This window comes from Branchiibius cervicis, assembly GCF_042661605.1.
In the GTDB taxonomy this organism is placed as follows: Bacteria; Actinomycetota; Actinomycetes; order Actinomycetales; family Dermatophilaceae; genus Branchiibius; species Branchiibius cervicis.
The window spans coordinates 1,358,426-1,414,189 of the sequence record NZ_JBHSWJ010000002.1 but is presented as its reverse complement, the minus strand read 5'-3'; the positions used below and the strand labels follow the sequence as shown (position 1 = coordinate 1,414,189).

At 66.8% G+C, this 55,764-nt stretch carries 54 protein-coding genes, 5 tRNA genes and 2 pseudogenes (2 of these 61 only partly in view); 20 read left to right on the top strand and 41 right to left on the bottom strand.

Annotated features, from left to right (window positions below; all coding sequences use genetic code 11):
• The 7 genes from ruvB to ACFQBT_RS07450 form a co-directional block, all read right to left on the bottom strand.
• Nucleotides 1-858, bottom strand: partial view of a Holliday junction branch migration DNA helicase RuvB gene (gene ruvB / locus ACFQBT_RS07480; protein WP_377821628.1) — the 5' portion only. The gene continues 249 nt to the left of window position 1, outside the view; 858 of the gene's 1,107 nt are visible here — the first part of the coding sequence; the start codon lies at nt 856-858; its stop codon lies off the left edge, out of view.
• Between the two features lie 14 nt (nt 859-872).
• Nucleotides 873-1,469, bottom strand: coding sequence for a Holliday junction branch migration protein RuvA (ruvA, locus tag ACFQBT_RS07475; RefSeq protein ID WP_377821626.1), 597 nt, complete (start codon nt 1,467-1,469; stop codon nt 873-875).
• Nucleotides 1,466-1,987: a crossover junction endodeoxyribonuclease RuvC gene (gene ruvC, locus ACFQBT_RS07470; protein WP_377821624.1), complete on the bottom strand. Its 522-nt coding sequence runs from the start codon at nt 1,985-1,987 to the stop codon at nt 1,466-1,468. The genes ruvA and ruvC overlap by 4 nt, the downstream gene beginning before the upstream one ends.
• Nucleotides 1,988-2,159: 172 nt before the next feature.
• Nucleotides 2,160-2,915: a YebC/PmpR family DNA-binding transcriptional regulator gene (locus ACFQBT_RS07465; protein WP_377821623.1), complete on the bottom strand. Its 756-nt coding sequence runs from the start codon at nt 2,913-2,915 to the stop codon at nt 2,160-2,162.
• Between the two features lie 43 nt (nt 2,916-2,958).
• Nucleotides 2,959-3,573, bottom strand: coding sequence for a pyridoxal 5'-phosphate synthase glutaminase subunit PdxT (pdxT, locus tag ACFQBT_RS07460; RefSeq protein WP_377821622.1), 615 nt, complete (start codon nt 3,571-3,573; stop codon nt 2,959-2,961).
• A 48-nt stretch (nt 3,574-3,621) separates the two neighbouring features.
• On the bottom strand, nt 3,622-5,577 hold the full coding sequence (locus ACFQBT_RS07455; protein WP_377821620.1) for a vWA domain-containing protein: 1,956 nt from the start codon (nt 5,575-5,577) through the stop codon (nt 3,622-3,624).
• Nucleotides 5,577-6,983 (bottom strand): sigma 54-interacting transcriptional regulator, encoded by a 1,407-nt coding sequence (locus ACFQBT_RS07450; protein ID WP_377821618.1) that lies wholly within the window; start codon nt 6,981-6,983, stop codon nt 5,577-5,579. Before ACFQBT_RS07450 ends, ACFQBT_RS07455 begins: the two co-directional genes overlap by 1 nt.
• Nucleotides 6,984-7,102: 119 nt before the next feature.
• Between ACFQBT_RS07450 and ACFQBT_RS07445 the strand changes: the two are divergent.
• From ACFQBT_RS07445 to ACFQBT_RS07435, 3 genes and pseudogenes are all read left to right on the top strand, one after another.
• Nucleotides 7,103-7,309: pseudogene (locus ACFQBT_RS07445) on the top strand (tyrosine-protein phosphatase); the annotation flags it as partial.
• A 68-nt stretch (nt 7,310-7,377) separates the two neighbouring features.
• Nucleotides 7,378-7,836, top strand: a complete 459-nt coding sequence (locus tag ACFQBT_RS07440; RefSeq protein ID WP_377825397.1) for a tyrosine-protein phosphatase — start codon at nt 7,378-7,380, stop codon at nt 7,834-7,836.
• A 27-nt stretch (nt 7,837-7,863) separates the two neighbouring features.
• Nucleotides 7,864-8,760, top strand: coding sequence for a twin-arginine translocation signal domain-containing protein (locus ACFQBT_RS07435; protein WP_377821616.1), 897 nt, complete (start codon nt 7,864-7,866; stop codon nt 8,758-8,760).
• Between the two features lies 1 nt (nt 8,761).
• Here the strand turns inward: ACFQBT_RS07435 and pdxS are convergent, their stop codons facing one another.
• From pdxS to ACFQBT_RS07405, 6 genes and pseudogenes are all read right to left on the bottom strand, one after another.
• Nucleotides 8,762-9,652, bottom strand: a complete 891-nt coding sequence (gene pdxS, locus ACFQBT_RS07430; protein WP_377821614.1) for a pyridoxal 5'-phosphate synthase lyase subunit PdxS — start codon at nt 9,650-9,652, stop codon at nt 8,762-8,764.
• 86 nt (nt 9,653-9,738) lie between these two features.
• Nucleotides 9,739-10,335 (bottom strand): LemA family protein, encoded by a 597-nt coding sequence (locus tag ACFQBT_RS07425; protein WP_377821612.1) that lies wholly within the window; start codon nt 10,333-10,335, stop codon nt 9,739-9,741.
• Nucleotides 10,335-11,546, bottom strand: a complete 1,212-nt coding sequence (locus ACFQBT_RS07420; RefSeq protein ID WP_377821610.1) for a glycosyltransferase family 4 protein — start codon at nt 11,544-11,546, stop codon at nt 10,335-10,337. Before ACFQBT_RS07420 ends, ACFQBT_RS07425 begins: the two co-directional genes overlap by 1 nt.
• The gene (locus tag ACFQBT_RS07415) at nt 11,543-12,487 is read right to left on the bottom strand and encodes a phosphatidylinositol mannoside acyltransferase (RefSeq protein WP_377821608.1); all 945 of its coding nucleotides are present in this window, start codon (nt 12,485-12,487) and stop codon (nt 11,543-11,545) included. Before ACFQBT_RS07415 ends, ACFQBT_RS07420 begins: the two co-directional genes overlap by 4 nt.
• A pseudogene (pgsA, locus tag ACFQBT_RS07410) lies at nt 12,484-13,112 on the bottom strand (phosphatidylinositol phosphate synthase). Before pgsA ends, ACFQBT_RS07415 begins: the two are co-directional and overlap by 4 nt.
• Nucleotides 13,113-13,133: 21 nt before the next feature.
• Nucleotides 13,134-13,682, bottom strand: a complete 549-nt coding sequence (locus ACFQBT_RS07405) for an HIT family protein (RefSeq protein ID WP_377821606.1) — start codon at nt 13,680-13,682, stop codon at nt 13,134-13,136.
• 65 nt (nt 13,683-13,747) lie between these two features.
• On the opposite strand from ACFQBT_RS07405, the gene ACFQBT_RS07400 reads away from it, so the two are divergent.
• Nucleotides 13,748-14,206, top strand: a complete 459-nt coding sequence (locus ACFQBT_RS07400; RefSeq protein WP_377821604.1) for a nitroreductase family deazaflavin-dependent oxidoreductase — start codon at nt 13,748-13,750, stop codon at nt 14,204-14,206.
• Between the two features lie 6 nt (nt 14,207-14,212).
• Here the strand turns inward: ACFQBT_RS07400 and ACFQBT_RS07395 are convergent, their stop codons facing one another.
• Together ACFQBT_RS07395 and thrS are read right to left on the bottom strand one after the other, a co-directional pair.
• Nucleotides 14,213-14,671 (bottom strand): GNAT family N-acetyltransferase, encoded by a 459-nt coding sequence (locus ACFQBT_RS07395; RefSeq protein WP_377821602.1) that lies wholly within the window; start codon nt 14,669-14,671, stop codon nt 14,213-14,215.
• 50 nt (nt 14,672-14,721) lie between these two features.
• The gene (gene thrS, locus ACFQBT_RS07390; RefSeq protein ID WP_377821600.1) at nt 14,722-16,704 is read right to left on the bottom strand and encodes a threonine--tRNA ligase; all 1,983 of its coding nucleotides are present in this window, start codon (nt 16,702-16,704) and stop codon (nt 14,722-14,724) included.
• Between the two features lie 686 nt (nt 16,705-17,390).
• On the opposite strand from thrS, the gene ACFQBT_RS07385 reads away from it, so the two are divergent.
• On the top strand, nt 17,391-17,927 hold the full coding sequence (locus ACFQBT_RS07385) for a DoxX family membrane protein (protein ID WP_377821599.1): 537 nt from the start codon (nt 17,391-17,393) through the stop codon (nt 17,925-17,927).
• A gap of 442 nt (nt 17,928-18,369) precedes the next feature.
• Nucleotides 18,370-18,873, top strand: a complete 504-nt coding sequence (locus tag ACFQBT_RS07380) for a DoxX family membrane protein (RefSeq protein WP_377825395.1) — start codon at nt 18,370-18,372, stop codon at nt 18,871-18,873.
• A gap of 55 nt (nt 18,874-18,928) precedes the next feature.
• On the opposite strand, the gene ACFQBT_RS07375 is transcribed toward ACFQBT_RS07380, so the two are convergent.
• A complete protein-coding gene (locus tag ACFQBT_RS07375; RefSeq protein ID WP_377821597.1) occupies nt 18,929-19,918 on the bottom strand; it encodes a TIGR03557 family F420-dependent LLM class oxidoreductase in 990 nt (329 codons plus the stop codon).
• 109 nt (nt 19,919-20,027) lie between these two features.
• On the opposite strand from ACFQBT_RS07375, the gene ACFQBT_RS07370 reads away from it, so the two are divergent.
• A complete protein-coding gene (locus ACFQBT_RS07370; RefSeq protein ID WP_377821595.1) occupies nt 20,028-20,450 on the top strand; it encodes a DoxX family protein in 423 nt (140 codons plus the stop codon).
• 6 nt (nt 20,451-20,456) lie between these two features.
• Here the strand turns inward: ACFQBT_RS07370 and ACFQBT_RS07365 are convergent, their stop codons facing one another.
• Entirely contained in the window at nt 20,457-20,786 is a 330-nt protein-coding gene (locus ACFQBT_RS07365) for a TfoX/Sxy family protein (protein ID WP_377821593.1), read from the bottom strand.
• A 119-nt stretch (nt 20,787-20,905) separates the two neighbouring features.
• On the opposite strand from ACFQBT_RS07365, the gene ACFQBT_RS07360 reads away from it, so the two are divergent.
• A tRNA-Val gene (locus tag ACFQBT_RS07360) sits at nt 20,906-20,979 on the top strand.
• 455 nt (nt 20,980-21,434) lie between these two features.
• Here ACFQBT_RS07360 and ACFQBT_RS07355 read toward each other — a convergent pair.
• Nucleotides 21,435-22,019, bottom strand: a complete 585-nt coding sequence (locus ACFQBT_RS07355) for a pentapeptide repeat-containing protein (protein WP_377821591.1) — start codon at nt 22,017-22,019, stop codon at nt 21,435-21,437.
• Between the two features lie 1,156 nt (nt 22,020-23,175).
• On the opposite strand from ACFQBT_RS07355, the gene ACFQBT_RS07350 reads away from it, so the two are divergent.
• Together ACFQBT_RS07350 and ACFQBT_RS07345 are read left to right on the top strand one after the other, a co-directional pair.
• Nucleotides 23,176-23,634 carry a dihydrofolate reductase family protein gene (locus ACFQBT_RS07350; protein WP_377821589.1) on the top strand — a complete coding sequence of 153 codons (459 nt, stop codon included), beginning with the start codon at nt 23,176-23,178 and terminating at the stop codon, nt 23,632-23,634.
• A gap of 53 nt (nt 23,635-23,687) precedes the next feature.
• Nucleotides 23,688-24,248 (top strand): DinB family protein, encoded by a 561-nt coding sequence (locus ACFQBT_RS07345; protein WP_377821587.1) that lies wholly within the window; start codon nt 23,688-23,690, stop codon nt 24,246-24,248.
• A gap of 437 nt (nt 24,249-24,685) precedes the next feature.
• On the opposite strand, the gene ACFQBT_RS07340 is transcribed toward ACFQBT_RS07345, so the two are convergent.
• The 3 genes from ACFQBT_RS07340 to ACFQBT_RS07330 all read right to left on the bottom strand — a co-directional run bounded on the left by ACFQBT_RS07340 (nt 24,686) and on the right by ACFQBT_RS07330 (nt 27,163).
• A complete protein-coding gene (locus tag ACFQBT_RS07340) occupies nt 24,686-25,132 on the bottom strand; it encodes a TIGR02611 family protein (RefSeq protein ID WP_377821585.1) in 447 nt (148 codons plus the stop codon).
• Nucleotides 25,129-25,971 carry an aminotransferase class IV gene (locus tag ACFQBT_RS07335; RefSeq protein ID WP_377825393.1) on the bottom strand — a complete coding sequence of 281 codons (843 nt, stop codon included), beginning with the start codon at nt 25,969-25,971 and terminating at the stop codon, nt 25,129-25,131. Before ACFQBT_RS07335 ends, ACFQBT_RS07340 begins: the two co-directional genes overlap by 4 nt.
• A gap of 79 nt (nt 25,972-26,050) precedes the next feature.
• Complete coding sequence (locus ACFQBT_RS07330; RefSeq protein WP_377821583.1) at nt 26,051-27,163, bottom strand: chorismate-binding protein; 1,113 nt, start codon at nt 27,161-27,163, stop codon at nt 26,051-26,053.
• Nucleotides 27,164-27,337: 174 nt separating this feature from the next.
• On the opposite strand from ACFQBT_RS07330, the gene ACFQBT_RS07325 reads away from it, so the two are divergent.
• Nucleotides 27,338-28,012 carry a hypothetical protein gene (locus ACFQBT_RS07325; protein WP_377821581.1) on the top strand — a complete coding sequence of 225 codons (675 nt, stop codon included), beginning with the start codon at nt 27,338-27,340 and terminating at the stop codon, nt 28,010-28,012.
• A gap of 9 nt (nt 28,013-28,021) precedes the next feature.
• Here ACFQBT_RS07325 and ACFQBT_RS07320 read toward each other — a convergent pair whose 3' ends face one another.
• The 5 genes from ACFQBT_RS07320 to ACFQBT_RS07300 form a co-directional block, all read right to left on the bottom strand.
• On the bottom strand, nt 28,022-30,055 hold the full coding sequence (locus ACFQBT_RS07320) for a phosphocholine-specific phospholipase C (protein ID WP_377821579.1): 2,034 nt from the start codon (nt 30,053-30,055) through the stop codon (nt 28,022-28,024).
• Between the two features lie 115 nt (nt 30,056-30,170).
• Nucleotides 30,171-31,379: an APC family permease gene (locus ACFQBT_RS07315; protein ID WP_377821577.1), complete on the bottom strand. Its 1,209-nt coding sequence runs from the start codon at nt 31,377-31,379 to the stop codon at nt 30,171-30,173.
• A complete protein-coding gene (locus ACFQBT_RS07310) occupies nt 31,340-31,675 on the bottom strand; it encodes an APC family permease (RefSeq protein WP_377821575.1) in 336 nt (111 codons plus the stop codon). The genes ACFQBT_RS07315 and ACFQBT_RS07310 overlap by 40 nt, the downstream gene beginning before the upstream one ends.
• On the bottom strand, nt 31,672-32,823 hold the full coding sequence (locus tag ACFQBT_RS07305) for an amidohydrolase family protein (RefSeq protein ID WP_377821573.1): 1,152 nt from the start codon (nt 32,821-32,823) through the stop codon (nt 31,672-31,674). Before ACFQBT_RS07305 ends, ACFQBT_RS07310 begins: the two co-directional genes overlap by 4 nt.
• A complete protein-coding gene (locus tag ACFQBT_RS07300; protein WP_377821571.1) occupies nt 32,820-34,172 on the bottom strand; it encodes a type I glutamate--ammonia ligase in 1,353 nt (450 codons plus the stop codon). The genes ACFQBT_RS07305 and ACFQBT_RS07300 overlap by 4 nt, the downstream gene beginning before the upstream one ends.
• Before the next feature lie 76 nt (nt 34,173-34,248).
• Here ACFQBT_RS07300 and ACFQBT_RS07295 point away from each other — a divergent pair, with 76 nt between their 5' ends.
• From ACFQBT_RS07295 to ACFQBT_RS07275, 5 genes are all read left to right on the top strand, one after another.
• Nucleotides 34,249-35,079 carry a class II glutamine amidotransferase gene (locus ACFQBT_RS07295; RefSeq protein WP_377821569.1) on the top strand — a complete coding sequence of 277 codons (831 nt, stop codon included), beginning with the start codon at nt 34,249-34,251 and terminating at the stop codon, nt 35,077-35,079.
• Nucleotides 35,076-35,921 (top strand): MurR/RpiR family transcriptional regulator, encoded by an 846-nt coding sequence (locus ACFQBT_RS07290; protein WP_377821567.1) that lies wholly within the window; start codon nt 35,076-35,078, stop codon nt 35,919-35,921. The genes ACFQBT_RS07295 and ACFQBT_RS07290 overlap by 4 nt, the downstream gene beginning before the upstream one ends.
• A 31-nt stretch (nt 35,922-35,952) precedes the next feature.
• A complete protein-coding gene (locus ACFQBT_RS07285; protein ID WP_377821565.1) occupies nt 35,953-38,013 on the top strand; it encodes an alkaline phosphatase family protein in 2,061 nt (686 codons plus the stop codon).
• Nucleotides 38,010-38,780 (top strand): MBL fold metallo-hydrolase, encoded by a 771-nt coding sequence (locus ACFQBT_RS07280; protein WP_377821563.1) that lies wholly within the window; start codon nt 38,010-38,012, stop codon nt 38,778-38,780. Before ACFQBT_RS07285 ends, ACFQBT_RS07280 begins: the two co-directional genes overlap by 4 nt.
• Nucleotides 38,781-38,845: 65 nt before the next feature.
• A complete protein-coding gene (locus ACFQBT_RS07275; RefSeq protein WP_377821562.1) occupies nt 38,846-40,432 on the top strand; it encodes a fatty acyl-CoA synthetase in 1,587 nt (528 codons plus the stop codon).
• Nucleotides 40,433-41,052: 620 nt separating this feature from the next.
• On the opposite strand, the gene ACFQBT_RS07270 is transcribed toward ACFQBT_RS07275, so the two are convergent.
• From ACFQBT_RS07270 to ACFQBT_RS07240, 7 genes are all read right to left on the bottom strand, one after another.
• A complete protein-coding gene (locus tag ACFQBT_RS07270) occupies nt 41,053-41,274 on the bottom strand; it encodes a hypothetical protein (protein WP_377821560.1) in 222 nt (73 codons plus the stop codon).
• Nucleotides 41,275-41,624: 350 nt separating this feature from the next.
• Nucleotides 41,625-42,095 carry a MarR family winged helix-turn-helix transcriptional regulator gene (locus ACFQBT_RS07265; RefSeq protein ID WP_377821558.1) on the bottom strand — a complete coding sequence of 157 codons (471 nt, stop codon included), beginning with the start codon at nt 42,093-42,095 and terminating at the stop codon, nt 41,625-41,627.
• A 17-nt stretch (nt 42,096-42,112) separates the two neighbouring features.
• On the bottom strand, nt 42,113-42,865 hold the full coding sequence (locus ACFQBT_RS07260; protein WP_377821556.1) for an SDR family NAD(P)-dependent oxidoreductase: 753 nt from the start codon (nt 42,863-42,865) through the stop codon (nt 42,113-42,115).
• Nucleotides 42,862-43,626, bottom strand: coding sequence for an SDR family NAD(P)-dependent oxidoreductase (locus ACFQBT_RS07255; RefSeq protein WP_377821554.1), 765 nt, complete (start codon nt 43,624-43,626; stop codon nt 42,862-42,864). The genes ACFQBT_RS07260 and ACFQBT_RS07255 overlap by 4 nt, the downstream gene beginning before the upstream one ends.
• Nucleotides 43,627-44,154: 528 nt before the next feature.
• Complete coding sequence (locus ACFQBT_RS07250; protein WP_377821552.1) at nt 44,155-44,988, bottom strand: HAD hydrolase family protein; 834 nt, start codon at nt 44,986-44,988, stop codon at nt 44,155-44,157.
• A complete protein-coding gene (locus ACFQBT_RS07245) occupies nt 44,985-45,476 on the bottom strand; it encodes a nucleoside deaminase (RefSeq protein ID WP_377821550.1) in 492 nt (163 codons plus the stop codon). Before ACFQBT_RS07245 ends, ACFQBT_RS07250 begins: the two co-directional genes overlap by 4 nt.
• 8 nt (nt 45,477-45,484) lie before the next feature.
• On the bottom strand, nt 45,485-46,411 hold the full coding sequence (locus tag ACFQBT_RS07240; RefSeq protein ID WP_377821549.1) for a LysR family transcriptional regulator: 927 nt from the start codon (nt 46,409-46,411) through the stop codon (nt 45,485-45,487).
• A 182-nt stretch (nt 46,412-46,593) separates the two neighbouring features.
• Here ACFQBT_RS07240 and ACFQBT_RS07235 point away from each other — a divergent pair, with 182 nt between their 5' ends.
• On the top strand, nt 46,594-48,012 hold the full coding sequence (locus tag ACFQBT_RS07235) for a flavin-containing monooxygenase (RefSeq protein WP_377821547.1): 1,419 nt from the start codon (nt 46,594-46,596) through the stop codon (nt 48,010-48,012).
• A 408-nt stretch (nt 48,013-48,420) separates the two neighbouring features.
• Here the strand turns inward: ACFQBT_RS07235 and ACFQBT_RS07230 are convergent.
• The 5 genes from ACFQBT_RS07230 to ACFQBT_RS07210 form a co-directional block, all read right to left on the bottom strand.
• Nucleotides 48,421-48,495, bottom strand: a tRNA-Val gene (locus tag ACFQBT_RS07230).
• A 27-nt stretch (nt 48,496-48,522) separates the two neighbouring features.
• Nucleotides 48,523-48,595: transfer RNA gene (locus ACFQBT_RS07225), tRNA-Gly, on the bottom strand.
• A gap of 79 nt (nt 48,596-48,674) precedes the next feature.
• A tRNA-Cys gene (locus ACFQBT_RS07220) sits at nt 48,675-48,745 on the bottom strand.
• Between the two features lie 23 nt (nt 48,746-48,768).
• Nucleotides 48,769-48,844 (bottom strand) — tRNA-Gly (locus tag ACFQBT_RS07215).
• 41 nt (nt 48,845-48,885) lie between these two features.
• Nucleotides 48,886-49,995 carry a YihY/virulence factor BrkB family protein gene (locus ACFQBT_RS07210; protein WP_377821545.1) on the bottom strand — a complete coding sequence of 370 codons (1,110 nt, stop codon included), beginning with the start codon at nt 49,993-49,995 and terminating at the stop codon, nt 48,886-48,888.
• A gap of 86 nt (nt 49,996-50,081) precedes the next feature.
• Between ACFQBT_RS07210 and glgX the strand changes: the two genes are divergently transcribed.
• A complete protein-coding gene (gene glgX, locus ACFQBT_RS07205) occupies nt 50,082-52,271 on the top strand; it encodes a glycogen debranching protein GlgX (protein ID WP_377821543.1) in 2,190 nt (729 codons plus the stop codon).
• Here glgX and ACFQBT_RS07200 read toward each other — a convergent pair.
• Nucleotides 52,268-53,158: a PPK2 family polyphosphate kinase gene (locus ACFQBT_RS07200; RefSeq protein ID WP_377821541.1), complete on the bottom strand. Its 891-nt coding sequence runs from the start codon at nt 53,156-53,158 to the stop codon at nt 52,268-52,270. The two genes, glgX and ACFQBT_RS07200, sit on opposite strands and share 4 nt — an antisense overlap.
• 29 nt (nt 53,159-53,187) lie before the next feature.
• On the opposite strand from ACFQBT_RS07200, the gene ACFQBT_RS07195 reads away from it, so the two are divergent.
• Together ACFQBT_RS07195 and ACFQBT_RS07190 are read left to right on the top strand one after the other, a co-directional pair.
• Nucleotides 53,188-53,562 (top strand): dihydrofolate reductase family protein, encoded by a 375-nt coding sequence (locus tag ACFQBT_RS07195; protein ID WP_377821539.1) that lies wholly within the window; start codon nt 53,188-53,190, stop codon nt 53,560-53,562.
• Between the two features lies 1 nt (nt 53,563).
• Entirely contained in the window at nt 53,564-53,845 is a 282-nt protein-coding gene (locus ACFQBT_RS07190; RefSeq protein ID WP_377821537.1) for a dihydrofolate reductase family protein, read from the top strand.
• A gap of 1 nt (nt 53,846) precedes the next feature.
• Here ACFQBT_RS07190 and ACFQBT_RS07185 read toward each other — a convergent pair whose 3' ends face one another.
• Both ACFQBT_RS07185 and ACFQBT_RS07180 read right to left on the bottom strand, forming a co-directional pair.
• Nucleotides 53,847-54,998 carry an alpha/beta hydrolase family protein gene (locus ACFQBT_RS07185; RefSeq protein ID WP_377821536.1) on the bottom strand — a complete coding sequence of 384 codons (1,152 nt, stop codon included), beginning with the start codon at nt 54,996-54,998 and terminating at the stop codon, nt 53,847-53,849.
• A 4-nt stretch (nt 54,999-55,002) separates the two neighbouring features.
• A protein-coding gene (locus ACFQBT_RS07180; protein WP_377821534.1) for an ATP-dependent DNA ligase crosses the window boundary here: on the bottom strand, nt 55,003-55,764 show its 3' portion. It continues 318 nt past the right edge of the window; 762 of the gene's 1,080 nt are visible here — the last part of the coding sequence; its start codon lies beyond the right edge, outside the window — the gene reads right to left on this strand; it ends in the stop codon at nt 55,003-55,005.

The following is a 55,764-nucleotide window of genomic DNA, read 5'->3' as shown; positions in this document are numbered from 1 at the left end:
CTTGCACAGCGCCTCCAGCACGCCTCGGTCGAGCCGGTCCAGACCGCTGACGTCGACGTCGAACAGCGCCAGTGCGCTGCGGGCGGCCTCCAGGTCGACTATGCCGCTGCCGTGCACCTGGGCGTAGTCGCGCACCCGGCGCAGCAGGCGGTTGGCGATACGCGGAGTGCCGCGCGACCGTGAGGCGATCTCGCTGATGCCATCGGGTGTGCAGTCGACGCCCAGCAATGCGGCGCTGCGGTGCAGGATGGTCGCCAGGTCGGCGCCGGAGTAGTAGTCGAGGTGGCCGGTGAAACCGAACCGGTCGCGCAGCGGCGCCGGTAGCAGCCCGGCCCGGGTGGTGGCCCCGACCACCGTGAAGGGCGGTAGTTGCAACGGGATTGCGGTCGCGCCCGGTCCCTTGCCCACGATGATGTCGACCCGGAAGTCTTCCATCGCCAGGTAGAGCATCTCCTCCGCGGGCCGGGCCATCCGGTGGATCTCGTCGAGGAAGAGCACTTCGCCCTCGGCCAGCGAAGACAGGATCGCCGCCAGGTCGCCCGCGTGCTGGATCGCCGGGCCGCTGGTGATCCGGATCGGCTGCTCCAACTCAGCGGCGATGATCATCGCCAGACTGGTCTTGCCCAGGCCGGGCGGCCCGGACAGTAGGACATGGTCCGGTGGCGCGCCGCGACGGCGCGCGGCCTCCAGCACCAGCGCCAGCTGGGAGCTGACCCTGGGCTGGCCCGGGAAGTCCGCCAGCCGCTTGGGCCGCAGAGCGGCCTCGAACCGGCGCTCGTCGTCGTTGCCGCCGGGATCCACCACGCGCGCCGTCGCGTCGATGGAGGAATCCTCGTACTCGTAGTCCTCGTCGGCCATCGCCTGCCGCCCGCCTACCGACCCAGACGGCGTAGCGCCGCCCGCAACGTCTCGGCAACATCCAGCCCGTCGGTCTCCGCGGTGACCGACGCGACCGCGTCACCGGCCTGCTTGGCGTTCCAGCCGAGCCCGACGAGCGCTTCGACGACCTGGTCCTGATCGGTGGACAGCACCGGAGCCGCTGAGGGTACGCCGCCCGGTGAGCCCGCGGGCGCGCCCACCTTGTCCTTGAGCTCCAGGACGATCCGCTCGGCGCCCTTCTTGCCGATGCCGGGAACCTTGGTCAGCGCCGTCACGTCGTTGCCCGCGATTGCCGTGCGCAACGGATCGGGTGCATGTACCGCGAGCATGGCCAGGGCCAGGCGCGGCCCGACGCCGGAGACGGTCTGCACGAGTTCGAACAGGTCACGCTCGGCCGCGGTGTCGAACCCGAACAGGGTCAGCGAGTCCTCACGCACCACCAGTGAGGTGGCCAGGCGCAGCTGGGCGCCGGCCCGCGTCGACGAGGCCGCGGCCGGGGTGGTGTGCACCAGCAGTCCGACTCCCCCGACCTCCACCACCACGTGATCCAGGCCGGCGGAAAGCACCGTGCCGGACAGTGAGGAGATCACCGCGCGGCCCGTTGCATCGCGACTGCCTGGGCGATCCGGTCCTGTGCGGCGCCGCGCCACAGATGACAGATCGCCAGGGCGATGGCATCGGCGGCATCCGCGGGCCGCGGTGCGACCTGCAGCCGAAGGATGCGCGTGACCATGGCCGTGACCTGGTTCTTGTCGGCCCGGCCGTTGCCGGTCACCGCGGCCTTGACCTCCGACGGGGTGTGCATCGCCAGGGGCAGGCCGCGCCGGGCGGCGGCCAGCATCGGGACGGCGGACGCCTGCGCGGTGCCCATGATCCCCTTGATGTTGGCCTTGGCGAAGACCCGCTCGACGGCGACTGCGTCCGGACGCAGCCGCTCCAGCCAGTCGTCGATCTCGGTCTGCAGCGTGAGCAGCCGCAGCGCCGGCTCCTGGTCGATCGGCGTACGGACCACGCCGACCTCGACCAACCGCAGCGGCGCCCCGAGCTGACCCTCCACCACGCCCAGACCGCAACGGGTCAGACCGGGGTCGACCCCCAGAACTCGCACGCGCCACTCCCCTCGATCCGAACAGGTGTTCGCTTCACGCTACCTGCCGGGTGGGCCTACGACAGTGAGCGACGCGCCGCTCAGCCCTCGTCGAGGTGAACCGACTGCTCGTGCTAACCCTCCGGCCGCGTGCTCGCAAGCTCGCCCACAACCTCCGGATCGCCCTTCGTCGTCAGTCCTCGTCCAGCTCGGCCAGGACCTCGTCGGACACGTCACCGTTGGCGTAGACGTTCTGCACGTCGTCACTGTCCTCGAGGGCCTCGATGACGCGGAACATCTTCTTGGCGCCGTCGGCGTCCAGCTCGATCTCCATCGTGGGCAGCCACGATGCCTCTGCGGAGTCGTAGTCAACATCAGCTGCCTGCAATGCCTCACGGACGCCCACGAAATCGGTCGCCTCCGAGACGATTTCGAAGGAGTCCCCCAGGTCGTTGACCTCCTCGGCCCCAGCATCCAGAACGATCTCCAGGATGTCGTCCTCGCTCTTGCCCGCCTTGGGCACGATGACAACGCCCTTGCGGTGAAAGAGGTAGGCGACCGAACCGCTGTCGGCCATGGACCCGCCGTTCTTCTGCAGCGCGGTGCGCACCTCTGCAACGGCGCGGTTCTTGTTGTCGGTGAGGCACTCGATCAACAGCGCGACACCGCCGGGGGCATAGCCCTCGTAGGTCAGCGCCAGGTATTCGGCGCCGCCGGCTTCCGCGCCGGAGCCGCGCTTGACGGCGCGATCGATGTTGTCGTTGGGGACCGAGGACTTCTTGGCCTTCTGGATCGCGTCGTACAGGGTGGGGTTACCCGCCGGGTCGCCGCCGCCGGAGCGGGCCGCGACCTCGATGTTCTTGATGAGCTTGGCGAACAGCTTGCCGCGCTTGGCGTCGATCGCCGCCTTCTTGTGCTTGGTTGTCGCCCATTTGGAGTGACCGCTCATGCCCTGCCTCTACATCGCTTCGTTACGAGTCAACCGGTCAAGTCTACGAGGGCGCCCCGGTCTGCGCCGAACGCACCATGTCCGCGAAGAGCGCGTGCACCCGGTGATCGCCGGTCACCTCCGGATGGAAGGAGGTGGCCAACGCGTTGCCCTGACGTACGGCGACCGGGTGCGTTGCGCCGTCCGGCCCGGTCACGGTGGCCAGGACCCGGACGTCCTGCCCCACGGACTCCACCCAGGGCGCCCGGATGAAGACGGCGCGCATCGGCGCACCGGCGATACCGGCCACCGCCAGATCCGCCTCGAAAGAGTCGACCTGGCGGCCGAACGCGTTGCGCCGGACCGTCATCTCGATCGTGGCGAGCGGTTCCTGGTCGGGACGACCGTCCAGGATGGTGCTCGCCAACAGGATCATCCCGGCGCACGAGCCATAGACCGGCATCCCGCCAGCAAGACGCTGCCGCAGCGGTTCCCGCAGGCCGAAAGCCGTGATGAGCTTGTCGATCGTCGTCGACTCGCCACCGGGGATCACCAAGCCGTCGACGTGCGCCACCTCGGCCGGCCGGCGTACCGCGGGGGCATCGACACCCGCCTCCTGGAGGGCACGCTGGTGCTCTCGCACATCGCCTTGCAGCGCGAGAACCCCGATGACGGTCATGCGCCGACAATAGGCCGGTCGGCCCGGCGGGCCACGGCGGGCCCGGTCTCACCGCCCTCGCGAACGACCTCTGAGATAGCCGTCGACCACCGCTACGCCGAGATCGTCCAGTTCGGGGGCGACCACGGTGCCGCCGACCCGTTGGGCGAGCTGCTCCAGGAACCGCTCGAGGGAGGGATCCTCCCCGAGACGGTAGATCGTCGTCCGCGCACCGAGCCGGGTCACTGCGTCCAACTCGCGCACGCTGTAGGCGACCGTCAGCGGGTGCGGCGGGTAGGCGAAGGCGACCTCACCGTCGGGTTCGATGTGCGCTGTCGGTTCACCGTCGGTGACGATCAGCAGCACCGGCTGTGAGGCCGGGTGCTTGCGGAAGAACTGCTGCGCCAACAGCAGCGCGTGATGCAGGTTGGTGCCCTTGTCCCATTCCGGCGCGAGCGAGGTGAGGGTGTCGATCGGCATCCGTTCGGCCTGCCGGGCGAACGCGATGAGCTCCAGTTGGTCCCCGCGGAACCGGGTCTGGATCAGATGGTGCAGGGCAACCGCTGTGCGCTTCATCGGCAGCCAACGACCGTCCATCGCCATGGAGAACGACGTGTCGACCAGCAGCGCGACGGCTGCGTGGGTCCGCTCCTGGGTCTCCTGCACCTCGACGTCGTCCATGACCAGCACGGGTCCGCCGTCGACGGCCCGCCGCACCGCCGCGTTGGTCATGGTGCGCGAGACATCCCACGGTTCGGTGTCGCCGAAAGCCCATTGCTTACTGGCGCCGGTCGCCTCCCCCGCCAGACCGGCCCGCATAGCCTGACGCGACCCGTCCCGGCCCGACATCGACCGGGAGATGTCCCGCAGCAGGGTCCTGCCGAGTTCACGCATGGCCCGCGGGGACAGGCGAAGATCACCCTCCGAGTCCCGGTTGAGCATGTCCCGTTGGCGCATCCCGGCGTCCAACTCCTGCAGGTGCCGGGCCGCGTCTGCAGCATCCGGCCCGAGCAGCCGGTCCAGCGCCTCCAGATCCAGGTCTGCCATCTGCGAGCCGGCGTAGGACTGCGACAGCTGCTCGGCGAGCTGATCCAACGCGGCCACTTCCTGCAGCACTCCGGTGCCGTCCCCGAGGCCCAGGCCCTGTTGGCCGTCCATCGCTTCAGAACCACCCCAGCCGGCGTCCGGGCGCAGATCCTGCAGCAGCGAATCCAATTGGGACAGTTGCGACATCAGCTCCGGGGAGCCGAACGCGGACGCCGCCAACTCGTCCAGCTCGGCGCGTTGTTCAGGGGTCAGCGAATTGCGCAACCGTTGGGCGGCCGCCGCCCGCTGCGCCAGCGAGTCCAGCAGTTCGTCGATGTTCTGCGGATTCTCCGGGAAGTACTCACCGTGCTTGGCCATGAACTCATCGAAGTCGGCGGGGGTGTCCTCACCGCGGGCATGTTTGCCGAGCAGGTCGTTCAGGTCCGACAGCATCTCGCTGACCTGCTGACGATCCTCGTCGGTGGCGTTCTCGAGGGCTTGTTTCATCCCGGCGAACCGCTGATCGAGCATCTCCCGGCCCAGGAGATCCTTGATCTGCTCGAACTTCTCGCGTGCCTCCGAACTGCGCCACTGGTAATCGCCCAGCTCGCTCACCGCGGCGGCGGGCGAGGGCGGCAGATTCTCGATCCGCATTTCGGCGAACCGGGCGTCGTCGTCGAGGTCGCGGGCCAGTTGCTTGCGTTCCGCCAGGACAGCCTGCTCCAGCAACTCCCGGACCTGCTCGAACGTGCCGCCCAGGTTGCTGCGCTGCAGCAGGTCCTGGCGGCGCCGCATCGCTTGCGCGGCCAGGTCGTCCAGACCCTGCCGGCCCTGGGGTCCGTGCCGCAGGAACTCCCGCAGCGCCCGGTCGGCAGAGTACCCGGCCATCACGCTTTCGCTGACCGCGTCCAGGGCTTCGGCCAGATCCACCGGCGGGGCCAGGGGGTCGGGCCCGCCGGTGTACCGGTGGTAGCGGCTCTCGCCGCGGGAGCCGGCCATCACCCGTACGTCGTGTGGCCGGTTTCGTCGGCGTCCTTGCCGATCCGCCTGGCCAGGTAGAGGCCTTCGAGCGCGAACTCGATCGCATTGGCCCGCTCCCCCGGCGATGTCGCCTCGAGGCGCCCGTCGATCTGGTCGTAGAGATCGGACTCGCCGATCGCGGGCAGTTGTGCGAGCACCTCGTCGGCAGGTGTGCGCGGTCCCGTCTCGATCTGTGCGCCGTCCTGGATGGCCGCCACCAGCAGCCCCAGATCCACCCCGGCCAGCGTGCCCCGGACGGTGTCGGCGATGCTCGTGCGCAGCAGATGCTCCAGCACCGGCCGCTCCCGACCCTCGTGACCGGACTCGAACTCGACCTTGCCGGTCAGCACGTCGAGCACGTCGGGCAGGTCGACGACCCGCGCCACCGCGGTGCCCTCACCGGTGACCGTGGCCCGGTGCAACGCACCCGCAGCCACCGTCTCGGCCGCGGCGATCGCGAATCGCGCTGAGACACCGGAGCGTTGGTCGACCGCGGAAGACTCACGCAACGCTCGCGTGAAGCGGGCGATGACCTCCAGGACCGAGGCCGAAACCTCCGCGACGAAGTTGCTCTCCTGTTCGATGACGGCCACTTCACCGGCGAGGTCCAACGGGTAGTGGGTGCGTACTTGAGCACCGAACCGGTCCTTCAACGGGGTGATGATCCGACCGCGGTTGGTGTAATCCTCCGGGTTGGCGCTGGCGACCACGAGCACGTCCAACGGCAGCCGCAGCAGGTAACCGCGGATCTGGATGTCCTTCTCCTCCATGACGTTCAGCATCGCCACCTGGATGCGCTCGGCGAGGTCGGGCAGCTCGTTGATCGCAACGATGCCGCGGTGTGCTCGTGGGATCAGGCCGAAGTGGATGGTCTCGGGATCGCCCAGGCTGCGGCCCTGTGCGACTTTCATCGGATCGACGTCACCCACCAGGTCGGCGACGGAGGTGTCGGGGGTAGCCAGCTTTTCGGCGTACCGCTCGGATCGGTGGCGCCACGCCACGGGCAGGTCATCACCGAGTTCGGTTGCCCGGCGGATGGATTCAGTGGTGATCGGATCGTAAGGGTGCTCTCCCAGCTCGGCGCCCTCGATGACCGGGGTCCACTCGTCCAACAGCAACGGCAGGGTGCGCAACAACCGGGTCTTGCCCTGGCCGCGCTCCCCCAGCAGGACGACGTCGTGGCCGGCGAGCAGTGCTCGCTCGAGCTGGGGCAGGACAGTGTCGTCGAATCCCTGGATGCCCGGCCACGGATCCTCGCCGGAGGCCAGTGCCGCCAGCAGGTTGGCGCGCAGCTCCTGGCGCACGCTGCGGTGTTCGTGCCCACTGGCCCGCAACTGCCCGAGGGTGTTGATGGCGGGCGGATCGGTGCGATCGAGGCTTGTCACGCCGAGAACGCTACGCCGCGGACCGCCGTCTCGAACCACCCTTACCGGAAGCACCCTCCGCACGTGCCTACGATTCATAGGTGACGCAACGATGGATCGATCTCGACGGCCTGGTCAACATGCGCGACATCGGCGGGTTACCGACGGTCGACGGCGGACGCACCCAGTTCGGTCGTTTGATCCGCTCGGACAACCTGCAGGACCTCACTGCCGGTGATGTCCGGCGCCTCGTGGACGAGCTCGGCGTGACCGACATCGTGGACCTGCGCGCCGACCGGGAGTTGCACCTCGAAGGCCCGGGACCGATGCGCGAGGTCAGCACCGTGACCCACCACCACCATTCGTTGCTGCGCGAGCGCAGCGACGAGTCCAGCGAGCGCGTGGCGCAGCGAGCATTGGGTACGACCCCCGCCGGGTCCGCGACGCCGGCTTCTGGGCGCGGAGCTACCTGGGCTACCTCGAACAGCGACCGGACTCGGTCTCCGGCGCGCTCTCGGCGATCGCAGGCGCATCGGGAGCGACTGTCGTGCACTGCGCTGCCGGTAAGGATCGGACCGGAACCGTCGTGGCCATGGCCCTGGACGTCGCCGGAGTGCCGCACGCCGAGATCGCCGCCGACTACGCGCTCACCCAGGAGCGCCTCGCGGCGATCATCGACAGGCTGGCCCGGCGACCGTCGTACGGCGAAGCACTGGCGACCCAGACCCTGGCCGACCAGACGCCGCATGCCGATTCGGCGTTGGCGGTCCTCACCGCGCTGGACGAAGGCTGGGGCGGTGCCGCCGGCTGGTTGCGGGAGCAGGGCTGGTCCCAGGACGAGGTGGAACAGTTGCGTGATCGGCTCACCCGTTAGGAGCGATGGGGCCTAGGGTCAGGGCCCATGAGCCTCCTCGACCGTCGCCAGTTCCTCACCGCCACCGCCGCCGTCACCGGTAGTGCGGCGCTCGGCCTGACCCGTGCGGACATCAGCGCCGCGGCCAGCCGTTACCCCGAGTACGACAAGTACTTCAACCCCGGCCCGCGGGCCTACCCGGGCGTCGACACGTACTGGGTGCCGCAGGGGCTGACCCACTGGGGCAACGACAAGCTGCTGATCTCCTACTACGACGGACGCTACGGCGACGCCGATTACACGAAGCGGGCCAAGAGCCGGCTGTTCATCGTGAGCCGGTCGACCGGCGCCACCCTCAACTGGTTCCAGCTCAACACCCAGCGTCACGTCGGTGGGCTGGCGACCACTCCCGGCTACATCTGGCTGTCGATGGACTCACGGTTGCTGCGTTACCCCACGAGCCGGTTCTCACAAGCGAACGGGTCGATCATCCACGCCAGCAAGGAATTCGACGTCGACGGCAAGGCGTCGTACGTCGGTTCCTACGGCGACACCTTGTGGACCGGGACCTGCAACCCCGAGCACCGCGACTACATGTATGCCTATCCCGTGAACAGCAGCGGCAACCTGCCGAAGAATCCCACCGCGAAGATTCGCACGCCCTCACAGGTGCAGGGCCTGGCCGTCACCGGCAGTCTGTTCATCTGGTCGCAGTCGTGGGGCAGCAAGGACTCCAACCTCATCTACTGGCGCCGCTCGCGCACCTACGACGGCAGTACGGCGCGGGGCAACTGGATTGTCACCGCGCCGCGGGCGGAGGGACTGACCTACGTCAACGGGCAGGTGCACGTCATCTTCGAGTCAGGATCGTCGAAGTACGCCGGCTCCTCGCGCGGGATCCGGGTCAAGACCGTCCACCACGGGACCCTGCCGCCGGTGCCGTGACCTACCAGCCGCGCTCGGCGAGTCGGTGCGGCTGAGGGATCTCCTCGACGTTGATGCCGACCATGGCCTCGCCCAGCCCGCGGGAGACCTTGGCGATCACGTCGGGGTCGTCGTAGAACGTCGTTGCCTTGACGATGGCTTCGGCGCGCTCGGCGGGGTTGCCGCTCTTGAAGATGCCGGAGCCGACGAAGACGCCCTCGGCGCCGAGTTGCATCATCATGGCCGCATCTGCCGGGGTGGCGATGCCCCCGGCGGTGAAGAGCACGACCGGCAGTTTGCCCAGTTCGGCGACTTCCTTCACCAGTTCGTACGGCGCCTGCAACTCCTTGGCCGCCACGAACAACTCATCCTCCGGCAGCGACGTCAGCCGCCGGATCTCCTGACGGATCTGGCGCATGTGGGTCGTCGCGTTCGAGACGTCACCGGTGCCGGCCTCGCCCTTGGAGCGGATCATCGCCGCACCCTCGGTGATCCGGCGCAGCGCCTCACCGAGGTTGGTCGCACCGCACACGAAGGGAACGGTGAATTCCCACTTGTCGATGTGGTTGCTGTAGTCCGCCGGGGTCAGCACCTCGGACTCGTCGATGTAGTCCACCCCGAGGCTCTGCAGGACCTGCGCCTCGACGAAGTGCCCGATGCGGGCCTTGGCCATCACCGGGATCGACACCGCCGAGATGATGCCGTCGATCATGTCGGGGTCGCTCATCCGCGAGACGCCGCCCTGAGCCCGGATGTCGGCCGGAACCCGCTCCAGGGCCATGACCGCCACGGCACCGGCGTCCTCGGCGATCTTGGCCTGGTCGGGGGTGACGACGTCCATGATGACGCCGCCCTTCAGCATCTCGGCCATGCCGCGCTTGACCCGCGCGGTGCCCGTCGTCTCGTTCGTCATGACACCAGACTAAGGGCAGCTGGAGGCAGCTAGGTGCCACCCATCAACATTTGGCATGAAGCAGCCAGGCGCACCTCCTGCCGCGCTCAGGCCTCCGGAACCGGGATCGCCACGACCTGCGGGACCGTGTCATCGAAGTCGAGCACCTGCGGCAGGTCGGTGTGGCCGGCCAACCGGAACACCCGCACCAGCGTCTGCGCGCGCATGTTCTGCACATCGGCGACCGCGTCGTTGTAGAACCGGCGGGCCAGCTGTACCCGCTGGCATGCCGCTTGGACCCGGTCGATCTGCTCCTGCGCGTAATTGTCGCGGGCCCGCATCGTCTCCAGAACTTCCGGGCCGAGCACGGCCCGCAGGGTGTGCGTCAGATTGGTCTCGACCCGGGCACGGTGGGCGTCGACGCCCTGCTCTGACACCTCGGCCCGCACCGCGGCCGCATCCGAGGTGTCCAGCGATTCACTGGCCGCCTCGGCCAGGAGCATCGCACTGGCCGGGTCGATCAGCCCGGAGTTGGCCAGTTCGATTGACACCTCGGCGCGCCGGACCAGCTGGGCGTCCAGGGCCGACACCGATCCCTCGACCTTGGCGTGCAACCGGTCCAGCCGGGCCGCGTTGTAGGACAAGTACCACGCGATCACGGCCACGATCGCGATCGCTAATGCGATCCACCCCAGCGTCTGCATCAGTCGCCTCCTGTCAGTCTGCGGAACTGCCGGACTGCCGACAGCCGCCTCCCCCGCCGCGTCGTACTCGGTGCGGTCTCTTCCATCATGACCGGACGCGGCTCGGCGGCGAGGACGGTTTCGTAGACATTGATGATTTCTGTTGCCACCCGCGACCAGTCGAACTCTCGGGCGCGCTGCAGCCCGGACGCCCGCAACCGGGCGCGAAGGTCGGCATCGCCCAGCACGCGCTGGATCTGTGCGGCCAGCGATCCGGCGTCCTCGTTGGCGAACAGTGCACCGCACGCCCCGCCGCGCAGGACCGCGTCGAAGGCCTCGATGTCGCTGGCGATCACCGGGGCGCCTGCGCTCATGGCCTCGATCAGGATGATCCCGAAGCTCTCCCCGCCGGTGTTCGGGGCGATGTAGGCATCCACCGAATGCAGCATGGAGGCCTTCTGCTCGTCGGTGACCGGGCCGAGGAACTCACACGCCTGCTTCACCTGGTCCGGTTGGCCGGACATCACTTCACGCGGGTCGCCGGGTCCGGCGATGAGCACGCGCAGCCCCGGCCAGACCCGCAGCACCTCCGGCAGTGCCGCCAGCAGGACCGCGATCCCCTTGCGCGGTTCCTCGATCCGGCCGAGGAAGGCGATGGTGGGCCGCTGCGGGGTTCCGGCCCACGCGGGCGTGACGTGCGCGCGGGCGAAGTCATCGACGTACACCCCGTTGGGGATGACGGTGCAATCCATGTCGATGTGCGACAGCAGGAACCGGCGCGCGGCCTCGGACACCGCGATGCGGCCGCGGATCTTCTCCAGCCCCGATTGCATCAGCGGTTGCAGGGTGCTCAGTGTGCGCGAGCGCGCGTTGCTGGTGTGGAAGGTCGCCACCAGCGGTCCTTCGCAGGCCCACATGGCCAGCATGGACAGGCTGGGGCTGATCGGCTCGTGCACGTGGACGACGTCGAATTCGCCGCGCTCGATCCACCGCGACACCCGCGCTGCGGTGACCGGACCGAACAGGAGGCGCGCGACCGATCCGTTGTAAGGCACCGGAACCGCCTTGCCGGCGCTCTCGACGTACGGCGGCAGCGGGGTGTCGTCGTCGGCGGGCGCCAGCACGCTGACGTGATGGCCTGCGGCCAGAAGGTATTCGGCCAGGTCACGGACGTGGAACTGCACCCCGCCGGGCACGTCAACGGCGTACGGGCAGACGATCCCGACCCTCACCGCGCGCCCTCGGTACGCGCCGGGTCCAGGTCATCGAGGAAGACCCGCTGCATCATGTGCCAGTCCGCGGTGTGCAACCGGATCTGCTCGCCCAGTACGTCGACGCACGCCTGGGTCATCAACCGCACCTTCTCGTTGTCATCCACACCCTCCGGCACGGGAACGCGCGGGCCGATGTGCGCGGTGATCCCCTGCATCGCCCGGCCCGGCAGCGGCCGGTAACGGATCGCGATGGTGTGCAACGCCGCACCGGTCTCCAGCGCCAGCCGGGCCGGTCCGGCGGCGACCTTGGCCCGGTGGCCGCACAGGTCCACCTCGACACCGTGCGAGGTCAGGTCGCGGTCGGCCAGCAGGGGCACGAACCCGCCGTCGTTGAGCGCGTCGCGCATCGCGGCGTACGGCGCGCTCCCGCCGGTGAGCGGGATGATCGTCATGCCGAGGCTCTCCCGGAACTCCAGGAACTCCTCGAACAACTCCTCGGGCTTGAGCCGCTCGGCGATGGTGGTGACCTTGGCGAAGTGGTAGGTCGCCCAGGCGCCGGTGAGGTCCCAGTTGCCCATGTGCCCCAGGAAGCCGATCAGCGGCTTGCCCGCCCCCACCTGGGCGCGGATCTCATCCCCGTGATCCTCCAGCTGCACGATGCCGTCGAGGGATTCGCGGGTCTGCAGCTGCAACCGGAACGCGTCGCAGAAGTACCGCAGGTAGGAGCGCATCCCCTCCTTGACCAGGGCTTCGAGCGCCGCCTCGTCCAACTCGGGTCGGACCCGGGCGTAGTTGGCGCGCAGCCTTTGGACGCTCTTGCCGTTCCGCGCGTAGGTTCGGTCGGCGGCAATCTGGAACGCGGCGTACGCCGATCGCTCGGGCAACCGGCGCACCAACCCCCACCCGGCGCGGTAGCCGGTGACGGTCGCTGCCCCGGTCAGGTCGCTGCGGCGGCTCACGCCCCGGTCTCCGCCGCCAGCGCCTGCTGACGCACGGTGAGCATCCGTTGGATCACGGTGACCAGGCTCGCGGCCGCCAGCAGGGCGAGCACTACACCCAGCACGGCGGTCGGCAGGTGCAGGAACGGGATCCCGACCAGCCCGGTCGTGACGAGCACCGCGACCAGACGGTCGGCGCGCTCGGCGATGCCGACGTTGGCGGTCATCCCCAGGCCTTCGGCGCGGGCCTTGGCGTAGGAGACCACGCTCCCCAGCACCAGACAGGCCAGCGCAAGAGCGGTCATCACCATGCTGTCGCCCTCGCCGGCGTAGTACAGGATCAGCCCGCTGAAGATCGCGGCGTCGCCGACCCGGTCCAGCGTCGAGTCGAGGTAGGCGCCCCACACACTGGATCGCCCGGACTGACGGGCCATGTTGCCGTCGATCATGTCCGAGAAGACGAAACAGGTGATGAAGATCGTGCCCCAGAAGAACGAGCCGCGCGGATAGAAGGCGAGAGCGCCGACGCAGACGCCGAGGGTGCCCACGATGGTCACGACGTCGGGGCTGATGCCGAGCTTGAGCAAGAACCGGGCGAGGGGGTGAACAGGCGCGTGAACAGCGCCCGGGCGAATCGGTTGAGCATGGTGGCCCCGAGCCTACGGGGTCAGCGGCCGCTCTCCGGCCAAGCGGCCACCAGGCGCTCGCGGGTGTCTTCCAGCAGGACCGGCAGCGCCTTGGTCTGGGCCACGATCGGTAGGAAGTTGGAGTCACCGCCCCAGCGGGGTACGACGTGCTGGTGCAGATGCGCCGCGACGCCCGCCCCGGCGACGGCGCCCTGGTTCATGCCCAGGTTGAAACCGTCGGGTGCCGAAGCCGCGGTGAGTGCCGCGATGGCCGCTTTGGTCAGCGCACTGAACTCTGCGGTCTCCTCGTCGGTGAGATCGACATAGAGCGGTACGTGCCGGTAGGGGCAGATCAACAGGTGTCCGGGGTTATACGGGAAGAGGTTCAGCACCGCGAAGCACAGTTCGCCGCGGTGCACGATCAAGCCCTCAGCGTCGCTGCGGGTGGGCGCAACACAGAACGGACATGCGTCCGAGTCGTCGTTCTGCGGTTTCGGGGTGTCGATGTAGACCATGCGATGCGGAGTCCACAGTCGCTCGAAACCATCGGGCACCCGGGCGAATGCGTCCTCGCGCTCCAGTTCGGCCATGACCCGATCCTAGGCAGTGCGGCGTGGCGCGGAATGATCGCCCGCGGCTCGTGGTTGGCGCGAACATGACCTTCAAAAGTGCGCTGCCGGGCGAAATCGCCGAAGAGAAGACCGAGTGGGTCCGCGGTCAGCTGGAGACCATCGACAGGACCGGCACGACCGAATCGGTCCAGGTGATGGACCGGCCGATCGTCGTCTATACGATCCGGGGCCGCAAGTCCGGTCTGCTGCGCCGGGTGCCGCTGATGCGCGTGGAGCACGACGGCTCGTACGGCGTGGTGGCCTCCAAGGGCGGCGCGCCGGAGCATCCCGCCTGGTACCACAACCTGCAGGCCAACCCTGAGGTTGAGGTCCAGGACGGTACGACGAGGTTGGTGGGTATCGCACGTGAACTGTCCGGTCCCGAGCGCGACCAGTGGTGGGATCGCGCCGTTGCGGCCTACCCCGAGTACGCCAACTACCAGACGAAGACCGACCGTCAGATCCCGGTCTTCGTGGTGGAGCCGGTGCGCACCGTCGCGTGAGTGGTGTCACGCCCGCCATTCCATGAGGCGCTCTGAAGCCGGCACAAAGCCCGCCCGCTCATAGACACTGCGAGCTGATGGGCGGGCGTTGAGCTGAATCCGGTTGACCTGGTTCGCGCGGGCCCACTCCTGCAGAACCGTCAGCATGCGCCCGGCGATGCCGTGGCCGCGCTGCGCCGGCACCACGAACACCTGGCCGACGTGCAACCAACTGACCACCGGCCGCCGCAGCGACGGCAGCTTGGTGATCAAGGACGTCTGCACCAGACCGACCGCCTCACCCTGGGGACCGAAAGCCAGCCACGTCGGCCGGCGGACGGAGTCGGCCAGCCAGGCATCGGCGTACTCGGTGAGGAAACCCGCACGCGGCGTGGCGGCCTCGGCCTCCAGGTCCATCTGGAGGGCGAGCGCCGCCACGATGAGCGCCTCGTCGCGCGTGGCGGGGGTGATCCGGACATCACTCATCCGCGCATCGAATCACACGCAGACCGCACCCGACCTGCGAACGGTCCGTCTCAGACCTGCGCGCGGCTTTCGATGGCAGCAGTGATCTCGGCGACCGCGTCGGCGAGCGGCACGGCGTTCTTCTGCGAACCGTCGCGGTAGCGGAAGGAGACCGCACCGGCCGAGCGATCCTCCTCCCCGGCGATCAGCACGAACGGCACCTTGGACTTGGACGCGTTGCGGATTTTCTTGGGAAAGCGGTCGTCGGAGTCGTCCAATTCGACCCGGACCCCCTGTGCCGCAAGGGTGTCCAACACCTCACGCAGATAGTCGGCGAACTCCTCGGCAACGGGCACCCCGAGCACCTGGACCGGCGACAGCCAGGGCGGGAAGGCACCGGCGTAGTGCTCGGTCAGCACCCCGAGGAAACGCTCGATCGAGCCGAACTTCGCCGAGTGGATCATCACCGGCCGCTGCCGGGTGCCGTCGGCGGCCTGGAACTCCAGCTCGAAGCCGCGCGGTTGGTTGAAGTCGTACTGGATCGTCGACATCTGCCACGTCCGCCCGATGGCATCCCGGGCCTGCACGGAGATCTTCGGACCGTAGAACGCCGCCCCACCCGGGTCGGGCACCAGCTCCAGTCCCGACTGGTTCGCCACGTCCTCCAGGACCTTGGTCGCGACCTCCCACTCCTCGTCGGAGCCGATGAACTTGTCCTTCTTGTCGCCCTCGGTGTCCCGTGTGGACAGTTCCAGGTAGAAGTCGTCCAGACCGAAGTCCCGCAGCACCGACAACACGAAGTCCAGCAGGTGCTTGACCTCGCCCGGTGCCTGTTCAGGCGTGCAGTAGGAGTGTGAATCGTCCTGCGTCAGACCCCGCACCCGGGTCAGACCGTGCACCACTCCGGACTTCTCGTACCGGTAGACCGAGCCGAATTCGAAGTAACGGATGGGCAATTCGCGATAGGAACGCCCGCGCGACCGGAAGATCAGGTTGTGCATGGGGCAGTTCATGGCCTTGAGGTAGTACTTCGAGCCCTCGAACTCCATCGGCGGGAACATCGTGTCGGCGTAGTACGGCAGGTGCCCCGAGGTGTGGAAGAGCCCCTCCTTGCTGATGTGCGGGGTGCCGACGTAGGAGAAACCCTCCTCGATGTGCCGGCGCCGGACGAAGTCCTCCATCTCCCGCTTGATGACGCCACCCTTGGGATGGAAGACCGGAAGACCCGAGCCCAACTCGTCGGGGAAGGAGAACAGGTCCAGCTCGGCGCCCAGTTTGCGGTGGTCGCGCTTCTCGGCCTCGGCCAGCCGATCCAGGTAGGCCTTCATTTCTTCCTTGGTGGGCCACGCCGTGCCGTAGATACGCTGCAACTGCGGGTTCTTCTCGCTACCTCGCCAGTACGCCGCGGCGGAGCGCATGAGCTTGAAGGCGTTGCCGATCAGCTTCGTCGAGGGCAGGTGCGGTCCGCGGCACAAGTCGCCCCACGCACGCGAGCCATCACGGTGCAGGTTGTCGTAGATCGTGAGTTCGCCGCCGCCGACTTCGGCGTCGGCGCCTTCGGCCGCCTCCCCGGCATTGCCCTTCAACCCGATGAGCTCGAGCTTGTAGGGCTCATCGGCCAGCTCCGCCCGCGCCTCATCGTCGGTCACGACGCGACGGGCGAATGTCTGCCCTTCGTTGATGATTTTCTGCATCGCCTTCTCGAGGGCCTTGAGGTCCTCAGGGACGAACGGCGTGGCGACGTCGAAGTCGTAATAGAACCCGTCCGTAATGGGTGGGCCGATACCCAACTTGGCGTCGGGGTTGATCTGCTGCACGGCCTGGGCCAGCACGTGGGCCGCGGAGTGCCGCAGGATGTTCAGCCCGTCCGGCTCGTCGATGCGCACCGGCTCGACCTTGGCGTCGGCCGGGACCGGCCGGAAGAGATCCTGCAGTTGGCCGTTGACGCGCATCGCGACGATGGTTTTGTCGTCGCCGAAGAGGTCCGCGCCGGTAGTGCCCTGCAGCGCCGATCGCTCGCTTCCGGCGATGGGGGCAGGGACCTGGGCAGACACGGGCGTTCTCCTCGCGTTCTCGGATGGCGCACCACGGGTGTGGCACTCGACCCAGGTTATCGGCCAACCGCCGCCGGACTTGCATCGATTAATCGGTCATCGGGTGTTCAGTCCGCGGTCACGCCCTCGACGCGTCCGTGTCACCGACCGGCAGTTGCCTGACGTGCGGCGGCCCGGGTGATACGGGCCGCCGCCAGCTTGCAGGCCTCGGGGACCTCGATGGGCACGTACGACGAGTCCACCCGTCGGTTGTTTGTCGGCATTACTGCCGCGCTCACCGCCGGTGCCGGCCTGGTAACCGGTGCCGGCGAAGTGCGTCGGACACGCGCGGTACGGAATCGATCGAACTCAACAGCGTTACGCCAGAACGGAATTGGGCCGGATGGCGACCTGCGATTCCTCGATGCGGTGGGGATCGCCCACGACCATAGAGCCTGCGCCGAAAGTGCCACGGATCATGGCAGATCGGAGCGAGATGCGGCGGCCCCGAAGACGGACGACCGACCAGCACTCAATGTGCCGGATTGTCCTGTCCCCCTGTTGTTTTCAAGGTTCGCATGGTTAGCCTCTCCTGACTTGTGTAAACGCTTGCACAGGAGGATATTGGAGTTATCGGAACACATCGAAGGAGATGGTCAACGATGACCGCCATGCTGCACCGTCCGAACCACGCAAAAGCATCGGAGGTGACCAGCGAACACCCCACCGAGTCGTCGGTGACGCGTCACGTGCTGGCAGTCCTCCGTATTGCGACCGGCTTCATCTTCCTCTGGGCCTTCCTCGACAAGACCTTCGGGCTGAGCTACTCCACCCCGAACGCCAGGGCCTGGATCCACGGTGGATCCCCGACCAAGGGATTCCTCTCGAACGTCGAAGTGGGACCGCTGCAGAGCTTCTTCCACTCGATCGCGGGCAACCCGATCGCGGACTGGCTCTTCATGCTCGGCCTCCTCGGCGTCGGCGTTGCACTGATCCTCGGTGCAGGCCTTCGACTCGCCGCAGTTGGGGCAACGCTGATGATGGCCATGATGTGGATTGCAGAATGGCCGCTTGCCCAAACCACCGCCACCGGTGATCCGAGTGGCTCGACCAACCCGATCGTCGACTACCACGTGATCTACGCGCTGGTCGCCATCGTGTGCGCGCTGAGCTACGCCGGTCGCACCTGGGGCATCAGCTCCTGGTGGGAGCGGGTGGTCGGCAAGAACCGCTGGCTCGTCTGACGCAGCCAGCCCGGAAGGTCCCGCTTCGGCGGGACCTTCTTCGTTTCTGCGTGCTCCGGCGGTCCATCGGGCTGGGACGAGTGCTGCTGCAGGCCAACCGAATCCTTGTAGGGGGTTTCGGCGCGTTCTGTTGCCATTGCGGACCCGGCACTCAAGACTGAAGATGTCAAGTCCGTCGGTGTCACTGACTCGGTTCGCATGAGGTGGATCGGCGTGATCCGAGGGCGCCAGCAAAGGAGTTGGGAACTGTGAGCACCAACGAACCCGCCGGGGGCAATGGCGGGGCTGCGGAACAACGTGACCCCACACTGATCGAGGACAACCCGATCTACGGACACCGTGAGACTGACAGGGCCGTCGGAGATTCCTACCCTCGCGGCGAGGCTCCCTCCAGCCCCGAAGCCCGCGAGCTGCCGGACTCCCCGGTCGCGCCCACGGCCGTATTTGGCTGGCAATACTGCGAATTGCTCTCGGCTTCATCATGTTGTGGGCCTTCCTGGACAAGCTCTTCGGTCTCGGCTACTCGACGCCGAAGGCCCGCGCCTGGATCAACGGCGGTTCGCCGACGAAGGGCTTCCTGTCCAACGTCGCGGTGGGACCCAAGGGTCTGCAGGACTTCTTCCACAACATCGCAGGCACGTGGTGGGCCAATGGCCTGTTCATGATCGGCCTGGCCGCGATCGGCATCGCGTTCATCCTCGGGATCGGCATGCGCATCGCCGCCCTTGCGAACCTGGTGATGATGGCGATGATGTGGGCGGCCGAGTGGCCGCTGGACAAGGTCACGGCGACCGGCGACCCCAGCGGATCGAGCAACCCGATCGTCGACTACCACGTGATCTACGCGCTGGCAGGCATCGTGTGTGCGCTATTCCTGGCAGGGCGAACAATCGGTCTGGGAAAGGCCTGGGAGAAGCTGGTCGGCCGCAACCGCTGGCTGGTCTGAGAAATCCGTCCGTGACAAGTGGCCGTCCCCGTTCCCGGGGGCGGCCACTTGGCGTTCAGGCCACCGCTGAGCGCAGCGCCTGAAGGATCGGTCCGGCGGCCTCGTCGAGGAAGCGCTGCTGGCCCTCATCGCCGATCTGGACCAGCGCGATGTCGGTGAATCCCGCTTCCCAGTATGGCTGCACCGCCGCCACGATCGCATCGACGTCGGGCCCGCAGGGAATGGCTTGCGCCACGTCGTCCGGGGTGACGAACTGGCTGGCGCCGGCAAAACCGGCCGTGGTGGGCAGATCGGCGTTCACCGACCAACCCAGACCGAACCACCGGAACTGCTCGTGGGCGCGTTCGATCGCGGCGTCCCGGGAGTGATCCCAGCAGACGGGTATCTGCCCGATGCTGCGCGTGTCCACTCCCAGGTCCGCGTCGCGACGGGCATCCTTCCAGCCCTGCACCAGGTCACTTTCGGGTTCGACGGCAATGAGGTGGTCGGCCAGCGGAGCGAACCGTTTGATCGACGCGTCACCGGAAACAGCAACGGCCAGTGGCACTTTGGCATCGGGTGCGTCCCAGATCCGCGCCGAGTCGACCCGGAAGTAGTCACCATCCCAGGTCACGAGTTCGCCGGTGTGCAGCTCACGAATGATCTGCATTGCTTCTTCCAGCATGTCCTGTCGTTGGGCGACGGGCAGCCAGCCCTCTCCGGTGATGTGCTCGTTGAGGTTCTCGCCGCTGCCCAGGCCGAGCGTGAACCGTCCATCGGACAGCAACTGCATCGTGGCGGCCTTCTGGGCCACGACAGCCGGGTGGTAGCGCTGGATGGGGCAGGTGACATAGGTCATGAGTTCGACGCGTTCGGTTGCCTGGGCGACGGCGCCCAGGACGCTCCAGGCGTACGGCGCGTGGCCCTGTGCGGCGAGCCACGGCGAGTAGTGGTCGCTGGAGACCTCGAAGTCGAAGCCAACGTCCTCCGCGGCGCGCGCGTACTGCACCAGTTGTTTCGGGCCGGACTGCTCAGTCATCAGGGTGTAACCAAATCGGGTTGTCATACCTCGATTGAACGGTTCCGGCCCGTCGTCGTGGACAGCCCGAAGGGTGGCCCCGGCCGGGACTGCGACAGACTGGCGGGGTCACTTTCCACGACTGTCGGAGGCCCAGGTGCCACACTCGCTCGGTTCGAAGGTCCGCGTCGCCGGTCAGGTTGCTCTCGGTGGCTTTCTCGCCTTTGCCGGTGTCAGCCACCTGACGTTCGCCCGGGAAGAGTTCCGGGCGCAAGTGCCAGACTGGTTCCCCGCGGACACAGATCTTGTGGTGCTTGCTTCTGGTGTGGTCGAAATTGCCTTGGGGACAGCGCTTCTCGCCACTTGGAAACAACCGGCTCGAGCCTGGGTGGGCGCAACAGCCGGAGCATTCTTCGTCGCGGTGTTCCCTGGCAACATCGCCCAATTCACCGAGCACAAAGACGGATTCGGCCTGGACACCGACACCAAACGGGCGATCCGGCTGCTGTTCCAGCCGTTGCTGGTGGCCGGCGCGCTCACGGCTACCGACGCGGTCCGGGTGCTGTGGAAGGACCGCTGAGCTGACCTACGGCGCGGAGTCCGGTGATCGCAACGCCAGTTCGATCCACCACTGCAGGTCATCATCGTCCACGACGGCCGCATCGGTCAGAAACAGGTAACTGCGCATCGTGCGCGCCTTCATGACGGCTGGTGACGCGCCCTCCCGGGCCAGCGCCTCGTCGTACTCCCCCGGATCGACGCGGACCATCATCACGCGGCCCTCCCTCTGCCCGACCGCCAGCCGCAACGTGCCGTTGACCATGAAGGCGACGCTGCCGAACATCCGCTTCTCCTGCACGTCGCCGGCAGTCAATAGACGCTCGCGGACCCGCGACAACAGCTCGATCTCCTGCATACCTCGAGGCTCCCAGAGGTCGATGTCGCCGCGGAAGGGCAATCGAGCGGGTCAATTTCGGATCTGGACGGCGTCTTAGTAGTCTTTCCCTTCGGCGCGGCTGATTCCGTGGCTGACCTGGACGTATAGCTCAGTTGGTTAGAGCGTTCGCTTCACACGCGAGAGGTCAGGGGTTCGAGTCCCTTTACGTCCACCCATCAAGAGTCCCCTGACCTGCGCAAACGCTGTCCGAGGTGGACATTCTCGCCCTTCGTGGGGAATACGTGGGGAAGGGATTCGGTCTTTCGATCGAAAGCGGCCGAAGCCGATCTCATGTCCCACGCCTCTCGACTACCGGTTTCGGTCGACACATGGTGGATGCGATAGCGACCAGCGATTCAGCCCATGGCTTCGCACATTGAAGAACAGGGATGCCCCGTCGCGGCCTTGCAGGCACTGCTTGCCGATCGCATGAGTGGAGAACGCTTGGTGCCGTTGGCGAACCTTCAGCTGGACGGGTGGGTGTCATGGTGCGCGCGAACATGACCTCGTCGGTGGTCAGCAGACGGATCGCTTCGGCTCCATCGTGGAGGACCGAGTGGACCTGCCGATTTGGGAGCGGCCCAGGATCGTCCCGCCGCTACGAGTGATGATCTGTTCGACATGTGTCTAGGTGGCCGATCGCTGCGCGGGTTCGCGTCGATACCAGAGTTCGACTTCGACGCCGACGACGCTGACGGAGCCGGGCACGCAGGTCGTACGGTGACAGAAGTCGAACCCGTCACTGAGACTGCCTGATGCCGTCCTTCCATTGAGAACGACTTCGTCGAAGTGCCCACCGAGTCCCGGACCCCCGCCGGCACCGACCTCAAGGACCCGAGTGTCTCCCTTGAAGTCCGAGAGGCGAACACCCGTCATCACGGTCCGTCCAGCATCCGTCCCAACATTGACATGGGAGAACTGAGCCCAGGTCAAATCGGCGTCACGTAGGTCGGAACCCGTGAAATTGCAGGCTGCGAATGAGGCCCCGCGGAGGGAACGCCCACGCAAGTTGGCACCCGTGAAGTTGCAGTATCGGAAGCTCGCGCCGTCCAGCGTGGCGAAGCGAAGGTCGGTATTCACGAAGCTGCAATGGTCGAAATACTTTTGAGATCTCGCACCTGCCGAGACCAGGTCGAAGCTGTCGAACGACACGTCCTTCAGAGTGCGCGTCCCCACTTCCTCCAGCAATCGCCGCGCATCCTTCAAGTCCATGGGGTCGATCGTTTCATCACCTGCGAGCATTGCGCGCGATGTTTCCGCTCGTGCCGCTGAGAGTGACATCTTTTCGCGGCTCGAAGCGGGGCCAAGTCAGACCGGCAGGGGTGGGTCCCACTGGGTTGACATAGTCGCCCAGCGAAGAAGAGTGACGTCGATAGGACGCCCTCTCAAACGCGCTCTCGTGCCGCGTTTCGTCGGCCCTCGCTAAGTTGGCCGACGATCACCCGGACGGCGTCAGCCGGTGGCAACCAGTCGATTCTCGTGGCGGCCAGGTGGTTCTGCAGGTCTTCAAGGGATGCGAAACACGGGTCTGGGTCGTCACCTCCCGGGCCCGCGTCATCCCCGCCAAGGATGTAAAGAATGTCAACGGACGAGGGGGCGCCGTCCTTGACAAGACGCCGGCGCCACAGGTGTCCGCGAACCGGCCACGCGATGTTCACGATGATGTTGTACCCGCGGTACAGCCCACTCAGGACACGCCCGGCGAACGCGTCCTGACCAGCCTCGAGACGCTCCCGGCTGGGGCCCCACCCCGCGTCCGGTAGACCCTGGGCCTCAACGGCCTCCATCTCACGAAGCCATCTTCGACCGTGCCTGTCCACCCGGGAAACCTATCGCTGGTGCCTCGCGAGCCGGCATCGACGGGACGTCCCTCCTAGACGCGGTCGTGCCGCGTGGCGGAATTCCTACTCATCCCATCCATCGGGCGTCTGCACTTGCCAGTGCTCACCCGCACTTGGCCGTGACGCTAGATGGCCGGGCGGCATCGTGGCGAGGTCCGCGATCGAGCTGCTCCGTTCGATCGCGTGCCAGATGTGGGTGACGATGGAGGCTCCGGGAAGACTAGGGTCGCTCACGCCGTCACCTATGAATCACTCACCGTCGGGGAGTATGTCCTACCTCCCGCCACGGACTCGACCTTTGAAGGCAAAGGTTGGGGTTACCCGGTGCAGGATCTGTTGAATCTGCACACAAACGTTCATCGAGTCGGTTATGACGTAGGAGGAAGGCTCTTGAGGAGGCTGGTGGCTGCATGTCGCGAATCGTTTCATTCACTCTGTGTAGTTTGGACTGGGCAGTCGATAACCCGGGTCGGTACTTCCCAAACCCATCCGCTGATGGTCCGTCACCACCCGGATACGACCAGGATATGGAGGCTCTCGAACGTCGCCTGATCTCAGCTCAGATGGCTGTGCTTCTGGGGCGTCGTATGTACGACGAATGGTCGCAATACTGGCCCACTTCCTCTGAACAGCCGTTCGCCGACTTCATCAACAACACTCCAAAGTACGTGCTGAGTTCCAGCGATCTTGGGCCATCGGCATGGTCATCGAGCTGTGAGCGATTGACAGGACCGTTGGAGACGGTGGTCCAGGCGCTCAAGGAGGACCTCCAAGGTACGGGTGATATTGGCGTCCACGGCAGCATCACCTTGGTGCAATCGCTGCTCGCGGCCGGATTGATTGACGAGGTACAACTCGCGGTCGCACCTGTGCTGGACCCGCTTGGGCGCCGACTGTTCGATGATGTTCGAGAACGGCTCCGGTGGGAGTTAGTTGACTGCGTTGCAACCGAGAACGGCGCGGTATGGCTGACGTATCGGCCGTGAGCAACTGCGCCACAGCCGTATTGCATCGTGGTCAGTCCTGACAGGAGCAACTCGTGAGCGCATCAGCCAGACACCATCAGATCGCGGGCGAATTTTCGCGCCTTGTCCAGGCTACTAGCGATTGGAACGCTGCTACGCCCGTTGCTCAATGGCGTGCGCGCGACATCGTGACTCATTTGCTTGACTGGCTGCCTCCGGTCCTGCATGCATGGAGCAACCTGGATCTGCCCGCCGAGAACGGCGACTTGGCACAGCGATGGAGCTTCCGAACCGAGGCCGTCCAGCAATTGCTCGAAGACTCAAACAATGCCGACGCCGTGCTGAGCAACGGGCCGTTCGCCGGCGGAACCGTTGGCGGCGTGATCGACCAGATCTACACGGCCGACATCTATCAACACACCTGGGATCTAGCGAAAAGCACCGGCCAGAACCCCCAGATGGACCCCGATATCGCCCGCAACATGCTGTCCGGCATGCGTCAGATGGAGGAGGCATTGCGTTCGTCAGGCCAGTACGGCCCGGCGATCCCCACCGCAAGTACAGACCCGGTTGAGCAGCTAGTGGCGTTTATAGGCCGGGACCCACAGTGGCAATCGCCGCCGACTGAGGGTTGACCGTTCGCCCGCGACCCTGATTGCTTCGGTCTCAGGTGGTTGCCCGGGTCTGCCGATCACATGACATGCCCGCGTACAGGGAACATGATCCGCGGCGCGGCAGGTGCCCTCTGAGATCAACACTGGCGCCGCCATAACTCTCGGATTGCGCTAAGTCCTCTAGCCGCTCTGAGCCGGCCGACGGATAGCGCCTGCCGACGGGTCGTCACTGGTTGACGAGTCGCGGATGAGAGAGTCGGGCATTCTGGCCAGATGTCTGCGGAATGGCTGCCGGCGTGGTCGGAATTTGCCGCTGCGGTGATCACCGGAGGCGCGGCAATGGTCGCGGTTTCGTCACGAATCACGGTGCTGGGCTCTTCGTCGATCCTCAAGCCATCGACGGTGTCGGCTCCGTGTCCGCAACGGCCAGCGCTAGCTCGCGCAGCCGCCGGATGCGCTCAGTGAAGGCCCGGGAGTCCACGCAGCCAATTCTCAATCGAGTCAGGCAAATACGTCGGCACACCGCTGATCGCGAAGAGCAGATAGAACACGGCCACGACCAACACGAACAATCCCAGCCCAAGCAGTGCCCGCACCCACCACGACTGCTGCTTCTGCCACTCGTTCCACTTCTTGACCTGCTTGATCGCGTAGGACCGCAGATTGGCCGCCGGCTCGAACTCCGAAGCCAGCACCCCGAGGCCGAGGAAGATCACCAACCATCCGGGGCCGGGGAAGGGCAGCAGGATCACTCCGAGGACCACAATCGCCAGACCGACGACGATCACCAGAGTGCGGTAAATGATCAGGGTGGTCCAGTTGGACTTCAGCGCCCGTCGCCAGGCCCACGGATCCTCGTCCGCGTCGACCCACCACTTGCTGTCCTTCGGGGTCCGCCCACTCATACCGGCGCGAACCGGGTGACGCCCATCTCGCGGGATACCTCCGCGAAGGCTGCCTGCAGTCGACTGGTGACCGGCCCCGGCGCCGCGATCGCGTGATCGCCCACCGCATGTACCGGTTGGATGTCGCGCGTCGTCGAGGTCAGGAAGATCTCGTCGGCGCTGTCCAGTACGTCGATCGGCAGCTCCCGCTCAGCGGCCGGGATCCCCGCGGCCGCGGCGGCCTCGAGCACGATGCCGCGGGTGATTCCGGCCAACGCACCGGAGGACAACGGCGGTGTGACTGCGACTCCGTCGATCACCACGAAGATGTTGCTCCCGGTGCCCTCGCAGAGCTCGCCGCGGGTGTTGGCGAAGATCGCCTCACTGCCGCCCGCGGCCTTGGCCCGGGCGAGCGCCAGGACGTTCTCGCCGTACGACGTGGACTTCACCCCCGCCAGCGCACCGCGCTCGTTGCGCGTCCAGGGCACGACCACGACCTTGGCGGTCGGCGGGAAGGGTGTGGCCTCTGCCGCCGCGACCACGTAGCTCAGCGGGGCGTCGCCGCGGTCAGATCCCATCGGGCCGACGCCGGCGGTGACGGTGTAGCGCAGCCGACCGAAAGTGATGGGTTGCTGCAGGACGGCGCCGATCGCCTCATCGAGGATCCCCCGGTCGGCGGCAGGCAGGCCCATCGCCTGCAGTGAACGGTCCAGTCGTTCGTAGTGCCGTTGCAGGGCGAACACCCCGGAGTCGACGATCTTGCACGTTTCGAACACTCCGTCGCCGACCGTGACGCCGTGATCGAGCGCATTCAGGCTGGGCTCGTCGCCCACGATGCGCCCGTTGACCCACACCCGCATACTCACTTCGTCTCCTCCTACGCCCCGTGCGGGCTGTCTGCGATGACCGTGTCGGCAAGATCCACCAACCACCCGGCTTTCAGGTCAGTCTCCCACCACTCCCCTCCGGATCGGACGCCCACGTGATGCCGGCGCCGACCCCCAAGCGAAGCGTTCGAGCTGTCCGCCAGAACGTCCGGATGGCCACCGCCAGTTCCGCCCTGGGATCTGACGGATCGCGATTGTCGACGTACCCGACTGCGCCGCAATAGATCTCGCGGTCTACAGGCTCGATCGACGAGATCATCTGCAGTGCGGTGTGTTTCGGTGCGCCGGACACGGAACCCGGCGGGAAGGTGGCGGCCAACAGCCGATCCCACGGCGTGTCGGCCGCGAGAGTGCCCGTCACGTGAGACACCAGATGCACGCTGCCGGGGTATCGCTCCGGTGTGCACAGGCCCTCGACCCGCACCGTCCCCGGCCGGCACACCCGTTGCAGGTCGTTGCGCACCAGATCCGTGATCATCACGTTCTCGGTGTAGTCCTTGTCCAGCATCTGGGCGAGAGTCTTCGCGGTGCCCTTGATCGGCCCCGAAGTGACCTGGCCGCCGACCCGACGTAGATACAACTCCGGTGAGGCGCACACGATGTCCAGACCCGCCTCGGGTACGAGCACCCGTGCACCGTACTTTCCCGAACTACGTTGACGCACAGCGTGATCCAGAGCATCGAGGTCGAATCTGACCGGTATCTCGCGCTCCAGGATCCGGCAGACGTTGACCTGGTAGACCGTGCCGTCCGCGATCGCGTTGCGCACCGCCGCGACCCCTTCGACGTACGCCGATCGGTCCAGGGAACTGCGCCACGTCACGGCCGGGTGCTCGGCCGCCACCTTCCTGGGCGCAGACACGGCGCACGGCGCGGCTCGCCGTACGTCATCGAAACGCACGGCGGTCAGGTCACCCTCGAACCCGAGGGCGACGACCCAGAAGCCCGGTTGGTCCAGGACCCGCGGGTCCTTCTCAACCTGCGCAACCCGGCGGGCGGTCAACTCCCGGAATCGCGCGTGCGCTTCAGCCTCCATCGCCGTCATTGTGCCGTCCCGGTGCGCCCGGGTTCGGCGGATGTCCGGGAACGGTGACTCGGTGATCGTCGGCCAATCCCGTCCGGTGCGCCGCGCATCCCGGAAGAACGTCTTTACATTGCTGACCAAACTTTTACCGTCGCAGCATTCCCGCAGGTCAGACCACGATGCCCGGGGCGAGCGACCCTACTAAGCGGTAGCTTCGGTTTGAGAATGTGATCGGCGCCACCTAGCGTGGTCCGACGTACCTACCAGCGGCATCGGCGCCAGCCCGCGCCGCTGCCCCGCCGCGAAGGAGTCGTCATGTCCCGCACGAGCCGCCTGTCGTCGACCACCGCCCGCCGCAGTGCCTTTGTCGGCGCCGGCCTGACCGCAGCCGCGATAGCGGCGGCCGTCGCGACAGCCCCGAGCGCCTCGGCCGCCGACCTGGCACCGTGGGTCCTGCATCACAAGGGCACCATCTCGACCCACTTGAAGACCCTGAACACCGACATCACGTTTGCCGCCGCCGACACCACCACCGTGCCGCTGGGCAAGACCCCGATCCCGGTGACGTCCGCGATCACCACCCAGACCGGCCACGCCAGCATCGGCACCGGGCCGAAGTTGGGCAATCTGAAGCTCGCCGCATTCGACGTCAAGATCCTGCCGCAGGGTCCGGCCACGGGCACCTACGACCCGACCAAGAACGACCTGGAGTTGACCCAGAACCTCCGCCTCCAGATCACCAAGGCCACCGCTCTCGGCATCCCGGTCAATCTGATCAGCGGCAGCTGCACGACCAGCGCGACCTCGCTGAAGCTGTCCGGTGACCTGGCGCGTCTGAGCACCGGACAGGTCAACCTTTTCGGGGCGATCAGCGCCAAGGGCTCGCTCACGATCCCCAAGTTCAGCAACTGCGGGGTCCTGACCCCGCTGCTGAACGCGATCGCGACCGGACCCGGCAATGCCGTGACGGTCGACCTCCAGCCGAACTGATCGGGTCGATCAGCCCAGGGCCGGGTCGCTCGCACTCGCGCGGCCGTCCTCCAGGTGACCGCGAAGCCGCCGCCGGAAGTGCGGATCGGCACTCGAGGTGATGGTCACGTCGTACCAGCCGTGGTCGGCTCGAGCGTCCACCTCGAAGGTCCATTCCTTGCCATGACGTACGGCGTGCGTGCGCGTGGTCGTGTGCCGCACCCCGGTCACGCTGGTGATGGTGGTGTCGGCGCCCGGGTTGTGCACGGTCACCGTGAGCCGGTGCCCTGACACACGCGTTGTCACCGCCGGGTTGGCGGACACGTTGCCGCCCTGCCACGCCCGGAAGAACCCGTTGGGGCCGTGTGCCTCGTAGGCGTAGAAGGGCGTGAGCGGGTGCAGCGCAATCCTCAGGTCCTCCCGCGCGCCGACCGTGTAGCTCCAGGGACCGGTCGGATCGGTGGTGGATCGGATCTGTAGCGCCACCCCGCGTGCGGCGGTGTTGCGCAGGTGCACCGACAAGGTGCCAGGAGTCGCCCGGTCGTCGGTCTCCACCCGATAGCCGAGCGGACGGGCCGGGCGGGTGCCCGGTTCTTGGCGCGGTACGGACTGATCGACCGGTGGGACGGGGACGTAGTCGACGTGCCGGTCCTTGTCCGGCGGCTGGTAGCCGCTGGTCGACGGCAATGCCGGAACGCTCGTCGAGCCCCGGGAGAAGTCGAACGCGGCCAGAAGGTCACCGGCCACCGACCGCCGCCACGGGGTGATGTTGGGCTCGGCCACTTCGAAGCGCCGCTCCAGGAATCGAATGATGGAGGTGTGGTCGAGCACATCGCTGCAGACGAATCCGCCTTTGCTCCAGGGAGATACGACCAGCATCGGGACCCGCTGACCCATGCCGTACGGCCCAGCGGGTCCTTCCGCGGAGCCGGGGAACCGCTCGTTGGTCGTGGAGACCGTCGACCCGCCGTGTTCCGGGGACACCGGAGGGTGCGGTGGCACGATGTGGTCGAAGAATCCGTCGTTCTCGTCGTAGGTGATGAACAGTGCCGTCCTGGCCCACACCTGCGGGTCGGCGGTGAGCGCGTCGAGGATCTGCGAGACGTACCACGCGCCGTAGTTGGCGGGCCAGTTCGGGTGCTCGGTGAACGCCTCCGGCGCCACGATCCATGACACCTGCGGCAGTTTCCCGCTGGTGACATCAGCGCGGAACTGGTCGAAGTAGCCGCCTCCGCCGCTGACGTCGGTGCCGGTGCGCGCTTTCTCGTAGAGTGCGGATCCCGCTGCCGCCGTGCGGTACTGGTCGAAGTAGAGCAATGAGTTGTCGCCGTAGTTGCCGATGTAGGGGTCGCTGGTCCAGCCCCAACTGCCATCGGAGTCCAGTCCCGTGCCGACATCCTGGTAGATCCTCCAGCTCACCCCCGCCTTCTCCAACCGCTCCGGGTAGGTCGTCCAGCTGTACCCCTGCTCGTCGTTGGAGATGACCGGCCCACCGCCCTTTCCGTCGTTGCCCACCCAGCCGCTCCACATGTAATAGCGGTTCGGGTCCGTCGGGCCCAGCAACGAGCAGTGGTACTGGTCGCAGATGGTGAAAGCGTCCGCCAATGCGTAATGGAACGGGATGTCCTGCCGGGTGAGGTAGGCCATGGTCGTGGCCGTCTTCGCCGGAACCCACCGGTCGTAGTTGCCGCCGTTGAAGGCAAGGTGACCTCCGGTCCAGCTGTGATCCAGGTCCTCCAGGAAAGCCAGACCCAGCTGTTCCTTGCTGGGATGGAAGGGCAGCACTTCGCCGAGGAGTTTGGGTTGGTGCCAGACGCTCTTGCCGTTCGGCAGGGTTGCCGGAGTGGGGTCGCCGAAACCGCGTACGCCGCGCAGCGAGCCGAAGTAGTGGTCGAAAGAACGGTTCTCCTGCATGAGGATGACGACATGCTCGACGTCGCGCAGCGAACCGGTACGGTGATTGGCCGGTATCGCCGCTGCCTTGTCGATGGTGCCCATCAGGGCGGACGTGGCGGCGGTAGCGCCGGCGAGTTGAAGGAATCTACGGCGGTCAAGGGGAGCCATGACCAGTGAGCCAACCCCACCAGGGCAACAACCACCGCGCGCTCACATGAACGTTGCGTGACCTTCGCGCACCGCGCCGGTGCCGCTATCCGGGCGACACCGACGCGACGTCCAGCTAGCTCCCAGGGCGAACGGCCTCCTGGGGCGCCGCGGCGGTCAAACCCTCCGAGGCAGTGAGCTTCTGGCCCGCCTCCTCGGTAGCCGATCGGCGTACGACGACCAACGCCAGCACCCCCAGCAACCAGGCGATGGCGGGGCCAGGACCCCACCACCCGGCACCGGAGGGGAACGGGTAGATGTTGCGGAACAACGTGTACGCCAGCACCAGGATTGCCAGGACCGGAATGACCAGCTCCCATCGGCGCACCTGTAGATCGCCGATACCGGGTCCCGAGGTCGTGAAGCACAACTTGTAGGCACCGACGGTCGCCAGGATGTAGACGACGATCAGGATGAGAGTGCCGATGGTGCCGGAGTAGAGGAAGACGTCAAAAGACTGTGCTCGCAGGACGATCCAGGCGAGCAGCACGATCAACGCGGCAGCGCCGGCCACGACGCCCACTGCTCGGACCGGGACACCGTGCCGCTCATCCACCTCGCTGAGCGATCGAATACCGGCCCCGTCCCGGGACAACGCGAAGATCAACCGCGACGCGCCCACCACGCAGGCCAATGCGCAACCGATCGCGCTGACGGTCGCCCCGATCGTGATGACGTGACCGACCCAGCCGGCCAGGTAGTCCCCGGACAGATCAGCCAGGAGAGACTCCGAGGAGGTGAATGCGGCGACGCCCTTGTCGTCGGCGCCGAAGCCCATCATCTCGATCGCCGTGATCACGACGAAGAACAGACCGCCGAAGATGGCCGTGCCCAAGATCGCGCGCGGGATGTCCTGGCGGGGATTCTTGGCCTCCTCCCCCAGCGTCGCCGAGGACTCGAAGCCGGCGAAGGAGAGCAGACCGAACACCACACCGAGAAAGACCGTCGATGCACCCAGGCCCGGTGGGAGGGAGAAGACCGACAGGTCGAATTTCTGGCCGGTGGGTCCCCCGCCGCCGAGGAGTTTGGCAAGAACGACCACGGACACCAGGACGATCAGGGTCACCGTGACGGCTTCGATGGTCAGCAGTAGCCGGGTGGAGTTGCGGGCCTCACGGGTGGCAAGCAGCACCACGATGGCCAGCGCGAGCAACGTGAAGATGAAGGAACTCCAGTCCGGGGCATTCTTCCAAACACCCCACGCCGACAACTCCTCGCTGATGAAACGTCCTGCGGCAGTGGAAGTTACGACGGCATAGAAGAGGTAGTCCCGACGAGGGACCATCCCGCGAAGATGCCGGCCCGGGGTCCGAGGGTGGCGCCCACGAACCCATAGACGGATCCGGCGTGGTGGAACCGCTGGGTGAGCCGCACGAAGGTCCAGGAGATGAGCAGGACACTGACGGTGGCCAGAGCGAACGCGAGCGGGACTGCACGACCGACGCTGCTGCTGATGCCCTGCGGGTTGATGTTGACGGCCATGGAGGGGGCCATCAGCGCCACCGAGACGCCGATCGCCTCCCACACGGACAGGGTGCGGCGCAGACCGCCGCCGGTGGTGGTGGTTTCCTTGCTGGTCATGCGAATTGCTCCTCGCGGTTCAGAGCGGGGTAGGCCCGGCGGGCGTTGCCGGAGCCGATGAGGTGGGCGATGCGGACAGCATCGTCCACGGACCATTCGTCGCTGGCGACGAACTGCGACAGGGCCTCGGCAAGGCCGGTACGCCACAAACGAGCACCGAGGTAATGCAACTCCGCCGGCCCGTAGGCGTCGGAGGAATAGAGGATCTTGCTGAACGGTGCCAGTTCGAGGCAGCGGGCGATGACCGCGGCCGAGCGAGCGCCGAGATAGTTCACAGCCAACCCGACATCCAGGTACACGTTGGGGAAGGCCTGGGCCAGGTATCCCGCAGCCCGCTCGTAGGGATAGCAGTGCAGGAGCAGCACGCTGGTCTGCTGCACGTGCGGGTCACGCAGGAAGTCAGTGAGCAGCAGCGGGTCGGCGGTGCGCAAGTCGAGGTCGCGATCGCCGAAGCCGACGTGGATCTGCAGCGGTAGTCCCGCCCGGGTGGCTTCATGCATGCCGAAAGCGATCAAGGTCGGATCGATGAGACGCGGATCCTCCTGTCGCCACTGGCGATACGCACTGGAGACGGCCGCGTCGCTCGGTCGGCTCAGATCGACGTCGAAGCCGCACCGGTAGGCCAGGATCGTCTTGGTGCCGACCGCATCACGCGTTCGGTCGGTCATCAACGCACGGAAGGCGTCCGGGTAGTCGGCGGGTAGGACGCCCGCCGTGTGCAGTTCCTCCGCGAGCACCTCCAGCCGCACGATCTCGTCGGCCGGCTGGCCGGAGATGTCCGCCATCTGCTGCGGATCCAGGATGGTGTCCGTCGCGAATCCGGTGTCGATCAACCACCGCTGCACCCCCGCGGCGTTGAGGAACCGGCGATTGACCTCCTCCTCTCCCAGGTGCGTGCGCCGCTGCCAGTAGGCCGCCGGATCGGCGTGACGGGGCAGGTCGAGGATCGGGGAGCACCATGCGCGTACGGCGAACCCGAGTTGGGTGTCGAGCGGATCCAGGTGCGGGGGAAAGGGTTGGGTGTCGGCTTCGATGAAGGCGTTGGCCCACTCCTGCTGCGAAATGCTGCCTCGCAGTGCTCCGTGCACGTGGTGGTCGATCAGCGCCAACCGCTCGACCGTCTCGCGTACCGCCGATTGAGCGTTCACACCGTCCACGCCAATCGCAGTGCGGCGCTGCGCTCAGCCGGGTCCTGCTCGCCGTACACCTCGACTTCGTGTCGTCGCACCGCCAGCAACGCGGCCACGGCCTGGGGGCCGAGGATTTCGTCCATCAGGGCCGAGTTCTCGAAGGTATCCAGCACGGCTCGCTGGTCGGTCGGCAGGACCGTCAGCCCGGCCGCGGCGCGTGCGCGGTCATCCAGGCCGCTGGGGTCGTCGGTGGTCTCCGGCGGAAGCACGGCCGAACCGGCGACACCCCGGACCGCCAGGCCCAGGATCACTGCCGACGCGAGGTAGGGGTTGGCGGACGGATCGATGATCTTGACCTCCACGTTGGCACCGTGCGGGTTGGCCGGACCACCCTGCAGGAAGCGGACACTGGCCTCCCGGTTCTCGGTACCCCAGCAGACCGTGGCGCCCGACCAGAGGCCGGGAGCCAGCCGCGTCCCGGACAACACCGACCCGGCGAAGACCGCCTGAGCCTCGGGCAGCGCCGACAGGACTCCTGCGATCGCGTGCTCACCTTCCGCAGTCATCCCTCGCGTTCCGTCACCCTCGGCGAAGATCGACTTCCCGCCGCGGGACAACGAGAAGTGCTGATGGGCTCCGTTGCCGACGCCGCCCGCGATCGGCACGGGAGAGAAGCTCGGCATCATGCCGTGCTTGCGCGCCACTCGGCCAATGACCGTCTTGGCCACCACGACCGTGTCAGCGGCCGTAACCGGCGGCGCGGGTGGCAGGGATACCTCGACCTGCATCGCGCCGTACTCAGCGTGCACCTGCTCCAAACTCACTCCGGCCGTGGCACTCTGGCTGACCAGGTCGTCCAGGAACCCTTCCAGTCCGATCACCGGACCGAGGCCGTACGGCGTCCACGACGGGACATCGATCAGCGAAGCGTCCGGGTTGACCAGGGTGAATTCCAGTTCATGGCCGACCAGCGGCGTGAATCCCGCGGCGGCCGTCTCCGCCGCGACGCGTTCCAGGATGTTGCGCGGTGCGCACACGTCGGCATTGCCGTGCTGGTCCACCGCCCGGGTGGCGCCGATCGCCAGACCGCCGCCCAGAGGGCGCACCGTCTCGGGGACCAGGCGCAGCCGAAGGTCCCCGACCGCGCCGTAGTACGGCGTGAACTGGATGGTCGCGTCCAGGCTGTACCCGTTGTAGACCGGGCTCATCCCGGCGCCGGAGGTCACGAAATCGGCGAACCTCACCAGCGGCATGGTCTTGGCGTGCACCAGGTTCGAGGCGTTCGTCGCCCAACCTGCCACGAATCGCACACCGGCTGCGGCCAGTTCGGCCCGCTGCGCCGACAGAGTGCTGCCATCACTCACCATGCGCTCATCCTGCCGCGAGGTGGTGTCACAATTCATACAAACTGATCATGCAATTCGTACTTGTGCATTTTGTTACATGCCCTTAACAACCGGAGGACTTGTGTGCCGACTCCTCGCCCACGCCACGCCGACCCCGCTCCCGACCCGTGAGGTGCTCGGCGCGGAGCCGACGCGGCGCTTCGAGCGGATGTCGCTGCTGCATGACGACGGATGGGGCTCGGCATGGATCGATGCACCCGGCGGCCCGCTCCACCGGATCCGCGACGCCTCACCAGCCCACACCCAGGACCGGCTACGTCATGTGCTCGAGACCGATCAGGCGACTGCGCGAATAGTGCACCTACGCCTGGCCACCGACTCCATGGCGGTCGATCCGCTGAACGCCCATCCCTTCACCGATGGAACCCTGGCCCTGGCCCACAACGGATCCATCGTGCCCACCGACGCGCTGCGGCGGCTCTTGACCACCGACGAGCGGGCGGCCCTGACCGGTACGACGGATAGCGAGATGTACTTCATGTTGTTGCGACGTCACCTGTCGGAGTCCGGCGACCTGAGCGACGCAGCGCGGCGGACTGTGCGCACTCTTCGATCGACGTACCCCGAGGCGAGCCTGAACGCCGTTGCCCTCACAGCCGATTCGTTGTGCGTCATCCACTCCAGCAGCTTGGCCCGGGTGCCATGGGAGGACTTCACGGCCAGTGGTCTCAGCGCCGAGGACATGCCGTTGGATCACTCCGAGGCCTACTTCCGGATGAGCTACCGTGCGGTTCCCGGCGGGGGTTGGGTCTTCACCTCGGCCGGGCTGGGCAGCGACTCCTGGACCCCGCTTCCCGAAGACTCGATCAGCACAGTGGAACTTGCATCGCTCGAGCTCTCGATCGAGGACCAGGGGCTGGCCGCATGATCACGGACACGATCCGGGACCACCTGGGCGCTCTCAGTCCCGCAGAGCGCAAGGTCGGGCGGGCACTGCTGGCCGACTACCCGCGCGCCGGCCTGGGCAGCACGGCGGCGCTGGCCAAGACGGCCGGCGTCAGCGCGCCCACCGTCGTACGCTTCGCAACATCCCTGGGCTACAACGGTTTTGCCGATCTGCAATTGAGACTTCGCGATGAGATCGCTGCCGATGTTCTGTCCCGCACGCCCCGCGTCCAGCGCGCGGCGGACCCTGGCGACAGTCCCATCGCGGCGGCAGCCGAAGCACTCGCCGACTCGGTGATCGACACCGCCCGGGCCCAGCACCCCTCGGAATGGGAGGCCGCACTCACCGCGTTGTGCGACCTCAGCCGCGAAGTGCTCTGTGTCGGTGGCCGATTCACCGGCACGGTGGCCGAACTCTTCGCAGCAGCCCTGAATACCGTTCGGCCGGGCGCGCACTTCCTGCGCGATCCGCTCGGCACTGATGCCAGCCTGCTGGTGGACCTCGATGCCCGGTCGGTACTCATGGCCTTCGACGTCGCGACGTACCAGAGCTCGACCATCGACGTCGTCAGCTACGCCCGGTCGCGCAAGGCGGTCGTCATCCTGGTCACCGACCACAGCCTGTCCCCGGCCGCCACGGACGCGAACATCGTCCTGACGGTGCCGGACTGGTCGGCGTCGCCCTTCGGCGGAATCACCTCGACGGCCGTTGTCGTCGAGCTGCTTCTGCGCGATGCCGTCGCTCGACTAGCTGATTCCGGCCGGGACCGGTTGCGGCGCCTCGACCAGTTGCGCGGTCACGAGTTGGTGACCCCAACGACCTGACCCGAAGGGCATCCCTTGGCAGGATGACGGTGTGACCTCGTTGCCGCGGTCGGGTTGGGCCGACTCGGAAGCCGACTCCGACCCATCGCCGGCTGTACCCCTGATGAGGGACGTGGTGGGCGCGCTGTGGTCGGTGCTCGTCGCCGGGATCGCCTTCACGGTCGGTATGAAGGCGGCGGGTATCCGTGAGACCCGCAGCTTCCCCGTCCTACTGCTCGCTCTGGGCATCGGCTTCGCCCTCATCGAACTGGTCCTGAGCCCGATCCTGCGCCGTATCGCTGCCCGCGGCAGTGCCTTCCTGGCGTTGGTGCTGGGCCTCGGCGCGCAACTCGCGGTCTTCGGCATCGTCGTGCTCGTGGCGGTCGGAGGTACGGCAATCGGCTGGTGGGAGGTTGCCGAGGCGCTCTTGGTGGCCGCCGCCATCCTCGCGGCGGGCCGGTGGTTGGTCGGTTCGACCGACAGCGGGTACATCGTCGGCGCCGCGACCCGCCGGCGCACGGCCCCGCGCACAGGCGGCCGTGGCCTGCTGGTGGTCCAGCTCGACGGCGTGTCCCCGCAGGTTCTCGACCGGGCCATCGAGGCCGGTCAGGCACCGAACCTCGACCGCTGGCTGGCGACCACCCACCGCATGGATTCGTGGTGGAAGACCATTCCGTCGACAACCCCGGCGACGATGGCAGGGGTCCTGCACGGCGACGATGCCCAAGTCCCGGGGTTCCGGTGGTGGGATCGCGACACCGGGCGCTTGCTGGCCGTGAGCCGACCGCCCGATGCCCGGTTGATCGAAGACCGCTTCGAAGTCGGCCGCGGCCTGCTGCGCGAGGGCGGAACCGCCATCAGTACGACGTTCGGCGGCGAAGCGTCGCAGGCCTACCTGACCATCAGCCACGCAACCGGCAGTCGCGGGCTGGGCTCCGGCGCGACGTACGTGAGTTTCTTCTCCCGGCCCTTCTTGCTGCCCGGCACGCTGGTCCTCACCGTCGGTGAGATGGTCAAAGAGCTCTACCAGGCGCGTCGACAAAGGGCCCGCAACGTGCAACCGCGGATATCACGGTCCGGCAGCTATGTCGCACTACGCGGCATCACCAACGTGCTGTTGCGCAAGTTGAATCTGTCGCTCATCGCCCAGGAGATGGCTGCCGGCCGGCCGATCATCTTCGTCGACTTCGTGGACTACGACGAGATCGCGCACCACGCGGGCCCGGAACGACCCGAGTCGATGCGTGCGCTCGAGGGACTCGACGGCGCGCTCGCGCTGTTGCAGCAGGTGGCACACTCCAGCAACCGCGAGTACGAGCTGGTGGTCATCTCCGATCACGGCCAGAGCCTGGGTGAGACGTTCGCACAACTGGTGGGCACGCCCTTACCCGATCACGTAACCTCCCTGATGTCGGCGTCGCCGGAGGAGGTCTCGGTGATCGCGCACTCCTCGGGTGAGGAATGGGGGCCGATCAACGCCCTGATCAATTCCCTTGTCACCAAGGCAGATAAGCCGCCCGATGCGCCGATCCTCGGCCCGGACCGGGGCCGGGACGACGCACCTGACGACCTGCCCGAGGTGGCGGTCACCGGCGGCGGAAACCTGGGAATGGTGTGGTTTCCGCGGCTGGCGGAGCGACCCACGCTGGCCGAGGTGACGCAGCGCTGGCCGCGCCTCATCCCCGGGCTGGTGGCAACGCCCGGAGTGGGCCTGGTGATGGTCACCGGTGACGACGGTCAGCCTGTCGTCTTCGGTCCGACCGGTGCCCGCCAATTGATCAGCGGCGCCGTCGAGGGCGACGATCCGCTGGTCGGCTATCCCTCTCGTACGGCGCCGGACCTGGCCCGCTTGCACGGCGTGTCCCGCTCGGGTGACCTGGTGGTCATCTCCACCGTGGATGATCGCGGCCGGATCCACGCCTTCGAGAATCAGGTCGGCTCGCACGGCGGTATCGGCGGCCCGCAGAACCACGCGCTGCTGGTGCATCCGAGCGCGTGGCCGTTGGACGAGGACCTGCTGGCGGACGTCGACGGAGTACGCATCCCCGTCGGCCCGGTGGCGTTGCACCAGCAGCTGCAACGCTGGCGTACCGTCCTGGACGCGGCCACGTGATCCGGGTCAGGTGGCTCGGACACTCGACGGTGGTCATCGACCTGGACGGCACGCGTGTCCTGACCGATCCCCTGCTACGCAACCACGTTGGGCTGCTGCGGCGAGTCACGCCGGCGCCGCGCGCCGATGACTGGGCTGGTATCGACGCGATCCTGTTGTCACACCTGCACCTCGATCACGCCGACGTGGCATCGCTGAGGCAACTGCCGGCCACGCCGGTGCTCGTCTCGCCCTCGATCGCCCAGTGGCTTGTCGACCGCGGCATCCCGGGCACGCCCATCGGTTCCGACTGGCATCCGGTGCCGGGCCCGCCGGGCACCCGAGTCCGATTGGTGCCGGCGGAACACCACGCCCGCCCGTTGCCCGGCCGGCCGGTCGATGCGCACGGCTTCCTCCTGCGCTCCGCATCGGGGACGGTGTGGTTTGCCGGGGACACGGCGGCCTACCCGATGATGCAGCGGCTACCGGACTGGGCCGGCGGCACGATCGACGTCGCGCTGTTACCGATCCACGGCTGGGGACCGCGGCTGTCCGCCGGGCACCTGGATGCGGAGGGGGCGGCCGATGTGTGCCGGCTCGTCCGGCCGCGCTTCGTGGTGCCTATCCACTACGGGACCCTCCATCCGGTCGGCTTGAACCTACGCCGGCTGGACTGGATGCACTCTCCTGCGGACCTTTTCGCCCAGTCGCTGCCGGCCCTCGCGCCCGAGACGACCCTCGTCCAGTTGGCCGCCATGGGCCCGGCCTGGTCGATGCCGCCTGCGTAAAACCTGCGCGGATGATTCCCGGAAGGTACGTTCGGTGGCAAGACCCATCCGTCAAAGGAGACGCCGTGTCACAACCGCCGCTGCCTGAGATTGCGACCGCTCGACGGCACAGCCTGGGCGACCTACCCCGCCGCAGTGCCCAGCGGTTCCCCGACAAGCCGGCAATCATCGACGGCGAGACCACACTGACGTTCGCCCAGTTCGAAGCGACCGTCGATCGCACGGCAGCAGCCATCGTGGCCGCGGGCCTGGCCAAAGGTGACCGGCTGGCGCTGCTGTCTCACAACTGTTGGCAGTACGCCGTCCTGGACTTCGCGGCAGCGCGGGCGGGCGTGGTGCTCGTGCCGATCAACTTCATGCTTACGGCCAGTGAGATCGCGTTCATCCTGCAGCACTGCGGTGCAGCGGGATTCGTGGTCGAAGATGCCCTCGTCCCGACGGCCGAGACGGCCTTGGCCGAGGCAGGAGGTGTGCCGATCCGCGTGGCGATCGGCTCCGCGCCCGAGGGATGGTCACCCCTCAGCCAATGGACGTCGTACGACGGGGTGTGCCCGCAGATCGAGGTGGCCGACGACGATCCGGTGCGCATGATGTTCACCTCGGGGACCGAGTCGCGCCCGAAGGGCGCTCTGCTGTCGAGCCGTTCGCTGATGTGGCATTACGTGTCCTGCGTGGTCGGTGGTGAGATGAGCGCGAATGACGTCGAGCTGCACACGCTGCCGCTGTATCACTGCGCGCAGTTGGACTGCTTCCTCGGAGTCGACGTGTATCTCGGCGCAACGTCCATCATCCTGCCCGCGCCGGAGCCGGCGGCGGTCTTGGCAGCGATCGAGAAATTCGGGGTCACCAAGTTCTTCGCACCGCCCACGGTGTGGATCGGGCTGCTGCGCTCGCCGGCCTTCGACTCGGCGGACCTGTCGACGTTGGCGAAGGGGTACTACGGCGCATCGCCGATGCCGGTCGCGATCCTGAAGGAGATGCAGGATCGGTTGCCCGGGACGCGGCTGTGGAACTTCTACGGTCAGACCGAAATCGCCCCGCTCGGAACGCTTCTCGGACCCGAGGATCAGGTGGAGCGGGCCGGGTCCGCCGGCCGACCGGCACTTAATGTGGAGACCCGGATCCTCGACGACCAGAACGCCGAGGTGCCCTCCGGAGAGATCGGGGAGATCTGCCACCGCACACCCCATGCCACGCTCGGGTACTACAACCAGCCGGAGAAGACAGCGGAGGCATTCAGCGGCGGATGGTTCCACTCCGGCGATCTGGGGTACATGACCGAGGACGGGTATCTCTACGTCGTCGACCGCAAGAAGGACATGATCAAGACCGGCGGCGAGAACGTCGCGACGCGCGAGGTCGAGGAGGCGATCTACACCCACCCGGCGGTCGCCGAAGTAGCCGTGTTCGCCGTTCCACACCCGCACTGGGTCGAGGCGGTCACTGCGGTGGTGGTGCTGAAGGACGGCGCCAGGGCCACTGAGGAGGAGTTGATCGAGCACACCCGGGGCGGGCTGGCGGGGTACAAGACGCCGAAGTACGTGGTGATCACCGATGCTCTACCCAAGAACCCCTCGGGCAAGATCCTCAAGCGACAGCTTCGTGAGGAACACGCCTCGATCGCCGTGAGCCCGCCAGCCGACGATCACTGAGCGCCGCGGTAGAACTCCAGCAGCCTGGTGCCCTTGGTCACGGTGTTCACTGTGCCGCCCTCCGTCGAGCCGGTCCGGGCCGGACCGTTGCCGCGCTGAGTGTCAGCGCACAGCAGCACTCAGAGGTCGCGGGGTGCCCCACGGCCAGTACACCGCCGGAAGGATCACTCCTAGCGTGAGGATTGCGGCAGCGGCGGCGGTCAGGACCATCCACACCGGCCCGGATGACTGTGAATGGAACGCACCGACACGACCTGCCGACACCGCCAGTAATCCAAGCAGTGACCACTGACGGCGACTGGAACAGCGGCTCGTGCGCTGCGACGGTTGGCATATCGCACGGCCGCCAACGCGCACCCCGCGAAGGGTAGGAACGCGAGCACGCAGGCGACAGAGATGTCCACCCACCACTCGCTACTGCGGCCGGATGAGTTCATATCGAACGAGAGGATCACTACGAAGAGCATTGCCAGCAGGGCTGCGCCGATGCCGACCGCCACCATGACAACGGCGGCCAGATACACCGCACCGGCGACAAGTCGATCCGTCATCGTGATCACGGCTCCCGGGTCTGTCGGATTCCTTGGCGTGATTTGCATCCGTACTGCAAATGTAGGCGGTCACCGCAGGTGAGCGAGCTCCGCCAGTAGCCCGACGAGAACCCACAGCCCAAGTAGGACGAGCGCAGGAATTCCGGGGCGCAACACGATGACAACGAACGACATGACGAATGCGACGAGGCGAGTGATGAGGCGCCATCGGGCGCGGAGCCGGCCCTTTGCTACACCGGCGCGATAGGCCGCACCCGCCACTGACCCGCGTTGCTGCGGCTGCTGACTCATCCTGTCATCTTGCTCGTATGAGGTACGTCGCGCGCGGTGTTCGGCGCGACTCCCGGCCTACGTGGCCAGCTGGTCGGTTCGGATGTCCATCTGAAGGAGTTACAAGTCTCGGTCTTCCTCTTATGCACGGAGCGAGGCCACCACAAGCGCATATGGCTAGCGACCGGGCACTTGCACGTTGATTCATGCGAAGCTCAGGTGTCTGAGGTCAGCATCTGGCACCCGGGTAACCGGCTGCCATACCTATAGCCGACCGAGGTGCCCGAAACTGCCTGGCGCCAGTCGCGGATGTGTTCGTGCGAAGGGGCCCCCGGCCTGGGTCAGTTCGCCCGTCACGCCGGCGGTGTGCGTCACGACGTCTCGGGCGCCGTACGCCGGACCCGGTCCAGCACCCGCTGGCACGCGGCTCCCCAGGCGATGAGTTGGTCGCCGGCGAGAGCGCCGACGACCAACTCGCGCAGGCTGCCGTCCACGACCGGCGCGGCTGCCAGTCCCCGCCGCCGGCCCTCGGCGGTGAGGCGCACGATCCGGCCCCGCCCGTCCTCGGGATGGGCGCATCGCTCGACCAGAGCCCGGCGCTCCATCCGGCGCAACTGATGAGCCACCCGCGAGGTCGGCCATCCGGCGTTCGCCGCGAGCTCCGTCGGGCGCTGCCCGGCCTCGCCCGCGTCGAGGAGATGCACGATGAGCTCCCAGTCGGCCGTCGACAGGCCGGACGCGGCCTGCAACCGGCGCTCCAGTTCGAGGAACAGTTCCCGGGAGAGCGCCAGGTACGACTCGATGGCCTGTCGTTGCTGGGTGCTCAGTGACGACACCGACATGACTTCTCTCTCCTGGTTCAGATCGTCAGGCCGCCATCGATGAGCCACGACGACCCGTTGGTGAAGCTCGAGGCGTCGCTGGCCAGGAACACCACTGCAGCGGCGATCTCCTCAGGCTTCCCGAGCCGACCGAGAGGGGTGGCCGCGATGGCTCCCTCTTTGAGAGCGGCGCTCTCGGGGGCATCGAAGACGGCGGTGTGAATGGTCCCGGGGTTGATCTCGTTGACCCGGATACCGTCCTTGCCGTGCTCGATCGCCAGCGCCTTGGTGAGCAGCTTCACGCCGCCCTTGGCCATGGCGTAGAGACCGGTGCCCGGGACGGGGTGCTCGCTGGTGACCGAGTTGATGTTGACAATCACTCCCCCGCCGCGGGGCACCATGTGACGCACGGCCAGGACCGAGGCGTAGTAGTAGCTGCGCAAGTTGGTGTCCATCACGCGCTGGTAGTCCTCGAGCGTGGTTTCCGCCAACGGCCGGTTGAACTCGTACGCCGCGTTGTTGACCAGCACGTCGAGCTGGCCGTGCTGCTGCAGCACCTGCGCGAAGAGGTTGTCGATGTCGCCGCTCCTGCTGACGTCGGCCGGCACGTAGCTGACGCGCCCGGGGGCATCGGCGAGACTCTCGACCGCCGTACGACCGCGTTCGGGGTCACGTCCCGAGATGACGACGTCGGCGCCGGCGGAGGCGAAGGCGGCGGCCGTGGCCAGACCGATTCCCGCGGTCCCGCCGGTGATCAGGACCGAGCGCCGTTGCGGCTGAGGGGTACTCATTTGTTGGAGATTGTGACGCCGGAATCGATGACCATCTGCTGACCGGTCACCATGGCCGACTCGTCGGAGGCGAGGTAGACGGCGGCAAAGGCGATGTCCTCGGGGCGGGACAGTCGGCCGAGCACCGCCTGATTGTCGATCACCGACTGCATCACGGCCGGGTCGTTGCGGACGAAGTCCGGCACCAACGGCGTGTCGGTCGGCCCGGGCAGGATTGCGTTGAGCCGCACGCCGTACGGCGCGAACTCACGGGCCACGTCGCGGGTGAGCTTGGCGATCGCCGCCTTGGAGGCGCCGTAGAAGTAGGCGCCGGACTCCGGCCAGATGGCGGAGATCGACGACAGGTTGATCACCGAGCCGGACCGTTGCGCCGCCATGTCCGGCAGGAACGCCTGCATCGTCCAGATGGGCCCGCGCAGATTGATCGCCATCACGCGGTCGAAGTCGCTGTCAGTCAACTCCAGGAAGCCGCCGTTGACCAGGATCCCGGCGGAGTTGACCAGGACGTCCACCCGCCCGTGCGCCTGCAAAGTCTGGTCGTGCAGCTCCTGCACGGTCGCCTTGTCGGTCACGTCCACCGTCACGAACCGGGCGTCGGCACCGTCGGCAGCGATCTCGTCGGCGATCTGCTGACCCCGCTCCTGGTTGCGATCGGCCAGCACGACACGCGCACCCTCCTGCGCGAACATCCGCGCAATCCCTTCTCCGATGCCGGAGGCAGCGCCCGTCACGACCGCCACCTTTCCCGTCAATCTCGCCATCGAGTTCTCCTCTTCTCGCTTCGCGAACGTCGGTTCGCTGCATTTAGCTGTCGTATCAGCTATATGATCAACGTAACACTGCCGGTAGATCTTCCCGGCAGTTGACCAAGTGCCCGACTCGCAAGGTACGTAGGCTCACGTGATCCCATCGGGCGGCTGGTTGATGAGCTGGAGCCAAGGGTGATCAAGGCTCGGTTGCGGTTGCATCGTTCAGCCAGTCACGTTGAGCAACAGTCAGATACGGCAGCACCGCGTGGAAGTCGACGCTGTTGACCGGGCGGTCCTCGCGTGACTTGCACAGGATCACAGTCTCGGCGGACTGAATCGGTAGACCGCCCCGTCCGACGCTGGACAACCGCTGTACATTTTGCCTGATTCGTCCTGATCCTCGAGAAAAGATCCGTTCGTCACCCGCGGAGCTCACATCGTCGATCCGCGCACCGGCGACCTCGTCGACAAGGGCGGCAGCGACGTCGGGCGGTCCGCGATGGTCGGAGTACCGGCAGGTGCGACTGCCCTGAGGTCGGTTCAGACGAGGCCCAACTCAGCGAAAGCGGTTGCCAGACCGTCCTTTTCGGGACCGTCGGCCAGTCGGTCCGCGACGGCGAGCACCTGCTCGTCGGCGCCGGCCATGGCTACTCCGATCCCGGCGTACTCGATCATTTCCAGATCGTTCATCCCATCGCCGAAGGCGATCACGTCCGCTCGCGCAATGCCCAGGTGTTCGATGGCGGCCTGCACGCCCCGGGCCTTGTGCACCCCCGCGACGTACAGTTCGCCGGCCGTGTCGTCCTCGGCCGGCAGTGACGTCGGAACGAGGCCGACGCGGGGGCCGAGCTCGGCAGCAAGACGGGCCATCGACACCGGAGAGTCGAAGCAGACCACCTTGGCGAACCCCGGCAGCCGGTCGCTCGGCAGGGGTCGCAGCGAAGCCAGGATGTCTTGCCCGATGGCGCCCGCATCGCCCAGGTCGCCGGACCGTGCGCCCAGGGAGCGGGCCAGCCGAGCAGCCGTTCCTGCCAGCGCGTAGGTCGCCTCGGGCGCCTCGAGCAGGAAACCGACGCCGTGCCCATGAAGGACCGCGACGGTCTCGTGCGCGAGATCCGCCGGGAACTGCACCTCGCAGACCACCTCGTCGCCCACGACGACGTACGCACCGGCGGCGGCGACGACACCGTCGAACCCCGGTTCGAGCATCACCGGCGACAGCAGCGACATCGGTCGCCCGGTGCAGAGGAAGACCAGGTTGCCGGCCCGACGAGCGGCTTGCACCGCCTCCACGTGCGCCGGCGGCACCACGCCGTGCGCGGCGTACGTCCCGTCGATGTCGAGGAAGATGGCCCGGCGACGTCCGTCGCTCATGCTGATGAACCCCAGAAGCCGGCGTGCGGGACCGCCGCCTCGTCTTCCAGGAACGGTCCATCGACGACCGTGTTCCGTTGTCCCGCAGCCAGAACCGTCCGACTGGGCAGTGCAAGGGTCGGATTCTCCGGATGAGAACCGGTCATCCGGGCCAGTGTGGTCTCCGCCATCGCGAAGACCAGGCGACCGATGCCCGCCCAGTACATCGCTCCGGCGCACATCGCGCACGGTTCGCAACTGGTGAACAGGGTCAGGTGTGCGGAATCCTCGAGCAGGCCGGCACGGGAGGCGGCGCGTACCAGGTTGGTCTCGGCGTGCCCGGTGACATCCCGATCGGTCGTGAACGTGTTTTCGGCGGTCAGCACGACGGCGCCGTCCGGGTCGGCGAGTAGCGCACCGAACGGGTGGTTGCCGTGCTCGACCGCAGTCACGGAGAGCTCGATCGCGCGGCGGAGCAAGCCCTCGTCCTGGGCAGTCAACTGGGTCATGGCCATCATCATCGCCGCCGGCGACGGTCGGGCGCCATCTCGTGTGCTCCCAGCTCCGACACCACGCGCCGCAGCTCGATCACTCCTGGATGACTGTCCCGGGATCGCGTACACAACGCGACCGTGCACGGCTCGACATCGTCCAGGGGGACGAACACGACACCCGAACCCAGGTAGAGATCGGCGATCGATCCGGCGGTGATCCCGACGGCCAGGCCGGCTGCGACGGTCTGGACCTGTTCGTCCATGGTGTGCACGACGGGCCCGAAGGTCACCCGGCGCCCGTCGGGCCTCGGGTCGACCGACCACCAGGCCAACCACTGCAATGGCATGCGATCGGTCGTCACGTGGACTTCGTCGTTCAACTCGAGGACCGACAGGGATGACCGGCCGGCCAGCCGATGACCCGGCGGCAGCATCGCCAGTCGCGGCTCGACCACGACGGTCTGCAGCTCGATACCGCCAGCCGCGGGCAGGGGCGGACGAACGAACGCGGCGTCCACCTCACCTGAAGCCACGGCGGACGTCTGCTCAGTCCACGCGATCTGCTCCAACTCGAATCCGCGGGTCAACGCACCCAGGATGTGGCCGGTCAGGGATCCCGCCGCGCCCGTCACGAATCCGATTCGCAGTGTTGCGGATTCACGACGGCGTACTCGGGCGAGCCCGGTAGCCAGATCCTCACCTTCCTGCAGGATCCGGTGCGCACGCTCCAGCAGCAGGCGACCCGCATCGGTGAGTTCGAGCGGTCGTGCCTCGCGATCAATGAGGCGCACACCCAGCGATGACTCGATACGTCGGATCTGCTGGCTGAGCGCGGGCGGGGTCACGAAGAGCCGGGCAGCGGCGCGACTGAAGTGCCGTTCTTCGGCCAGGATCACGAAGGCGTGCAGTCCGCGCAGGCCGACGTCGAGGCGGGCGGCGTTCTCGTACACAGCGGCACCTCCTTCATCGCAGGTGGCTCAAGGCTAGTGCGGCGCACCCCATTAACTCCGGCGTACGCAGGCCTACGGGAATCGACCTGTACGTCGGCCGATGTGACGCACGACACTCGACAACACGAGGGCGTCGTACCCGCCCCATCCCGATTGCCAAGCTCCCGGAAAAGAGATCGTCCATGCCCCTGCCCACCCGTTTCCTCATCATCGGAGCCGGTCCGAACGGACTGATCGCCGCCCGTGCGTTCCGGCGCTACGGCATCGAGGTCGACATCGTCGAGCGGCACCACAGCGTGGGTGGGTTGTGGGACATCGACAACCCCGGCACACCGATGTACGAGACGTGCAGCATGATCTCCTCGCGCATTGCGGGCGGTTTCGTCGGATATCCGATGTCCGACGACCTCGCGATGTACCCCAAATGGTCGGAGTTGCGCGACTACATCCGCGACTTCGCCCAGGAATTCGAACTGGACGCGTTGTGTCAGTTCGACACCTCGGTCGAGCAGGTCGAGCCCATCGACACCGAGGAGGGCCGCTTCTACCGGGTGCGCCTGTCCACCGGGGAAGTCCGTGACTACCGCGGCGTCTACAGCGCGATCGGCACCCAGTGGCGACCCCAGTTGCCACAGATCGAGGGCCTGGACAGCTTCACGGGGACGGCCATGCACTCCCGGGACTATCGCTCGCCGAAGCTGTTCGAGGGCAAGCGGGTGCTCGTCGTCGGGGCGGGCAACAGTGGGGTGGACATCGCCTCCGATGCCGCGTTCCACGCATCGGCCGCGTTCCTGTCCACCCGCAGGCCGTACTGGTTCTTCCCCAAGCAGATCTTCGGGGTCGCTCTACCGGACTTCCTCGACGGCCGAGCCGCGATCGCGCAGCGGCCGTGGATGACCGGGATGAAGCCAGAGGACTTCATGGATCTCATCGTCGCGACGGTCGGCGATCTGAGCGCCTACGGCCTGCCCGCGCCGGAGGGCCCGATCGGCGAGACACACCCGATCGTGAGCAACACGGTGCTGCACGCCTTTACCCACGGACTGCTGCAGCGGCGGCCCGATATCACCCGGGTCGACGGATCGACGGTGCACTTTGACGACGGGACGGCGGAGGAGATCGACATCATTGTCTTCGCGACGGGATACCAGGTGCGCTACGACTTCCTGCCCGACGACATCGTCGAGTATCGCCGCGGTCACCCGAGGCTCCATCTCGAGGTCTTCTTCCCGGGGCAGCCGGGCTTGTACAGCGGGGGCACGATCCACGCCGCCGTCGGCGCCGGCTGGACGCTCTACGACATATGCGCAAACTATGCCGCGGCCGACGCCAACGCCATCCTCACCGGCGAGAACGCCGAGAACCTGCGGCGGTTCAAAGAGGAGTACCACCCGGACATGCGGGCCGGTTTCCCGTTCGCCGACACCCCGCGGAACGAGGCGCAGTACGACGCCCAGACCGTGTTGTACGCGATCCCGGAGACCGCGCGCACCGAGTTCGGGATTGCGCTGCCCACCGGCTACGACGACGTGGACTTCTACGCTTCGATGGCACGCCGCAATGCGGAAGCGAACCGGGAGGACGACTCAGTCCTGGTCTGACCTGCGACCGCATCCACCCTGGCTCAGACCAACGCCGCGCGCTGACCGAGGGCGCTGCCGCCCACCACATTCACCGCTCCGGGAACGAATCCACCCGAGACCCCTGGCGTTAGCCGGTAGCAGATCAGGTTGCGCGCGATCTTGTTCTGGACGATGAAGACGCTCGGAGATCGTGATGCTGCCGCCGACCGTGTTGTTCTTGACCGACCACGGCATCTGCGGCGATCCGCCACCCAGGGCCGTGACGCTCCCGCGGACGGTGGTGCCGTTGACCAGTGCGGCCATCGGCTTCCAAGCCCAGACGCTGCCCTTGATGGTGATGGTCGAGTGTCCGTCGGGGTCCTCGCTGCACGGATGGGCCGAGTTGCCCCTGACCTTGCGTTTCCGCTGGTCAGGGGCCTCAAACGATGGTGGGCGATACTGGGATCGAACCAGTGACCTCTTCCGTGTCAGGGAAGCGCGCTACCGCTGCGCCAATCGCCCAAAGAAGACCGCCGAAGCGATCTTCAGAGCGGACAACCGGGCTCGAACCGGCGACCTCAACCTTGGCAAGGTTGCGCTCTACCAACTGAGCTATGTCCGCCTGCTGCCCCGCCGATCCCGGCTGGACAACGTCGTGAACTCTATCCGAGTGCACTCCCCCGCAGCAAAACGGGGGTCCGAGGTGGAGACGGGATTTGAACCCGTGTAGACGGCTTTGCAGGCCGTTGCCTCGCCTCTCGGCCACTCCACCAGGCGCGGCCGACGGGCGGCCACTGGAGCGGACAACCGGGCTCGAACCGGCGACCTCAACCTTGGCAAGGTTGCGCTCTACCAACTGAGCTATGTCCGCACGTGCAACCCGCGCAGTTCTGCGCTTCGTGCCGCCTGAGACTAACCGATCGCGCGAGACGAATCCAAACGCGACACGTCCTCGTCACGGGGTTTCGGCCCCTCATCGGCCCGGGTTCGCGACCGTGGCAACCGCACCGCCGCCCGGCGCAGGAGCACCGGCTCCGTGGGCGCGCTGGGATCGGCGACTGCCCGCCGCCGCGCGACGGAGGTCTCGATGCGCTGCTGGACCCAGATGTGCACCGGGTCACGGGTGTCCACCGGCCACTTCTGCATGGTGGCCGCGTTGAAGGCTGCCCCGATCAGGACCGCGATACCCAGGAAGTAGAGCCAGATCAGCACGACGATCGATGCGGCGAGGGGTCCGTAGATGGACGTGCTGGCACCGGCGACGGAGTTGGCGAGCGTGTAGCGCAGGGCGACCGAGGCGAGCAGCCAGATGACCAAGGTGAGTACGGCGCCCGGCACGTCCCGCTTCCAGGGCGTCCGGTGCGGCGTCGAGAGGTAGAACAACGTCGCGAACCCGGCCACGGTCAGGCCCGCGACCAGCGGCCAGTAGAAAACCATCAGCCAGCGCAACTCCCCCGGCAGCCAGTCCGACAGCAGACCGGGGCCGATCACGATCAGCGGCACCACGATGGCGCCGATCAGGATGGCCATGAAGTACAAGGACAACGACAGGACACGGGTCCGTACGATGCCGCGCCGGCCACCTTGCCCGTACATGATCGACACGGTGTCCAGCAGCACGTTCAGGGCACGTGAGCCGGACCACAACGACACCAGGAAACCCACGGAAATGATGTCCGGTCTCGGCGTGTCGAGGGCCTTGGCCAGTGTGGGCATCAGCACATCTCGCAGGCTTTGCTCGGTCAGGAAGCGCTCGGCGTACTCCCGAATGCTGTTCAGCACCAGGTTGACGGTGTTCGCGCCCAGCCAGCCGCTCAGGTAACCCACTCCGCCGAGCAGCCCGAACAGCAACGGAGGCAGCGACAACAACGCGAAAAAGCCTGCCTCCGCGGCCAATCCGGTCACCCGGTTGTCCATACAGATCTTGATGGTCCGCAGCACGAGCTCGAGGACGGTACGGCCACCGGGTATCCGTCCCACCACCGCGAGCACTCCTGCCCGCAGTCGCGTCGTCACCGACACCGGATCTCCTGTCCTCTCGCCCTGTCTCGTACCCCTTCCTACGGTAGCCGTGCGAGGCATCGATTCCCGTGCACCACAATGGGCCCATGCAGATCTGGCCAGGCCACCCCTACCCGCTCGGTGCGACGTACGACGGCAGCGGAGTCAACTTCGCCCTGTTCTCCGAAGTCGCCGAGCGGGTCGAGTTGTGCCTCATTGACGACCAAGGCGCCGAAGAGCGCATGGACCTGACCGAGGTAGACGCGCACGTCTGGCACGGCTACATGCTGGGGCTACAGCCCGGTCAGCGGTACGGCTTCCGGGTGCACGGACCCTACAACCCGGCACAGGGTCTGCGGTGCAACCCCAACAAGCTGCTGCTGGACCCCTACGCCAAGGCGATCGAGGGCCAGATCGACGGTGACGAATCGCTGTTCAGCTACAAGTTCGACGACCCCGACGCCTTCAACGACGCAGACTCCCTGGGCCACACGATGCTGTCCGTCGTGGTCAACCCGTTCTTCGACTGGGGTCACGACCGGCCGCCGAAGCACGAGTACCACGAGAGCGTGATCTACGAAGCCCACGTCAAGGGCCTGAGCATGACCCATCCGGACGTGCCGGAGGAGATCCGCGGCACCTACGCCGGCATCGCGCATCCCGCGATCATCGAGCACCTGACCTCGTTGGGCGTCACCGCGATCGAGTTACTACCCGTGCATCAATTCGTCCAGGACACGACGCTGATCGACAAGGGCCTGAGCAACTACTGGGGCTACAACACGATCGGCTTCCTCGCGCCGCACAACGCATACTGCGCAGCCGGTCAGGACGGTCAGCAGGTGGCCGAGTTCAAGACCATGGTCAAGGCACTGCACGAGGCGAACATCGAGGTGATCCTCGACGTCGTCTACAACCACACCGCCGAGGGCAACGAACTCGGCCCGACCATCGCGTTCCGCGGTATCGACAACCAGGCCTACTACCGCTTGGTCGACGGCGACCAGGGCCACTACTACGACACCACCGGTACCGGTAACAGCCTGCTCATGCGGCACCCGCACGTGCTGCAACTGATCATGGACTCGCTGCGCTACTGGGTCACCGACATGCACGTCGACGGATTCCGCTTCGACCTGGCTGCAACATTGGCCCGGCAGTTCCACGAGGTCGACCGCCTGTCGGCCTTCTTCGACATCATCCAGCAGGACCCGGTGATCTCCCAGGTGAAGCTGATCGCCGAGCCCTGGGACCTCGGCGACGGCGGCTACCAGGTCGGTAACTTCCCACCGCTGTGGTCTGAATGGAACGGCCGCTACCGAGACACGGTGCGCAACTTCTGGCGTGGCGAGCCCTCCACGTTGGGCGAATTCGCTTCTCGTATCACCGGATCCAGCGATCTGTACGCACATTCCGGTCGCCGTCCGATCGCGTCGGTCAACTTCGTCGTCGCCCACGACGGCTTCACTTTGCGCGACCTGGTGTCCTACAACCAGAAGCACAACGAAGCCAACGGTGAGGACAACAACGACGGCTCGGACGACAACGAGTCCTGGAACTGCGGCACCGAGGGCCCCACCGACGACCCCGAGATCAACACGTTGCGAAACCGCCAACAACGCAACTTCCTCACCACGTTGATGCTGAGCCAGGGCGTGCCGATGCTGGCACACGGCGATGAGTTGGGCCGCACGCAGAACGGCAACAACAACGGCTACTGCCAGGACAACGAGATCACCTGGATCGACTGGGATCTGTCGGAGGAGAACGAGGATCTGCTGGACTTCACCAGCGCCCTCATCGCTCTGCGCCGAACCCACCCGACGTTCCACCGGCGCCGGTTCTTCCGCGGTGACGCCCACGGGCGCGACGCCGGCGACATCGCCTGGCTGAACCCCGCCGGCAACGTGATGACCGACGACGACTGGAACACCGGATTCGCGCGCAGCCTCGGGGTCTTCCTCAACGGCGACGCCATCGATGGTCCCGACGTGCGCGGCCGTCGCGTGGTCGACGACAATTTCCTGCTGCTGTTCAACGCCGCAGACGAGGACGTCGAATTCATCCTGCCCAAGGGCGTGACCGAGGAGACGTGGAGCATCGCGCTGCACACCCACGACGACAACCCCACGGACGTCGCCGAAGACCTCCCCGAAGGCTCCCGCCTGACGCTGCAGGCGCGCTCGATCGTGGTCCTGCAGTCACCGGTTCCGCAGGAGCGTGAGCGGCCCCCGGCCAACCCCGAGAAGGCCAAGGAACGCCCCACCGACGCGGCGGTCACACCGCCGCAGAACTAGCTCTCCGGGAGACTGGCCGCGATCCGCTTCTTCTCGACCTTCGGGTCGAAATCGGCTGGCGGCCAGTCCAGTTGGAGGGACCGCAGCTGCCGCAACAAGAGGTTGTGCACGGCGAACCGGGCGTACCACTTATTGTCCGCGGGTATGACGTACCAGGGTGCGATCTGCGTCGAGCACTTCTCCAGTGCCGCCTGGTACGCCTCCATGTACGCCGGCCACAGCTCGCGCTCGTCGACGTCGCCGGGGTTGTACTTCCAGTATTTGTCCGGTCGGCTGACCCGCTGGGTCAACCGCCGGGCCTGCTCGTCCGGGGAGATGTGCAACATGACCTTGACGATGTGGATACCGCGGTCGGTTGCCGACTGTTCGAAGGCGTTGATCTGGCCGTAGCGCCGCTTCCACGTCGTCGGTGGGACGAGGTTGCGTACCCGCACGATCAAGACGTCTTCGTATTGCGATCGGTCAAAGACCCCGATCATCCCGGAGGCGGGCAGCGCGTTGCGGATCCGCCACAGGAACGGATGGGACAACTCCTCCTTGGTCGGCGCCTTGAACGACGTCAGATGGACGCCCTGCGGATCGACCTGGCCCACTACGTGCCGCATGATGCCCCCTTTGCCGGAGGTATCCATCCCCTGCACGATCAGCAGGACCGCCGGGCCCGTGCCCTTGTTGGCATACAACCGCTCTTGCAGGTCCGACATCTCGGCGGAGGACTTCTGCTGCAGTTTGACGGCGTCCTTCTCCTTGCCGTCGAATTCTGGAGTGGATGCCGGGTCGACCGCGGTCACATCGAAACCGTCACCGACCACCAGCGCATCGGCAATCCGGTCACACAGCTGCCCTTGCTGCTTCTTCTTGGACTTCTTCGATTTCCCTTTAGCCATAACCCATCGTGGCACGGTTCAATCGAAATATGCGTGATCTCCTGAACAGGACGCCGACACCTGACCTGTCCGATGCCGATTTGGTCCAGCGGTACGCCGACCTGCCACCTGGTCGCGCCTGGTTGCGTTTGAATATGGTTGCCACTGTTGACGGTTCGGCCGTCGGAGCAGACGGCTTGTCCGGCTCGATCAACACCGGAGCCGACCACCGCGTCTTTGCCCTGCTGCGTGCCTGGGCCGACGTGATCCTGGTGGGTGCCGGCACCGTCGCCGCAGAGGGGTACGCCGCTCCGCAGACCGAACCAGCCTGGTCGGGGCTGCGTGCCGGACGCTCCCCTCATCCCGCCATGGCCGTCGTTACCAGCCAGGGCCTACCCGAGGGTCGACACCAGCGGAGGCGGTGAGGTGTTCGCAGTCGCGGTGAGCGAGGACGGCATCCCCGGTGTGGTGGCCCGTTTGCACGACCGCGGCTACCACCATGTCCTGGCCGAGGGTGGTCCCACCCTGGCCGGAGAACTCCTCAGCACCGGGCAGTTCGACGAACTGTGCCTGACCACAAGCCCGTTGGCGGTGGCCGGCAGCGGCGGACGCATCCTGCACGGCGAACCGGCAACGGTGCCCCTGCGTCTCGCCGGGCTGCTCGAAGAAGACGGCACGCTACTCGCGCGCTGGCACACCGGACAGTGAGTCAGCTCGCGAACTCCCGCACCACACGCTCCCAGCGATCCGGATCGGTGTTCCACTCCCGACAATGCAGCGCGACCTGCCAGGGCTCCAACCGCACCAGGTCCGGTCGCGCGGTAGCCAGCGCCGCCGACGGGCCGTACGGCACGAAATCGTCGTCCTCGGAGTGGATGATCAGCGTCGGAGTCCGCAACTCCGTGGCCCGACGCACCCAGTTGGTTGCCGGAAGGTCCAGCGGCTCAGACAGACCCGCGAAGTGCCCGTGCGCGGTGGGACTGGCGACCGCGCGCTGCGCCAGCCGGTTCAGCGGCATGGGCACGCGGTTCAGCCGCGCGTGGAAGTCGATCGTCTCCTCCCAGTCCACGACGGGGGCATCCAGCACCACGCGGCTGATCCCCTCGGCGTACGCGGACAGATCCAGCAGTTGCAGGCACACCGCCCCACCCATGGACCAGCCCACCAGCATCACGTCGCCGGCACCCTGCGCGTAGGCGAAGGCGACCGCCGCCTCGACGTCCCGCCACTCGGTCAACCCCAGCCCGTAGCGTCCTGCCGGGTCGGCCGGCGCATCCTGGTCGTTGCGGTAGCTCGGGCTCAGACAGGTCCAGCCGACGTCGGTCAGCGGCGTCACGGCCCGCAGCGTCTCGGCGCGGGCGGCAGCCCGACCGTGCACCAGGACCGCCCACCGGTCGCCCCGGCTGTGCGGACCGCGCACGATCCACGCCGGGTATTCACCCAGCGGACCGTCGATCGACACGTCCTCGATCGGCAGGGGCAACGTCGTGGCCGGCGGACCCGCATAGAAGTACCCGGTGAATCTGCCCGGTCCCTCGTGCAATTCACCGAAATCGACCCCCAGCAGTTCACGTACGACGTGCCCGTCCGTGCGCTCGATCACCGCGCCGAGCCGTGCGTGCGAGTCCCGCCCGTCCCAGTACAGGCTGTACCTGCCCGGCGATTGTGTCGCAGGCGTCAGGCTCAAGGTCACGCTGGCCTCGTCGTACCCCAGGATGTCCACGTCGGGCAGCGGAGGCTTCGGCGAGAGGACCTGACGCGCGAAGTAGGACGCGATGCTGAGCCCGGCAGCGGTGCCCAGTACGCCGGTGCCCGCCACACTGGCGGCGACCGATCCGGCGATCACGCGGCGTCGACTCATACCCCTATTGTCCCCGACCCGAGCCCAGGATGTCCGCGAGGCTGAAATCGACCGGTTCATCGAGCTGTTCGTACGTACACGACTTCGGGTCGCGGTCCGGGCGCCAGCGGCGGAACCGGGCGGTATGCCGGAACCGGTTGCCCTGCATGTGCTCGTAGGCGACCTCCACCACGCGCTCCGGGCGCACCGGCACGAAGGACAGGTCCTTGCCCTGGCTCCAGCGACTCTGAGTGCCGGGAACCCGGTCGGGATTGGCGATGGCCCACTCCTTCCACTCGAGCCAGGGATGCTCCTGCACGTCGTGGGTCAGCGGCTCGAGTTCGTCGATGAGCTCGCCGCGCCGGGCAGCGGTGAAGGAGGCGGCGACGCCGACGTGCTGCAACCGATCACCGTCGTAGAGACCGAGAAGCAGCGAACCGAGCAGCGGCCTCTCGGCAGTCGAGGTCTTGTGCAGCCGGTAACCCGCCACGACACAGTCGGCAGTTCGTTCGTGCTTGATCTTGAACATGGTGCGTTTGTCCGGTTGATAGGTGCCGTCCAGCGGTTTGGCCACGACGCCGTCCAGACCCGCTCCTTCGAACTGCGTGAACCAATCCTGCGCAACCGCAAGCTCGTTCGATTTCGGAGTGAGGAAGACCGGATCGCGGGCGTCGGCAAGCGCTGACTCCAGCAGAGCCCGGCGCCGCTCGAACGGCTCCTGCATCAAGTCCTCGTCGCCCAAGGCCAGCAGGTCAAAGGCAATGAACGAGGCCGGCGTCTCCGCCGC

Bases quoted from the DNA above. Each gene is read 5' to 3' on its own strand.
- ACFQBT_RS07400 (WP_377821604.1), top strand. From the start codon at position 13,748: ATGACCTTCAAAAGTGCGCTGCCGGGCGAAATCGCCGAAGAGAAGACC.
- ACFQBT_RS07310 (WP_377821575.1), bottom strand. From the start codon at position 31,675: ATGACCAGCAAGGAAACCACCACCACCGGCGGCGGTCTGCGCCGCACC.
- ACFQBT_RS07250 (WP_377821552.1), bottom strand. From the start codon at position 44,988: ATGAGCGACGGACGTCGCCGGGCCATCTTCCTCGACATCGACGGGACG.
- ACFQBT_RS07465 (WP_377821623.1), bottom strand. From the start codon at position 2,915: ATGAGCGGTCACTCCAAATGGGCGACAACCAAGCACAAGAAGGCGGCG.
- ACFQBT_RS07340 (WP_377821585.1), bottom strand. From the start codon at position 25,132: ATGAGTGGGCGGACCCCGAAGGACAGCAAGTGGTGGGTCGACGCGGAC.
- ACFQBT_RS07265 (WP_377821558.1), bottom strand. From the start codon at position 42,095: ATGTCGGTGTCGTCACTGAGCACCCAGCAACGACAGGCCATCGAGTCG.
- ACFQBT_RS07435 (WP_377821616.1), top strand. From the start codon at position 7,864: ATGAGCCTCCTCGACCGTCGCCAGTTCCTCACCGCCACCGCCGCCGTC.
- ACFQBT_RS07335 (WP_377825393.1), bottom strand. From the start codon at position 25,971: ATGCGGGTGTGGGTCAACGGGCGCATCGTGGGCGACGAGCCCAGCCTG.
- ACFQBT_RS07200 (WP_377821541.1), bottom strand. From the start codon at position 53,158: ATGGCTAAAGGGAAATCGAAGAAGTCCAAGAAGAAGCAGCAAGGGCAG.
- ACFQBT_RS07300 (WP_377821571.1), bottom strand. From the start codon at position 34,172: ATGGTGAGTGATGGCAGCACTCTGTCGGCGCAGCGGGCCGAACTGGCC.
- ACFQBT_RS07260 (WP_377821556.1), bottom strand. From the start codon at position 42,865: ATGAGTACCCCTCAGCCGCAACGGCGCTCGGTCCTGATCACCGGCGGG.
- ACFQBT_RS07195 (WP_377821539.1), top strand. From the start codon at position 53,188: ATGCGTGATCTCCTGAACAGGACGCCGACACCTGACCTGTCCGATGCC.
- ACFQBT_RS07245 (WP_377821550.1), bottom strand. From the start codon at position 45,476: ATGACCCAGTTGACTGCCCAGGACGAGGGCTTGCTCCGCCGCGCGATC.
- ACFQBT_RS07365 (WP_377821593.1), bottom strand. From the start codon at position 20,786: ATGCAGGAGATCGAGCTGTTGTCGCGGGTCCGCGAGCGTCTATTGACT.
- ACFQBT_RS07405 (WP_377821606.1), bottom strand. From the start codon at position 13,682: ATGGCCGAACTGGAGCGCGAGGACGCATTCGCCCGGGTGCCCGATGGT.
- ACFQBT_RS07185 (WP_377821536.1), bottom strand. From the start codon at position 54,998: ATGAGTCGACGCCGCGTGATCGCCGGATCGGTCGCCGCCAGTGTGGCG.
- ACFQBT_RS07315 (WP_377821577.1), bottom strand. From the start codon at position 31,379: ATGGTCCCTCGTCGGGACTACCTCTTCTATGCCGTCGTAACTTCCACT.
- ACFQBT_RS07375 (WP_377821597.1), bottom strand. From the start codon at position 19,918: ATGACAACCCGATTTGGTTACACCCTGATGACTGAGCAGTCCGGCCCG.
- ACFQBT_RS07320 (WP_377821579.1), bottom strand. From the start codon at position 30,055: ATGGCTCCCCTTGACCGCCGTAGATTCCTTCAACTCGCCGGCGCTACC.
- glgX (WP_377821543.1), top strand. From the start codon at position 50,082: ATGCAGATCTGGCCAGGCCACCCCTACCCGCTCGGTGCGACGTACGAC.
- ACFQBT_RS07255 (WP_377821554.1), bottom strand. From the start codon at position 43,626: ATGGCGAGATTGACGGGAAAGGTGGCGGTCGTGACGGGCGCTGCCTCC.
- ACFQBT_RS07290 (WP_377821567.1), top strand. From the start codon at position 35,076: ATGATCACGGACACGATCCGGGACCACCTGGGCGCTCTCAGTCCCGCA.
- pdxT (WP_377821622.1), bottom strand. From the start codon at position 3,573: ATGACCGTCATCGGGGTTCTCGCGCTGCAAGGCGATGTGCGAGAGCAC.
- ACFQBT_RS07395 (WP_377821602.1), bottom strand. From the start codon at position 14,671: ATGAGTGATGTCCGGATCACCCCCGCCACGCGCGACGAGGCGCTCATC.
- ACFQBT_RS07270 (WP_377821560.1), bottom strand. From the start codon at position 41,274: ATGAGTCAGCAGCCGCAGCAACGCGGGTCAGTGGCGGGTGCGGCCTAT.
- ACFQBT_RS07350 (WP_377821589.1), top strand. From the start codon at position 23,176: ATGGAGGCTCTCGAACGTCGCCTGATCTCAGCTCAGATGGCTGTGCTT.
- ACFQBT_RS07425 (WP_377821612.1), bottom strand. From the start codon at position 10,335: ATGCAGACGCTGGGGTGGATCGCATTAGCGATCGCGATCGTGGCCGTG.
- ACFQBT_RS07455 (WP_377821620.1), bottom strand. From the start codon at position 5,577: ATGGCCGGCTCCCGCGGCGAGAGCCGCTACCACCGGTACACCGGCGGG.
- ACFQBT_RS07235 (WP_377821547.1), top strand. From the start codon at position 46,594: ATGCCCCTGCCCACCCGTTTCCTCATCATCGGAGCCGGTCCGAACGGA.
- ACFQBT_RS07355 (WP_377821591.1), bottom strand. From the start codon at position 22,019: ATGGACTTGAAGGATGCGCGGCGATTGCTGGAGGAAGTGGGGACGCGC.
- ACFQBT_RS07295 (WP_377821569.1), top strand. From the start codon at position 34,249: ATGCCCTTAACAACCGGAGGACTTGTGTGCCGACTCCTCGCCCACGCC.
- ACFQBT_RS07325 (WP_377821581.1), top strand. From the start codon at position 27,338: ATGTCCCGCACGAGCCGCCTGTCGTCGACCACCGCCCGCCGCAGTGCC.
- pdxS (WP_377821614.1), bottom strand. From the start codon at position 9,652: ATGACGAACGAGACGACGGGCACCGCGCGGGTCAAGCGCGGCATGGCC.